Source organism: Mesorhizobium sp. M1050 (assembly GCF_040318715.1).
GTDB lineage: Bacteria > Pseudomonadota > Alphaproteobacteria > Rhizobiales > Rhizobiaceae > Mesorhizobium.
Genome location: NZ_JAMYMV010000004.1, coordinates 56237 through 112917 on the forward strand (window position 1 = coordinate 56237; position 56681 = coordinate 112917).

Consider the following 56681-nt stretch of genomic DNA (forward strand, 5'->3'; position numbering starts at 1 on the left):
AATTATGACACCTATGGAAAAGGCGGGGTGGACGCCGCTGCCGCATTCGGACGAGGATCTGGAGCGGTCGAAGAGTGTGCCGGACACGCCGCAGACGCGTGCCGAGACCTATCGGCTGGCCTGGAACGACCCCGACTTCATGACGCGTCGCGAATTGCGCGCGGTCAGGCTGCAGCTCGAACTCTTGAAGCCTGAGATGATCCTGGCCGAACGCGGCATCCGTTCGACGGTCATCCTGTTTGGTGGCGCACGCCTGCCCGAGCCCGGCGGCGAGGCCTGGGCGGCCAAGAACGAAACGCAGAAGAAGAACCTCGAGAAAAACAGCAAATACTACGAGGAGGCGCGCAAATTCGCCCGCCTCTGCTCGCAGCAGTCGGCCACGTCATACTACCGCGAATATGTCGTGGTGACCGGTGGCGGACCCGGCGTGATGGAAGCGGGAAACCGCGGCGCCGACGATGTCGGCGCGCCGTCGATCGGCCTCAACATCGTCCTGCCGCACGAGCAGGCGCCGAACAGCTATGTGACACCGGAGCTCTGCTTCAACTTCCACTATTTCGCCATCCGCAAGATGCATTTCGTCATGCGCGCCAAGGCCGTCGCGGTGTTTCCCGGCGGCTTCGGAACAATGGACGAGTTCTTCGAGACGCTGACACTGATCCAGACCGGCCGCATGGAGCGCGTGCCGGTGATCCTGTTCGGCAAATCCTTCTGGAAACGGGCGATCGATCTCGATTTCCTCGCCGAGCAGGGCACGATCAGCCCCGGCGATCAGGATATCATCGATTTCGTCGACACCGCCGACGAGGCCTGGGGGATCATCAGCCGCTTCTACAGTCTGTGAACCAGGCGGGCAGGACGGCTCAGGCCGTTACCTCGACTATCGCCGTCAGGAAGCTGGCAAGGTTGTCGGTGACGAAATCGACGTCATCCTCGTTGGCCGGATCGCGCTCCCAGATCTCGGAAAAGGTCGGTTCGAAATTGCGCGGCACGACAAGCACCGTGGTCATGCCCAGCGACTTCGGCACCGAAAGGTTGCGGGCAAGGTCTTCGAACATCACTGCATTGTGGCCGATAACGGAGTGGAGTTCGGCGAACTTCTCATAGGTCTGGCGCGCCGGCTTGGGATTGAGCCCGGCGGCGACGATGTCGAAGATGGCATCGAAATGTTCGAGAATGCCGAGCTGGCGCGCGGTGCGTTCGGCATGCCTGCGGTCGCCATTGGTGAAGATGAACTTGCGGCCCGGAAGCTGCCGGATCGCGGTGCCGAGGACGGGATCGGGCACCAGCCATGAGTAATCGATGTCATGGACCTTCTCGAGGAAATCGTCGGGGTCGATGCCGTGGCGCGTCATCAGCCCGTTCAGCGTCGTACCATATTCGCGATAGAGTTCCTTTTGCAATTTGCGCGCGTCGTCGCGCGGCAGCGCCAGGAGTTCGCCGACATAGGCGGTCATCTTGACGTCGATCTGAGAGAACAGATTCGAATGATGCGGATAGAGCGTGTTGTCGAGGTCGAACACCCAATCGGTGACATGGGCGAAGCGGGCGGGGTCAGGGAGCGTGGTCATCTGCTCCTTATGGCATGAAACGGGCGGCCTGAAAGAGACTTTATCCACAACTTCTACTCGCTATGATTGCAGAAATGGCCTCACCGTTCAAATTTTAGTCATCCGGGAAAGGTGCCCTTCAGGGCTTGCTGGCACAGAGACAGTCTTGTGGGAGCAAGCGATGAACAGCATAATTCTGAGATCCGCCGCCGTCGCTTTCGCGTCTGTCGCGGCATCGCTCGTTTTGACGCTGATCATCGTTCCGGCGATGGGATTCCCGGTCAACCGCACGATCTGGCTGACCTCTACGCTCTGTCCACTGGTGCTGACATGGGCCGCCAGCGCAAGCACTTTCTGGCAAAGCGACAGGCTGAAAAACGCGCATCGCGACCTCGCTCGCGCGCATGCCCAGCTCGCCGCCGCGCATCGCCGCCTGGCGGAAAAGGCAAGCCGCGACGACATGACCGGCATGCTGAACCGGGAAAGCTTCTTTGCCGCGCTTGAAGGTTCGCGCCGCAAGTCCGATCGCGGCGCGCTGCTGATCATCGACGCTGACCACTTCAAGAGGATCAACGACAATTTTGGCCACCTGACCGGCGATGATGCGCTGCGTTTGATCGCCAGCGCGATTCAGCGCGGCGTGCGCAGCGGCGATGTGCTCGGCCGCATCGGGGGCGAGGAGTTCGGCGCCTTCCTGACCGGCGCCACCGAGCAGGAGGCCAAGCGCGTCGCCGAGCGCATTCGCCGCGAAGTCGAGCTGATCCGCTTCCGGCCCGTCGACGAGCGGACCATTCCACTCACCGTCAGCATCGGCGGCACCGTCTGCGGCGAAGATATGAGCGTATCGGACCTGATGCGCGCCGCCGACCGGCGCCTCTATCAGGCCAAGCATCAGGGGCGCAACCTGACGATCCTCGGCACGGACATTTCCGAAGCGGCCTGATCAAGCCGCCGATGCGGGCGCCGATGATGGCGCCGGCAGATGCAGGGCATGGCTCAAAAGCCGTAGACGGCGATGCGCATCAGCACGGCGGCTGCGGCCAGCGAGACGAGGCCGAGGCCGACTAAGGCGTCAGACTGTCGCCGGGTCGAGTGCCGGCTGGCCCTTGCGGCGGGCGACTATCGCCTCGAAGTCGGCGGTCCGGAAGGCATCGCGCAAGGCGTCAAACGACGGCAGCACGAAATAGACGCGCTGGAACTTGTCGATCTCGTAGCCGGTCCGCATCACCGTCTCCAGGTCGAAAGGCGCGTGGTGGGCATCCTTGCCGTCGACGGCGAACTGCAATTCCGTGAACGAGGACATCAGGCCGGCGCCAAAGGCCTTCAGCGGCTGGCCGGCCTCCTGCATCAGGCCGTATTCAACCGTGTACCAGTAGAGCCTGGTGATCATCTCGTCGCCGCCCAGCGCAATGATGTCGCCGGCCTTGCGCCCATACATCTGCATGAAATCGGCAAACACCGGCTGCGACAACACCGGGACGTGGCCGAAGAAGTCATGGAACATGTCCGGCTCGACGATGTAGTCGAGCTCCTGCCTGGTCCGTAGCCAGTTGGTGACCGGGAATCGGCGATTGGCGAGATGGTCGAAGAAGGGAGCCGCGGGAATGAGACCCGGCACGGCAACGATCTCCCAGCCGGTCAGCTTGCGCAGCTTGGCGCTGACCTCTTCGAAATCGGGGATGCGGTCGAGCAGGCCGAGCTTCTCGACGCCGTCTAGATAGGAGTGGTGGGCGAGCTTGCGCGTCAGTTCGGTCTGGCGGTCGCACAGCGTGCGCCACACTGCCTGCTCTTCGTCACTGTAGTCGTAACCCTGCGCCACGGTGAAATCGGCACGGCAGACCGAATAGTCGCCGCGCAACCCTTGCGCCGCGCAATCGCGGGCGTATTCCGCAACTGTCATCGTCGTCATGACTTTTCTCCTCGCAGATCATGGATGGCTGACGTGCTGAAAGGATAACCGGATTTGCCGAGGCAAATCGGTTTTGATGATGGCTCAAAGACAGAATTCGAGGTAAGATTTACCCAGAAGCGCTTTTGGAGGAGTGAAGATGCCTCAATTCGATGATTTCGAGATCAGGATGCTCGATGTCCTGCAGCGCGACGGGCGTAAGCCTGTCTCCGAGCTGGCACAAGAGATCGGCCTGTCGACGACGCCTTGCGCACGGCGTTTCGAGGCGCTGCAGGAGACCGGTATCATCAAGGGTTTTGCCGCGGTGATCAGCCGCCGCGCGGTCGGGCTAATGGTCGAGGTGTTCATCCAGGTGCGCCTTGTCAGCCACAGCGACGGCTCGCCCGAAAGCTTCATCGCCGCGGTCCAGCGCATGGACGAGGTGTCCGCGTGCTGGACAATGACCGGCGACCACGATTTCCTGCTGCATGTCATGGTGCCGTCGGTCGACGAGCTCAACGCCTTCGTCATGCACCGGCTGATGCGGCTCGACGGCGTGCGCGACGTTCATACCCAGCTCGTGCTGCAGAACATCAAGGGGCCTGGCCACGTGCCGCTCGCCCACCTCAGGCGCTGACAATGCCTGCCTTCAGTATTCCTGCGGGAAAGCTGCACGCAAACTGCTGAAGCGGGCCAAGCCCGTGTCCACATCGCCGGCCAGCTTGCGCGGACCAACAGCCGGAGGTCCGCCATGAACATCGTCCTGATCAATCCGCCGCACACCGCCATCGGCAGTCGCGTGCCCGACGACCACCTGCCGCCCCTCGGCCTTTTGGCGCTCGGCGGACCGCTGATCGATGCCGGTCATGCGGTGCGCCTCGTCGACGCCGAATTCGGGCCGATGCCGCTCGACAGCGTTGTGCGCAATGCACTGGAAGACCATCCCGACTTCGTCCTGATCGGCCATTCCGGGTCGACCTCGGCGCATCCGACCGCCCTGCTGATCGCCAAGATGATCAAGCAGCGCGAGCCGGCGACCATCATCATCTATGGCGGCGTTTTTCCAACCTATCACTGGCGTGACATACTGGCTGAAACGGACGTCTTCGACTTCGTCGTGCGCGGCAAGGGCGAGGCGACCGTGGTGGCGCTGGTCGAGGCGCTTGAAATGCACCAGCCGCCGGGGAGCGTGGCCGGCATCGCCTATCGCGACGATCTGCGCCGTCCCTTCGCCACGCAGCCGGCCATGACCATCGCAGAACTCGACGCCTACCGTGTCGGCTGGGAGCTGATCGATCACGGGCGCTACAGCTATTGGGGCGGCAAGCGTGCCGTGGTCATGCAGTTTTCGCGCGGCTGCCCGCATCTGTGCAACTATTGCGGCCAGCGCGGCTTCTGGACCCGCTGGCGGCATCGCGACCCGGTTAAATTCGCGCAAGAAATAGCATGGTTGCACCGCGAGCACGGCGTTGAACTGATCAATCTCGCCGACGAGAACCCAACGGTATCGAAGAAGGCCTGGCGCGCCTTTCTCGATGCCCTGATTATCGAGAATGTGCCGGTGCTGATCGTCGGCTCGACCCGCGCCGACGACATCGTGCGCGACGCTGACATCCTGCACCTCTATCGCAAGGCAGGTGTCATCCGCTGGCTGCTCGGCATGGAAAACACCGACGAGCAGACGCTTCAATTGATCCGCAAGGGCGGCAGCACCTCGTCCGACCGCGAGGCGATAAGGCTGCTGCGCCGCAACGGCATACTGTCGATGGCGACCTGGGTAGCCGGCTTCGAGGATGAGGGATTTCGCGACCTGTGGCGCGGCTTTCGCCAGTTGATCGCCTACGACCCGGACCAGATCCAGGCGCTTTATGTGACGCCGCATCGCTGGACGCCGTTCTTCAGGATCGCCCGGGGCCGCAAGGTGATCCAGAAGGATGCCCGGCTGTGGGACTACAAGCACCAGGTGCTGCAGATGACGCGGCTGAAGCCGTGGATGCTGTTCTTCAGCGTCAAGCTGATCGAACTGGCGGTGCAGTCGCGGCCGAAGGCGCTGGCGCGGATCCTGTTCCATAGGGATCCCGAGCAGCGGCACTCGATGCGCTGGTATACCCAGATGGGCCGGCGCGTCTGGTTCCGCGAGGTCTGGGGTTTTCTGGTCCGCGACATCAGGGTGAAGGACGGTCCGACGCTTGCCGAATTCTGGGGCGCGCCGCAGGACACGGAAGAGGAATCGATGGTCGTCCAACGCCTCAAGCGCAAACTGACATCGCCCGAGATTGCGATTTCACCCCGCGCGTGACAGCTCTTGGTAATCTCCTAAAAACCTGCGCGACGTATTCACATTGACATACGCGCCGTATGTTCCCACATCCGGCATACGGGGCGTATGTCAACAGCCGTCCCGGATGTTGGAGTGCAGCGATCCAAAACCCTGAAGCCCTGCGGATAGCTCTCGCCTTCTCGGCGAAGCCACGTCGCGATCATCAGGAGTCCGGACCTGCCTTATCTAGATGGAGTGAAACTATGACCAAACGCGACGCGATCTTTCCGGCCGGCCGGCAGGCTCTCTACGAGATCAACCGTTATTCGGCGGCGATCCGTTCGGGCGACCTTCTGTTCGTCTCCGGCCAGGTCGGCAGCCGCGAAGACGGGTCGCCCGAACCGGTCTTCGAAAAGCAGGTCCAGCTTGCCTTCGATAATCTCGCAGCGGTGCTGAAAGCCGCCGGTGGCACGTTCGACGACATTGTCGACGTCACCACATTCCACACCGATCCGGCCGCGCAGTGGGAGGCGATCGACGCGGTTCGAAAGAAGGTATTCGGCGAACCGCCTTACACGAACTGGACCGCGGTGGGCGTGAACTGGCTGGCGGGCTTCGACTTCGAGATAAAGGTCATTGCACGCCTTCCTCAGGCCGCTTGATCGATCGGCGGCAGACCGATCAACAGATCGGCCGCCGCTCAGGGCACGATCAGCGTGCCGGCGCCGTGTTCGGTGAACAGCTCGAGCAGCACCGAATGCGGCGTCTTGCCGTTGAGGATGACGACGCCTTCGACGCCGCGTTCGATCGCTTCGATGCAGGTTTCGACCTTGGGGATCATGCCGCCCGAGACCGTGCCGTCCTTGATCAGCGCCTTGGCCTCGGCCACCGTCAGCTCGTCGATCAGCTTCTTGTCCTTGTCGAGCACGCCCGGCACATCGGTGAGGAACAGCAGGCGTGTCGCCTGGCAGGCTCCGGCAATGGCGCCGGCGAAAGTATCGGCATTGATGTTGTAGGTGTGGCCGTCGCGGCCGGGCGCCACCGGCGCCAGCACCGGGATCATTTCGGAGCGCGCCAGAAGATCGAGCAAGGTGCGGTCGACCTCGACCGGCTCGCCGACAAAGCCGAGATCGAGCACGCGCTCGATATTGGAGTCCGGGTCGATCATCGTCTTGCGGGCCTTTTCGGCGAAGACCATGTTGCCGTCCTTGCCGCACAGGCCGATCGCCCATTCGCCCTCGGCGTTGATCAGGGCGACGATCTCCTTGTTGATCGAACCGGCCAACACCATCTCGACGATCTCGACCGTCTTCTGGTCGGTGACGCGCAGGCCGCCCTCGAACTTGGATTCGATGCCCATCTTGGCCAGCATGGCGCCGATCTGCGGACCGCCGCCATGGACGACGATCGGGTTGACGCCGGATTGTTTCAGCAACGCGATATCGCGGGCGAACGCCTTGCCGAGTTCGATATTGCCCATGGCGTGGCCGCCATATTTCACCACGACCGTCTTGTTCTCGTAGCGCTGCATGTAGGGCAGCGCCCGCGACAGCAGGGCTGCCTGCATTTCGGCGGTGGCGGCGATGTCCGTCATCGGCTTGGTTCCCTGGAGATCGGTAAAGACGGCGGCGTCTTAGCGGGAATTGGCTCCACCCGCAAATGGCTTTGCTGTCATATTCCAGCGCCTCACGACCTCGTCATCATGACGGCACCTTTAGCGGTGCCCTGCGGCCCAGCCAGCCCGAGATCTTTTCCATCTGCGCGGCGAGCGACAGCAGCGTCTCCTCGTCGCCCGGGCGGCCCGCCGCCTGGATGCCGAGCGGCAGGCCGGCATCGGTGACATGGACCGGCAGTGCGATCGACGGCTGGCCGCTGACATTCTGGATCGCCGGCCAATGGGTGAACCAGAGGCTCTTGTCCATCAGCTGGCCGAAGAACGGTTTCAGCTTCAGCAAGGGCGTCAGGTGGAGCTTGTCGAGCAGGTTCTCAATGAACTCGTCTGTGCCTTTCGGATCCATGGCGCCGCAGGCGAGCGGCGGATGGGCAATGATCGGCATCAGCACAGCGTCATACCGAGCAGTCTCGGCGATCAGCTGCCGCGAGGCGGCATGCAGCCGCAGCAGGTCGGCATAGGTCTCGCCGGCCGACAGCATCTCGCCCAACCTGCCGAGCACCCGGGTGGCCCGCTCGACATCGCCCATAACGGAACGGCCTACACGCAGCGCCTCCGCCCGCATCGTGCCGGCGACGGCCGAGGCAACCGTCCTGCAGAAGCCAGCGAGGAAATCGCGCCCTATGAATGGCAGGTCGATCTCCTCGACGGTGTGTCCGCCCTCGCGGGCAAGCGCCACCGCCGTGTCGAGCGCCTTGAGCGTCTCATCCGAGATCGGCAGGCCAAGCGGCGATTTGCGGTACACGGCCAGCCTGAGCTTGCCGGGATCGCGTGCGGCGGCCGCCGTGAACGTGCCTTTCGGCGGCGGCGCGGCATAGGGCGACAAAAGGTCGGGACCGTGGGTGAGATCGAGCAGCAACGCGCAATCGCGCACCGAACGGGTGAGTGCATGGTCGACCACCATGCCGTACCAGCTTTCGCTCACCAGGGGCGTCAGCGGTGTGCGGCCGCGCGATGTCTTCAGGCCGACAAGCCCGGTGCAGGCGGCGGGCACGCGGATCGAGCCGCCGCCATCCGAGGCGTGCGCCACCGGCACGACACCTGCGGCGACCAGTGCCGCCGCACCACCCGACGAGCCACCGCTGGTATGGCCGGTGTTCCACGGATTGCAGGTGATGCCAAAGGCTTTGGACTCGGTCATCAGCCGCAGCCCGTGTTCCGGCGACGTCGAGGTGACGATCGGAATGAGCCCGGCGGCAAGATAGCGGTCGGTGAGCGCCGAATCGACGTCGGCCAGCCATGCCGGAATGCGGCTGCCGCCATGCGTCGACACGCCCTTGATGGCTATGCCGAGATCCTTGATGGCGAACGGGACGCCGGCCAGCGGCAGCGAGCGGTCGACGATCCTGGCGCGGGCGCGGGCGGCATCATAGAGCGACACGGCCGTGGCGTTGATGTCGCGACGGGTGGCCTCGGCGCGGGCAATCGCGGCCTCGGTCAGCTCGACGGGCGAGACCTCGCCCTTGCGAATCAGATCGGCGAGGCCGGTTGCGTCTTGCGACCATAGTATCTGTTCAACCGACATGCGCGCTCCCCGTCCCTACAGCAAGCTAGCCAGTGGCGACTACATTGGCAATCGACGGGCGGAGCCGGGCTGGCGACACGCAAAGCTAGGGCGTGCACAAGGTTTTCCGCCGTTGCAAATATATCGCAATCGCCTAATTTGCCTGCGATGACGCCGCAGGACATCACCAAGCTGATCGTCCGGACTTCGATGAAGGATCGGGCCGCGTTCGATCTGCTCTACCGGCAGACCAGCGCGAAACTTTTCGGCGTTTGTCTTCGTGTATTGAACGATCGGGGAGATGCGGAAGAAGCTCTACAGGAAGTCTTCGTCAAGATATGGACGAAGGCGGACCGTTTTGCCGTCTCCGACCTGAGCCCGATCTCCTGGTTGGTGGCGATCGCGCGCAATCATGCGATCGATCGCATCAGGGCGCGGCGCAAGCCTGCTGCCGACATCGATGCCGCACTCGACGTGGCCGATCCGGCGCCGGGGCCTGAAGCGATGGTGGTGGCGGGCGACGAATCCGAACGCATCCACCATTGCCTCGATGAATTGGAGAAGGACCGGGCGGCGGCCGTCCGGGGTGCTTATCTCAAGGGCGAAAGCTATGCCGAACTGGCGGAGCGCCACGGCGTGCCGCTGAACACGATGCGTACCTGGCTGCGCCGCAGCCTGCTGAAACTCAGAGAATGTCTGGAAAGATGACGCTGGCAGAAGACACAGGACCGGAACGTGGAGGCGACGACCTGCTCGCCGCCGAATACGTTCTCGGCGTGCTGGCTGCCGACGAACGCCGGATCGCGTCTCGCCGCATCGAAGCCGAGACCGACTTCGCCCGCCTTGTCGACGGCTGGGAGGTCAATTTTTCGCCGCTGGCTGCCGTATCAGGACATCGAGCCGCCGACTTCGGTCAAGCCGGCGATCGACCGCAGGCTGTTTGCTCCCGCCGGGGCCGTTACCGTACCCGCTCAACCGCGCGGATTGTGGTCCAGCCTGGCCTTCTGGCGCGGCCTCGCCGCGGCAGCGGTCGCCGCACTGGCGATCTACATCGCCGTGCCCATCCTTCACCCGCCGGTCGAGCAACCGCAGGCGCGCCTCGTCGCCTCGCTGGCCGCCGAAGGCAGCGACGTCAAATATCTCGCCGTCTACGACGCCGCACATCACGAGGTCGGCCTGTCGCACGTCTCCGGTGAGCGCGCCGCCGGCAAGGACTTCGAGCTGTGGATGATCGAAGGCAAGAACCCGCCGGTGTCGATGGGCGTCATTCCGGCAGGTGCTACGGCGCGCATCATCGTCTCGCCGGCGGCCCGGCAGAAGCTCGCCCAGGGCGCGGTGCTGGCCGTCAGCCTCGAGCCGTCAGGCGGTTCGCCGACCGGCCAGCCAACCGGCCCGGTGGTCGCCGCGGGCGATCTGAAGAGCATCTGACCGGCTCTTGCGTCAGCAAACTCAAAATGGCTTACTTGAAGTCTATCATTCGCTGCATATGCCTCAGTGAGCATGTTCGTCGGCAAACCCGGCGGCGTTCGAAAATGTATCTGGCCTAGTAGATAATTTAAAAAAATCACACTATTCCTGAAACTAGCGCGTTTTTGTCCCGTATCTCCTCTCGTCCCAAAGATGGGAAGTGGAAAACCCGAGGAGTATTATATCATGCGCAGATTCGCTACCCTTTTGCTCGCCGGCACCATCGCCGTCTCCGCCCTTGCCACCGCCGCCTATGCCAAAAACCCGACGGTCGGCGGCGCCGCAATGTATGCCAACAAGAACATCGTCGAAAACGCCGTGAACTCGAAGGACCACACGACGCTCGTCGCCGCCGTGAAGGCCGCCGGCCTGGTCGAGACGCTGCAGGGCGCCGGTCCGTTCACGGTGTTCGCGCCGACCAACAAAGCCTTTGCGGCACTGCCGGCCGGCACGGTCGAGACGCTGCTCAAGCCCGGGAACAAGGACAAGCTCACCAAGATTCTGACCTGCCATGTCGTCGGTGCCAAGGCGATGCGGGCGGACGTTGCCTTGATGGCCAAGGCCGATGGCGGCACCCACAAGGTCAAGACTGTTGGCGGCTGCGAGCTGTCGCTCAAAGCCGAAGGCGGCAAGGTCACCGTCACCGACGAGAACGGCAATGTCGCCCATGTGACGATCGCCGATGTCGAACAGTCCAACGGCGTCATTCACGTCATCGACAAGGTTCTTTTGCCCAAGATGTAACAACGGACTTGCAGCCGACGAACTGGCTACAACGGCCCTCCGTCGATTGCATGATCCCGCTCCCGAGATCCGCAATCGTCCCGCGCACTCCGCGGTGTCCACATCCAGATGTAGACACCGCGGGGTGTTCGGTCGAGGGCCACCGTCACCGGCTTTTGATTTCCGCGCGGCGGTATAGTTTGGCAAAGAGACAATAGGAGGAATTGGTCATGAACCGTCGCGACTTTCTTTTGAGCGGTGCCGCCGCCATTGGCGTCGCCGGGGGCGCGGCGACAGTGCTGCGCATGAGCAACCCGCAGGCGGCGCAGGCCGCCGAGAAGTTCGAAGTCACCAAGACCGACGCCGAGTGGAAAGCCATCCTGTCGCCGGCTGCCTTCGACGTGCTGCGCAAGGGAGGCACGGAATATCCCGGTACGAGCCCGCTGCTCAACGAACACCGCAAGGGCATCTTTGCCTGCGCCGGCTGCGACCTACCGGTCTACCCGTCGGAGACGAAGTTTGATTCCGGCACCGGCTGGCCGAGCTTCTGGCAAGAGATCCCCAATGGCATCGGTAAAACCGTGGACAGGTCGCTCGGCATGACCCGCACCGAGGTGCATTGCCGCCGTTGCGGCGGCCATCTTGGCCACGTCTTCGACGATGGCCCGGCGCCGACCGGCCTGCGCCACTGCATCAACGGCGTGGCGCTGAGCTTCAAGCCCGCGACCGCCTGACAAGTTCCAAACTGGAAACGAAAAACTCCGGGCTTGGCAGCCCGGAGTTTTTTCGCGGTCAGAGCTTTTCGGGCGTGGACTGGAGGAGCTTCCCGAAACGCTGCCCACGTATCTTTGTCGCAATTCCTGACGGAAAACCGCCTTTTACTATTCCTGGACTTGCTCCGGAATCAGTGCCCGCCACCGCCGCCGCCGGCGGGGACCGGCTTGCGGATCAGCATGGTGAACAGCCCGAGCGTCGCAAACAGCACCGTCAGCATGAAGAACACGTCCATGAAGGACAGCAGCGACGCCTGCTGATGGACCATGCCCGACAGCTTGGAGATCGCGGCATTTGTCGCGTTCAGGCCGGGGGTCTGCTCGAAATTGAGCGTCATGTTCTGCAGCTTGGACTGCGCGGCTTCACTGCCCCATTGCACATGCTCGGAAAGCCTTGCGAAGTGGAAGGCATTGCGGTCGATCAGCACCGTGTTGATCAGGGCGAGGCCGACGGCGCCACCAAGGTTGCGGGTGAGATTGAACAGGCCGGACGCATTCTTCAACCGCTCCGGCGGCAGCGTGCCGAGCGCTATGTTGTTGATCGGCACCATGCACAGCATCATCGAACAGCCCCGCAGGATCTGCGGGATGAGCAACTCGTAGAAATCCCAATCGGCGGTCAGATGCGTCATCCACCAAGTGCCGGTGGCGAAGCCGAAAAAGCCGATCATCATCATTAGCCGCGGGTCGATCTTGTTCGACAGGATGCCCGAGATCGGTGCGGTGAAGAACATCGCCAGTCCGCTGACGAACAGCGCCTCGCCGATCATCATCGAATCATAGCCGCGGATGCGCCCGAGAAACACCGGGTAGAGATAGGTCAGGCCGTAGAGGCCGATGCCGATGACGAAGGAAAACAGCGAGCCGAAGGCGAAATTGATATTGGTGAAGGCCTTCAGGTCGACGATCGGCTCTTCGGCCGTGAACACGCGCCAGAAGAACAGCACCCCGCCAATGGTCATGACAATGGCGCAGATGAAGACGCCCTGGTCCTGCAGCCAGTCGTTGTTGGGTCCTTCCTCAAGCACATATTCCATGCAGCCCAGGAAGGCCGCCATGCCGGCGAGACCCCACCAGTCGAACTTGCTGAACAGCTTGAGATTGGGCTTGTCGAAGTCGATCAGCGTCCAGGCCGCCGTCGTCACCAGGATGCCGGGCACGACATTGACCAGGAACAGCCAATGCCAGGACATTGCATGGCTGATATAGCCGCCGACCGTCGGGCCGATGGTCGGCGCCAACGTTGCCACCAGGCCGATCATCGGCGACACCACGGCGCGGCGCGACGGCGGGAAGATGGTGAAGGCGGCAGCGAAGACGCTCGGGATCATGCCGCCGCCGATGAAGCCCTGGACGGCGCGGTAGACGATCATCTGGTCGATGTTGGTGGCGGTCGCGGCAAGGGCGCTGGCAGCGGTAAAACCCGCCGCCGAAATCGTGAACAGCACGCGCGTCGACAGCATCCGGCTGAGGAAGCCCGACAGCGGGATCATCACCACCTCGGCGATCAGATAGGCGGTCTGCACCCACGGAATTTCATCGGAACTGGCGCTCAGGCCGGCCTGGATCTCGGCCAGCGAGGCGGAGACGATCTGGATATCCAGGATGGCCATGAACATGCCGAATACCATCGCCAGGAAAGCGATGACGCGCCGTGTCGAGATGGTGTCGGGCACAGCCGGCCTTGCCGGCGGCGCTCCTGCTGTCAGGGTTGCGGTTGCCATGGCATTGCTCCCCGGCGGCCGCTCAGTTCGACGCGGCGGCTGACGCCGACGCGGCGGGGGCGGTGCGGCTGTCGACGGCGACGACGACGCTGAGGCCGGCGCGCAGCTTGCCGCTCTTCAGCGCGTCGGCGGGTACGTCGATGCGGACCGGAACGCGCTGCACGACCTTGGTGAAGTTGCCGGTGGCGTTTTCGGGCGGCAGCAGCGAGAACACGGCACCGGAAGCCGGCGCCAGCGACGAGACGGTTCCCTCGAAGTCCTGGCCGTCGGTCGCATCGACCGAGATCTTGACCTTCTCACCGGGCACCAGCCGGGCAAGCTGCGTCTCCTTGAAGTTGGCGACGATGTAGAGCTTGTCCATCGGCACGATGACGGCAAGCTTCTGGCCGGGGCTGACGAGATCGCCCTGCTCCACGGAACGGTTGCCGACGACACCGTCGTAAGGCGCCTTGAGTACGGTGAAGGAAAGATCCCGCAGGGCCTTGTCGTGGCTGAGCTGCAAGGATGCGAGCGTGCTTGCCGATTCGGCGCGCTGCGCCTGCAGCACGCCGATATTGGCCTGCGCCGCGGCGATCTGCGCGTCGGCGCCGACAAGGGCTGCGTCGGCCTGCTGGACTGCCGTCTGGGCGTCGTCCAGTTGCGCCTGCGTGCCGACATGCGTCTTGAGCAGCTGCGAGGCGCGCGCCGCGACTTTGGCCGCATTGTCGGCAGAGGCACGGTCGGCGACCTTCTGCGCCTGGGCCTGCTGCAACGAGGCGCGCGCCGCTTCGGTCTGGGCGTCGATACGGTCGAGCGTCTTGCTCAACGTGGCCATCTGCGCCTCGGCCTGGGCGACAGCTATTTTATAGTCGCCATCATCAACGACGAGCAGTGGGTCACCGGCCTTGACCAGCTGGTTCTCGCCGACCTTGACCTGATCGACATAGCCGGAAATCTTGGGCGATATGAACGCCATATCGGCCTGTACATAGGCATCGTCCGTCGAGATCATGAAGCGGCCCGTGGTCCAATAGTCGTAACCGTACCAGGCGCCGGCACCCAGCAAGGCAACGCCGATGACGGGCAGCAGAAAGGAGCGCACCGAGCGCTTCTTCTTGGCCGGAGCCTCTGTCGGCGGTGGCGATACCGCGGGCTGGACTGGTATTTCAGGTGCTTCCGTCGCCGGCGCGACCTTGGCGTTGGGGAAGGGACGGACTTCGGCTGATGTTGGCGCGTTCGAGGACATGACATCTCTCTAATGTAATAGTACTGAACCGTTCGGTTCGATCCGGACGTTGACATAGCGCGTAAAGAGGACCATATCAAGTGCAATCGAACCGGATGGTTCGAATTATTTTCGAGGTGTGACCTTTATGGCCGAGACTCTGCCCAACGTCAAAACCGACCCGTGTGGCGATCTGCTGGACAGCTTGCGCCGTGGTCGCCCGGCGGCAGGGCAGGACCCGGTCAAGCGTAGCCAGATCATCGATGGCGCCCGGCGTGTCTTCATCGACAAGGGCTTCGAAGCGGCGTCGATGAACGACATCACCCGCGAGGCCGGTGTCTCCAAGGGCACGATCTATGTCTACTTCGCCAACAAGGAAGAGCTGTTCGAAGCGCTGATCGAGGAAGAGCGCGGCAGCATCTTCAAGAACATGTACGACATGCTGGAGAAATCCGACGACCTTCGCCAGACACTGGTGAAGTTCGGCAAGGTGCTGGCGCTCAAGATCACATCAGCCAAGGTCATCCAGGCACAGCGTACGGTGATCGGCGCATCCGACCGGATTCCCGACATGGGCGCGCGTTTTTACGAACGTGGACCCAAGCGCGGTCACGACAAGGTCGTGGCCTTTCTCAATGCTGCCATCGAGCGCGGCCTGTTGCGGATCGATGATGTCGATCTCGCCGCCTATCAGTTCACTGAACTGTGCTTGGCCAGTCTGTTCCGCCAGTGCATCTTCGCCTACCGAACCAAGGCCCCGTCGCAGGACGAGATCGACCACATCGTCACGTCAGGCGTCAGCATGTTCCTGAAGGCTTACGGCACCGAAAGGCTCGTGGCGGAAGAAAGCCATCAGACGATTGCCATCGAGGCCAAGCCTTAGCATTTTTGTTTCCGCGCAATTCCTAAGGGAAGGCGCTATGCGCTTTGGGAATTGTTCTATCCGCCATTGGCCGCAAGCACTATCGCGGCCTGCAATTCCTGCAGGCCCTCGGCCTTTTCCGAAGATGTCGCCAGAACGAACGGAAACGCTGCCGGCCGCTTCTTGATCTTTGCCAGCGTCTCCTCGATCAGCCGCGGCACGCCGGCAGCCTTGATCTTGTCGGTCTTGGTCAGCACGATCTGATAGGACACGGCCGCCTTGTCGAGCAGCGACAGCACTTCATCGTCCTTGGCCTTGATGCCGTGTCGGGCGTCGATCAGCACATAGACCCGCTTCAGCGTGACGCGGCCCTTGAGATAGTCGAAGACCAGCTTGGTCCACTCGTCTACCTTCTCCTTCGGTGCCGTGGCGTAGCCGTAACCCGGCATGTCGACAAGCGCCAAGGGCGGCAGGTCTGCGCCCTCGCCCGAAAAACCGTCCGGCACGAAATAGTTGAGCTCCTGCGTGCGTCCCGGCGTGTTGGAGGTACGGGCCAGCCCCTTCTGGTTGACCAGCGCGTTGATCAGCGACGACTTGCCGACATTCGAGCGGCCGGCAAAGGCGATTTCCGGCGGCCCTTCCGGCGGCAGGAATTTCATTGCCGGCACGCCGCGAATGAATACCCATCCCCGCGTAAACAGTTCGGTGCCGATCGTGCTGCTGTTCAGAGTGTTCAAGCTGCTGCCTCCAGAAGAGAAATATTGGCACCCCGGATAGCGTCGAGGTTGCGGCTGATCTTGTCCACCGGCCAGTCCCACCACGCCACTGCCAGCAGCCGCCTGATCGTGCGGTCGTCGAAACGCATCTTAACCACCTTGGCCGGGTTGCCGGCGACGATTGCATAGGGCGGGGCGTCGTGCGTCACCACCGATTTCGCGGCGATGATGGCACCATGACCTATTTCCAACCCGGGCAGGATCACCGCCTCCATGCCGATCCAGACGTCGTTGCCGACGATCGTGTCGCCACGAACCTCCTTCGACCAGGTCGCCGGGTCAAAACCCCTTTCCCAGCCATGGCCGAAAATGTTGAACGGGTAGGTCGAAAAGCCGGACATTGCGTGGTTGGCGCCATTCATGATGAAGCGCGCACCCTCGGCGATGGCGCAGAACTTGCCGATGATGAGCTTGTCGCCAATGAACGGATAATGATGCAGGACGCATTTTTCAGCAAATTTGTCCGGCCCGCCGGGGTCGTCATAATAGGTGTAATCGCCGATTTCGATATTCGGCGCGTTCACCAGTGCCTTGAGGAAGCCGACGCGGGTATACATCGGGATCGGGTGCTTGATGTCTGGGTTGGGTCCGTCCATGTCGAAGTCCATCAAAGAATTGGCCGCCTGGCGCAGAGCGAAGTTCGCACGCGCCCGTTCAAAAATAGCGTGATCCGCCCTATAGCACCAATCGGCTGACGAGCGAGCTTTCCATGGCGGCATTGCTCATTTGCTGCCGCACACAGGCAAGGTCGACGATCCCCGGAGCAGCCGGCGTTCATCTGCTTCGACAGCCAAAGCCCACAGAATCTTCGAGTCCAAGCAAAAGAACCGGGGCCCCGTGGAGGCCAACAGGACCCCGGTCTGCCGCTACGGCCTCCCAAACACCGGCGCCTTTGCGCCGGAAGCCGTCTTGGCAACACTATCTTGTCAGCGTCGCGAAAAAACGCGGTGGTGCGCACCAAACCCATGCCGTAGGGAATAGTGATACGCAGTTACGAGGCGTGGCGGCCAAAGTTTCGCCGGATATTGGAAATCGGTCGAAATGGGATGTCCACCAACGAAGAAGCCTCGGGCGTGTGAACCCGAGGCTTCTTGAGTCCGCAAAAAGAGCGCCTGCTATTCCGCCGGTGACGGTTTCTTCCGGAACAGCGCAACCAGATTGTCCCACAGCTCGATCTTGGCGCCCTGGCGTTTCATGATCACGCCCTGCTGGAGAATCGACAGCGTGTTGTTCCAGGCCCAGTAGATGACGAGGCCGGCCGGGAAACCCGCCATCATGAAGGTGAAGATGACCGGCATCCAGGTGAAGATGGCCGCCTGCGTCGGGTCCGGCGGCGTCGGGTTCATGCGCATCTGCAGGAACATGGTAACGCCCATGATCAGCGGCCAGACGCCGATCATCAGCATGTGCGGCAGCGTGACCGGAACGAGGCCGAACAGGTTGAAGATCGAGGTCGGATCGGGTGCCGCCAGATCCTGGATCCAGCCGAAGAACGGCGCGTGCCGCATCTCGATGGTGATGTAAAGGACCTTGTAGAGCGAGAAGAAGACCGGGATCTGCAGCGCCACCGGCCAGCAGCCGGCGAGCGGGTTGATCTTCTCGGTCTTGTACAGCTCCATCATCGCCTGCTGCTGCTTCATCTTGTCGTCCGCGTATTTCTCGCGGATTTCGAGCATTTTCGGCTGCACCTTTTTCATGTTCGCCATCGACGCATAGGACTTGTTGGCGAGCGGGAAGAAGATGGCCTTGACGATGACGGTGGTGGCGAGGATCGCCAGGCCGAAATTGCCGAAGAATTTGTAGAGCGTGTCGATCAGCCAGAACATCGGCTTGGTAATGAAGTGGAACCAGCCCCAGTCGATCAACAGGTCGAACCGCTTGATGTGACGGTCTTCCGCATAGGCATTGATCTTGGCGACTTCCTTGGCGCCGGCGAAGATTTCGCTCTCCACCGTCGCCGACTGACCGGCGGCGACTGTGATCGGATCGGTCAGGAAATCGGACTGGTAGCGGTGGCGGCCGTCCTCGAAATAGGCGTAGCGCGGCTGGAACGGCTGCTTCTCCGTCGGCACCAGCGTCACCGCCCAGTATTTGTCGGTGATGCCAAGCCAGCCATCGGTCGACTTGCCCGGCGTGGCCTGCTTGTCCTTTTCGATGGACGCGTATTTGTGTTCCTGCAGGCCTTCGGTGCCGGTGAAGCCGATCAAGCCCTCATGCAGCACATAGGTGCTGGCGACAAGCGGCTTGTCGAACCGGGTGACGCGGCCGTAGTTGGACAGCGAGACGGCAGCCGTGCCCGCATTCTGCACCGTGTCGGAAACCGTGAACATGTAGTTGGTATCGACGGAAAAGGTGCGCTTGAAGGTCAGGCCCTTGTCATTCGAATAGGTCAGGGTGACCGGCGTCGTCGGCGTCAGTGTCGCATTGCCGTCGACGGTCCATACAGTCTCGGGACCAGGCACCGCACCGGTCTTGTCGTTGCCGACGAAGCCGATCTCGGCATAATAGCCATTGGGGAGTGCCGCCGGGTTGAGCAGGCTGATCTCGGGCGAGTTCTTGTCGACCGTCTCGGTGTAATGCTTGAGCTTGAGGTCGTCGAGACGGGCGCCAGTCAGGTTGATCGAACCCTCGAGGCTCGGCGTATCGATCTTGGCGCGGGTCGTCGTGGCCAGAGCCTGTTCGCGGCCGGCCGGCGTCACGGCATCGGTGCCGGGTGCGTTCGGAATGGCGCCAGGAGCAGCGGGCGTTCCGGTGTCGGTGCCGGGATTGGTGCCCTGGGCGGCCTTCTTCTGCTCCTCGATGCGCTGCTGTTCGACGCGGGCCGCCTCGCGCTGCTGCTCGCTGCGCGGCAACACGTAAAAATATTGCCATACGGCCAGGATCAGCACCGACAATGCGATGGTGATGAAGAAATTCCGGTTGTTTTCCATCGAAAGCCCTTGGCCTATCGTGTTCCGCGCAGTCGGCGGGAGAGTTCGGCCTTCAACTGGCCGAACGGAATGGTAAGTACGTCTTCGCGCCCGACGATGACATAGTCATTGCCAGGCGCCATGTCACATGCAGCGTGTGTACGGACGGCTTCTCGCAGCCGCCGCCGGACGCGGTTGCGGATAACCGCATTGCCGACCTTCTTGGTGACGGTGTAACCGACGCGCGGCGACAGGCCATCGCCGCGGTCGAGAACTTCAACGAGAAAAAGCCGCCCACGTCGCTTTTCACCACGACGGACGGCCAAAAATTCCGCGCGCTTCAGAAGCCGCTGGGGATTTGGTCCCACTGGCTTGCCGGTTGCGGGCAACGATCTCGTCTTCCGTTCAGGCGCTGAGCCGCTTGCGGCCGCGATTGCGGCGAGCTGCGACGACGCCGCGACCACCCTTGGTGGCCATGCGGGCACGAAAGCCGTGCCGACGTTTGCGGACGAGTTTGGACGGTTGGTAGGTACGCTTCATTTGTTTTAATACCGCGGGGTGCGGCCCTTCTTGATTCTGTCACTGTGTAACAGGAGCTTTGCCGGGCCGTTTTCGGCGCGATCGAAACCGCGCCGGGACGAATGGCCCGAGCGTGTGCGGGCTTATAGAAAGAAGGCTTTTGGAAGTCAATCCGGAGTCGTCGGGCGGAAGCCTGTCGTCGTTCAGGCCGGTTTATGTTTCCGACAAGGATGAAATTGGCAAGAAAGCCGTAATCGCCTAATCTGCGTTGATCAAGTGATTGTGAAGACATGGACCGCATGAGCGAAACCATACAGGCGCAGGAAGGGACCGGCACGGCGGCGCCAATCGCCGTGCGCACGGTGCCGCTGTCGCGCGGCCTGTCGACCAAGCTGCTGCTGCTCACCATCGTTTTCGTGCTTTTGGCCGAAGTGCTGATCTTCCTGCCCTGGATCGCCAGCTACCGGCTGAACTGGCTGAAGGAGCGGCTGAGCACGGCGGCGGCAGTGTCGATCGTGCTGGTGCAGGGTGAGCCAACCTCGCTGTCACGTACGGCCCAGAACGACGTGCTGATGGCGATCGGCGCCAAGGCGATCGCGGTGCGCGACGGCGGCGTCTCGCGGCTGCTGGTGGTGGCCGAAATGCCGCCGAAGGTCGACGAACACATCGATATCGCCGGCATCGGCATGATCAAGGGCATGACCGGTGCACTCGACACGCTGTTTTTCGGCGGCGACCGGATGCTGCGCGTTTTCGGGCCTGTCGGTGACTCGGACAAGGAGTTCGAGCTGATCATGCCCGATAACAGCCTGCGCAATGCGATGCTGCGATACTCGCGCAACGTCGCCTTCGTCTCGCTGCTGATCTCGCTGTTCACCGCAATGCTGGTCTATGCCGCGATCGACCTGATCATGATCGGCCCGATCCGGACGATGACGCGCTCGATGCTGTCCTTTTCGGAAGCCCCCGACGATCCGGGGCGCATCATCCACCCGGCCGCCCGCGCCGACGAGATCGGCGTTGCCGAGCGCGAACTGTCGCAGATGCAGGAACGGCTGCAAAAAATGCTCTCCGAGCAGAAGCACCTTGCCGACCTCGGCCTTGCCGTCTCCAAGATCAACCATGACATGCGCAACATCCTGGCCTCGGCGCAGCTGATGTCGGACCGCCTGCGCCAGGTCAAGGACCCGACCGTGCAGGCCTTCGCGCCGAAACTGCTGCGCGCGCTCGACCGAGCCGTCTCCTATTCCGAAGGCGTGCTCGCCTATGGCCGCACGCAGGAGCCGCCACCGGCGCGCCGACGCTTGAGGCTGCGCCAGCTGGTCGAGGACGTGCACGGCCTGCTCGACATCGGGCAGGGCATCGAGTTCGTCAATTCCGTCGAGCCGACCTTCGAGGTGGACGCTGATTCCGATCAGCTGTTCCGCGTGCTCACCAATCTGTGCCGGAATTCCGTGCAGGCGATGGCAGCAGACAGTGAAAGCGCCCTGGTGCGCCGCCTGGCGGTGTCGGCCGTGCGCCTCGGCAGTGTCAGCCGCATCGCCGTCAGCGATACCGGACCGGGGCTGCCGCCCAAGGCGCGGGAGAACCTGTTCGCGGCGTTCCGCGGCTCGGCCCGCAGCGGCGGCACCGGCCTTGGACTGGCGATTGCGCACGAACTGATCCGGGCGCATGGCGGCACGGTGGAGCTGGTCGAGAGCATTGGCGGGCGCACCACATTCGCGGTCACCATTCCCGACCAGCCGGCACGGCTCGACCAGGCCCGCAGCAACGGCCTGCGCCGCCCGGCATGACGGATCGGCGCTGTTTTGCCCCGGCGACCGATCTTTCCTCCTTTCCTTGCAGAAACATGTCACCCGAAGGCGTCTCCGGCTTTGGGCGGACGTGATGCATCGGAAGCGCATCACTTGTGGCCGCCCGGACACGATGCGCTTTGGTGGTTTTGAGGCGCTGGGAAACGGGCCATCATTGCCGGATGACACGCCTGCGACAAAACTTTTGCCGGATCGGCTTGCTTTTCCGAAATTCAGTCGCTAGGGAACACGTCTCGTCGCGGCCGGTCGTTCACGATCGGATCGCGGGGTCATGGAAAGCATGGCCTGATGCGCGCCCGTAGCTCAGCTGGATAGAGCACCAGACTACGAATCTGGGGGTCAGGAGTTCGAATCTCTTCGGGCGCGCCATCCCCAGCCGACTTCACGATTTCCTGCGATCCATTGCCCCGAGCACTGCGAGGCCAGTCAGTATCGTGCGACGATCGATTGAAGTCCTAAAGGTTGAATTGTTCATTGCTGCACTTCTCCACCGGTCGTCTGGGACAGATGCTCGATGACGGCCGCAAGGAACTGGGCACGCCCGCGTTCGGACCGATCGAGGTGGACGTAGTGCGTCGCGTCCCGGATCGTGATAGCGCGCAGGTCTTCGGCGTTGATCAGATGACGCTGGAGCATCGTGACGTCCTGCTGACGGCTCCAGAAATCGTTGGCGGAACGGACAATCAGCACGCGCGCCGTGATGGCGGCCGCGTCCCAGAGCTGACGTCCGGACGCCAGATAGAAGCTGTCTTCCATAGCTCCGGAGGGTGCCCGGAACGATGCGGGATTGCGCTGAGCTGACGTCGGGTCTGAAGCGAGTGCTGCCTCCTGATAGGCTTCTGCGACAGCGGGATCGCGCCAATCCGCCTTGTGCTCGATCGGTATCGAGCGATCCCAGGATGGCAGGAGCGATGCGGCCGTGTTCAGGCGGTAGGCGCCAAACTTCGCTACATTGAAACGCGTGCGATCGGCGGGATCGGCGTTCTCGCCGTCAGGTCCGAGCAAGGGGTGCCCGCGCGTGCCGCCATATAGGCTGTTGTAGAAAACGAGGTGGCTGACCCGCTCAGGATTGAGGGCAGCGTACATTCCGCTCCAGTGACCACCAGTCGCCCAGCCGAGGAGCGCTACCTGCCTGTTGCCGGCGCGCCGCTCGACCGCGTCGGCGACCGCGCCAATGTCGCGCATGACCTCGTGGGAATTAGCAAGCGGATCGCCGTCCGCGCTCCCGTCCTGCCCGGCACGGCTCGAACCGCCATAGCCTCGCACGTCCATCACGAACACACGGTGCCCCGCGCGCGCCAGGTCAGCTGCGAGCGAGCCGCCCTGCACCGGTAGGTCGAACGAGGCAATCCCGGGTACGCGCGCGCCATGCACCAAGATTACCGGCGGTTTGCCTCCGCCCGCTTTCGTGTCGCTGACCTCCCGAACGGCGAGCTGAACTCCATAATCTGTCGTGACCTGGAAGTCTTCGCGCCTGATTTCGGCCGATACAGACGATGCTGCAAAAAGGGATGCAGCAGCGGCCGTTGTGACGGTTCTCAATCGCATCGATATTCTCCACGTTGTCATTCCCTCCCCATATTGTGGCCGACCGAGACATGATCCAATATCAACGCGATCTATATTGAGACCTTTTAGGTATGACAGTCGATCTTCTTCGGATGAGGCAGTTTGTGGCCGTGGCCGAGGAACTTCATTTCGGCAGAGCGGCAGTCCGCCTCGGCATGGCTCAGCCGCCGCTCAGCCAGGCTATCAAGCGGTTAGAAGCAGATCTCGGTTTCCCACTCTTCGAGCGTACCCGACGTGTCGTCAGCCTGACTGCGGCGGGCCGGGTGTTCTTGGAGGAAGCGCGCCAGACCCTCATCCAGGCCGAAGAGGCGATTCGCATGGCTCGTCGCGCCGCTTCAGACGACTTGGCGGAACTCTCCATCAACTTTGTGTCTGCGGCCCTCTATCGTGTGCTTCCCGCCGCCATCCGGGCATTTCGACGAACTTGGCCGGACGCCACAATCCGTCTCGACGAGCGACCTACCGACGCGCAGCTCGCTGACCTTGAGAGAGGCGCCGTCGACCTCGGGTTCCTTCATCCACCTCTCAAGGCGATAGACGGACTGGAGAATGAGACGATGCACCGCGACCGTCTGTTGGTTGCGGTGTCATCAACCGACTTACTCTCGACATGGGGCGAATGCCGCATTGCCGACCTGGCGTCGAAACCGTTCATCCTCTTCCCGTATCGCCAGGGGCCGAGCCTGCACGCCCGGATCACCCAGGCCTGCCGTCGCGCCGGCTTCTTGCCGCGCATCGCACAGGAGGCACGACAGATGCACACTATTCTAAGTCTGGTCGCGGCTGGACTGGGTGTGTCGCTTGTGCCCGAGGGCGCTCGCACAATGCAGGTGGATGGTGTCGCTTTTGTTCTGCTTACCGATGCCGCGGATGATCTCGCTTGGGAACTTGCCGTCGCGTGGCGACCGCGAGGCGCCCGACGTGCACTTCGCGACTTCGTTGAGACGACACGTGCAATTGCCGCCGACTTTGATCATGAGCGCCGTCCTAACCCGCATCAGAGATAGACCAGCGAGCCTACCCTGCATCCCCTGGTTGCACGTCGCTTTTCAGGCACCAATCTGGATCGTCGTAGTGATTCCGGCGGCTCTTGGCCGCTCACGGCTGCTTCCACGGCGAACGGCTGAAATGTCAAAGTACTTCAGCGGAAATGTAGCTATCAGTTTCATCCACGCTGGCGCGCCATTTGACTCTAAATCGTCCTGATGTGCGAACGCCATAGACCGCCGTTTCCCATCATCGAGCATACGGCGGTCCCAGCCCGGCTAGCCGCCTTGCCTGTATGTAACCACCACCATCGTCTGTGGGAGGCGGCTGATCCGGTGGAATGACCAAAGGAGGAGAGGGCAAAGAAGGAGCACGGCAGCGCCGAAATCGAGCGCGGCGGCCGAGCTGCCGGCCCAGGTTGCAAGTTTGCCGCCGATCGTCGGCCCAGCCAGCATGCCGGCATAGTAGACGGTGTAGAACACCCCCATCCCGATCGAGCGCGTCTTCTGGTTGAGCACGCGCGTCGGCAAGCTCATGATCGCGCCGGCAGGCAACCCCGCCTGCGATCCCCATGGCGATGATGAGGGCAAACACTGGTCCGCTTCTCGACAGAAGGAGCATCAGAAATGCAAAGCCTACACAGCCCGTGGCGAGAACCACGCCGCCACGCTTGGTGCGATCGGTCAGGAAGCCACCCCGGGGGACCGAAAGCGTGGCCAGCCAAAGCACGACGCTGATCGTCGATCCCGCCGCAGAGTTGGACCACCCGCGCTCGACGAGCATTGACGGCCCGAAGCTGAAGACCATTGCGAAGCCGACATTGTAGAGGCACCAGATCAGGCCGGCGGCAATAAGGGCATAGGTTGTCGCCGCCGAAATGCCAGAGCGTTCGACGCCACCAGCGGGCAGTACCTCCGGGGTGCGGTAGATGAAGGTCATCAGGCCGATGGCGACGATGACCAGGACCGAAACGGCGGTCACTCCGAATGTCGTTGCGATTGCCGGCAGCAGCATGAGAGCGATAGCGATGCCTGCTGGCCACGAGTTGATGTAGATGGCCATGGCGGTTGCGATTTCCCGGCCGGCAAACCAGTCGGCGACCATCTTGGTCATCAGGACGTTCAGGAGAACGCCGCCAGTGCCGCTTATCAATCGACCGCCGACCTGCAGGCTCCAGAACGGCGATGCCGCCATCAGCATTTCACCCGCCAGCATCATCAGGAGCCCGGCAAGAACGGTCGCCTTATCGCCATAGCGCTGGCCGATGGTCGCGCCAGGCAGGGCCAATGCGACTCCCGGTGCAAGATAGAGGCCGATTAGAATGCCGATGTCGGCCAGGCTCGCTCCGACGCTATCGCTGATAAGAGGCGCGACGGCGCCGACGCTCTGAAACTGAAACGCCATTGCGGCGCGGGCGACAAACAGGACAGCAAGGGTCGTCCAGCGACGGCGCACGGTTCCCCGCTATGTTTGTTCCGAACTATTCAGGCCTGATGTTCTGATTCAATCGAAAGAAATTGGTCGGGTCGTATTGCTTCTTGATAGAAGCGAGGCGCGCATAATTGGCGCCGTAGGCATCACGCACGCGCTCGTCACCCTCATCACCGAGATTGTTGGCATAGACGCCACCGGTCGAGAATGGTCTGACCGCATCCCACAGGTCGCGCGCCCAGCGGGTATTTGCCTCGTCATCGGCCAGATCGTCCCAGATCGCGATCGGGAAGCAGTCAAAGGCCGCATCGCGATTGGCGTAGGGCGAGTGCGATGCGGGCATGCGAGCGATCGCGCCGCCGACCTGCTGGAAAACCAACAGGGAGGAGCGATTGGGAGCCCGCGCGTAAGCGTCGAGCAGGGCCTCGATCGCGCCATCGCTGATCTCGCGCATGAACTGCGCTTTCCAGTAATAGCGTCGCCCGCGTGGAAAGAGGCTGTCAGCCGCCGATTGGATCTGAAGATAAGGAATGGCTTGAAGGCGACTGTCGATGGGGGATCCGAATTTCATCAGCGGTGCGATGACTGGTTCGCCCGCTTTGGGCGACCCGACATAGCAAGCCGAGATGCTGAAGGCACGCTCGCCCGAGGGCAGCGTGACGAGCGCGGCATCGACGCTCACCTCGTCCGGGGCGTCGCGGGAGAATCCATCGTAAAACCGCATGGCCTCGCGCGCATGATCGTAATCGTGAAGCACCGAGCCCACGAGAAGGTTCGGGCTAAGCGGGTGCAGCCGGTATTCGAACGTCGTCACGATGCCGAAATTGCCCCCGCCCCCTCGCAAGGCCCAGAACAGTTCGGGATACTCGCTGGCGCTTGTTCGCAACAGCCGTCCGTCGGCCGTGACAATTTCAGCCGCGATCAAATTATCGCAACTCAGGCCGTGCTTTCGTCCGAGCTTGCCGAAGCCTCCACCCAGCGTGAGGCCGGCAATACCAGTGTCGCTGTTGACGCCCATGGTCGTCGCAAGGCCGTGGGCCAGCGTGGCTACGTCGAACTCGCCGAGGGTCAGACCAGCTTCGGCCCTGGCAATGAGACGCCCAGGATCGACTGCGATCTTCTTCATGCGTGATAGATCAATCACCATCCCATCGTCGCAGACGCACAGACCGGCGACGTTGTGGCCGCCGCTGCGAACCGCCACGAGACAGCCTTGTGACCTGGCATAGGTCACGGCATGGACGACGTCAGCGGGATCGGCGCAAAAGACAATTGCAGCAGGGTGTTTGTCTATCGCCCCGTTCCAGACTCCGCGCGCCTGGTCGTAGGTAGCGTCCGTCGGCAACACCAGTTCGCCCCGCAAGCCTTGCCGGAGCTGTTCAATCGCCGCACTCGGAGAGTGGGATCGGCCCAATAGCGCCTCGGTCTGTCGCGGAATCTCCATCGGTATCGCCCTCGGTTCTGGCAGGACTATGATCTCACAGAGACGCAACCTTCTGCAAAAGCGAAATTCTTAGCTGCTAGATGAGAGGAACTCATCTACACTGCCGGCATGAGAAACTGCCCGCCTCTCCGCGCCTTGCACGCCTTCGAGGCCGTCGCTCGGCACGGCAGCTTCAAAGCCGCAGCGGCGGAACTCGGCGTGACGCCGACAGCGATCAGCCACCAAGTCCGCTTGTTGGAAGAGATATGCGGTCGCAAGCTGTTCCAGCGCCGACCGCGCCCGCTCGTGCTGACGGGTGCGGGAACGCGACTGTTTCCTATACTCCGCAACGGCTTTGATCTTCTCTCCGGCTCCCTTGCCGTAGTCGCCGAGCCAGATTTTCAAGCGCCATTGCGGGTGACAAGCCCAAACGCTTTCGCGAGTCGATGGCTGGTGCCTCGATTGCCTAAATGGCGAGAGGCCAACCCGGCCGTACCACTGGATATCATCGGGACGGACGCAGTACTCGATTTACGTGCCGGCGCCGCAGATGTGGCGATCCGCTACACGCGTCGCTCGCCTTTGGGCTTTGCCGCGCAGGAGATATGCCGTGATTCCTTCTTTCCCATATGCAGTCCCCGATTATTGGCAAGCGACGGGCGAACGATTGAGCGTGCTGCTGATCTCCTGCGTTATCCGTTGATCCATTTCGACTGGATGAACCGGGATCCGGACGCTCCCACCTGGCCCCGGTGGCTAGCGACGGCCCGTTCAATCGATCCAGACCTAATCCCGCACAAAGCTTGGGATTTGAGCTTTCGCGAGGAACTGCATGCGATCGATGCGGTTGTCGCCGGGCAAGGCATTGCGATCTGTAGTGACGTCGTGGTTGGCCGTGAACTGGAAAACGGCTCGCTCGTCAAAGCGCATCAGTTATCCTTGCCAGGCTACAGTTTTTATATCGTATGGATGCCCCATAGTCCGAGATCCGCGGTGATAGAGTCCTTCCTGGCGTGGATGAGAACCGTCGCATGAGACTGTCGAATCTGGGATGAGCCGCGCCAAGCTTGGCTCTCAAGAGGATGGGGCCATGGCAGCGAAGACGTCCAACAGATTTTCTTCCAGCCGTTTGACGGCGTGGGAGGAAGCGGCCGGAAACCCGCCGTGATTTCAGCAAGTTCCGGTCTGCTTCCGAGTGTCGCTTTAGAGGGCAATCGCGTAGACATAGTTCTCATCATCACCTGTGACGGCGCGCCAAATTCATCCATGGACTATGGTTCGTTGATTGCGACAGTGCGGGACAGGCGGAAACCCGCGGAGCCTGATTTGACCCATCCTCCTACCCATATCAGGCGCGCCTTGATCACCGGAGCCGGCGCTGCCGACGGCATCGGCTTTGCCGTTGCCCGGCAGCTCGGCCGTGCCGGCCATGCCGTTTTCCTGACCGGTGCCAGTGCTCGTGTGCTGGATCGCGCCGCCGAGCTTAGTGCCGAAGGCATCGATGCGAACGCCGCAATTGCCGATCTCACCAAAGCCGCCGATGTCGCGCGGCTGCAGGCTGATGTCGGCGCGGTCGATATACTGGTCAACAATGCCGGCATGGGCTCGCTGGCATCGCCATCGCTCGACAAGGCGTTTCTCTCAATGACCGAGGCCGATTGGGATCAGGGGATCGACGTCAGCCTGAAGACGGCATTCCTCGTCACGAAAGCGTTTCTGCCGGCGATGGCCGAAGCGGGCTACGGGCGCATCGTCAATGTAGCATCGGTCACCGGGCCGCTGGTCTCCTTCGAAGGCACATCAGCCTATTCCGCCGCCAAGGCCGGCATGGTCGGCTTGACGCGCACGCTGGCGCTGGAAGTGGCGAGACACGGCATCACGGCCAATGCGGTGGCTCCCGGCTGGATCGAAACTGGGTCGTCGAGCGAGATGGAGCGGCAAGCTGCCCTGCACACGCCGCCGGCGCGGGCCGGGCGGCCGGATGAGGTTGCTGCCGCGGTGGTGTTCCTGGCCTCGGAAGGCGCCAGCTATGTCAACGGCGCCCTGCTGGTGGTCGACGGCGGCAACAGCCTTCAGGAGCGCAAGAGCTGAAGGTTCTATCGGGCGTCTGGGCGTGAGAATTAGCCTTTGCGCGAGCCCTTCCCCGCCCCCGGCGCTTGCGGCCTGAGATAGACGGCCAGGCAGCAGCAGCAGATTGCCAGTCCGGCAATCGGGTATTTCAAGGCCACCAGTGCCGCCGCTGCGAAAAGGCAGAGCGTCGCGAGCCCGCGGATGCGCATGCGCCTTCGCACGTCAAGCGGAACCTCCTGCGTCGGCATCGGATCGATGAGTTCGCGGATCAAAAGAATATAGGTCAGGTTCACCAGGAAGAAGACGACCGCATAGAAAGCGACCGGCTGCGCCGCCAGCTCGCTGACCGCCATCCACGCGGTCGCCAGCGGCAGCAACGAAACCGAGAACAGGTGGGCGAAATTGTACCACATCAGGCTGGCCGTTGCCTCCCTCGCGTGGCGCAAGAGATGATGATGGTTCGTCCAGACGATGGCGATGAAGAGATAGCTCACGCCATAGCTCAGCCATGTCGGCCACAGTTCCAGAAGCGCCTTGAAGGTTGGAAGCTCCGGCGGGCGCAGGTCGAGGACCAGCACCGTGATGAGGACAGCGAACACGCCATCCGAAAATGCGCTCAACCGATCGAGCCCTGTCGAGGGAAGCACCTAGAGCGTCCTTGTTGCCGTTCGTCGCGCTTATAGTAGCGTTGTCGACGGCAATATCCATGCCCGCGCAGCGGCCCCGTTCAGGACGCTTTCGCCAGAAAATTCCGATAGTCCAACTTGGCCTGCAGCAGGCGCAGCACATTGTCGCGCGATGCGCGCACATGGGCGCGGGCCAGGGTGCCGGCGCGGGCGGCGTCGCCGGCGCAGATCGCCTCGACGATTTCGGCGTGCTCGTCGCGGGCGATCTTCCATTCGTCCAGCCACAGGAGTTCTGTCCAGACATAGTGCTGGCACTTGTCGAGGATGCCGCAGAGCATGCCGTGCAGCATCACATTACCGCTGATTTCGGCGATGACGCGGTGCAGGTCGATGCCGACTTCCAGTTCCTGGAACTTTTCCCTGTTGGTGCGATCCGGAATGGCGGCCAGCCGCTCGCATTCGACCAGCATGGCGCGCAGCCGCGCCTTGTCCTGTTCCGAGGCAGTGGTCGCGGCCAGTTCGGTCGCATGGCCGTCGAGCAGTTCGCGGATCTCGAAGGCCTCGCGGAACATGTTGATGTCGAACTCGGTGACGGCATAGCCCTGACGCGGCCGGCCAGTGACCAGGCCGTCGCGCTCGAGGCGGTTGAAGGCCTCGCGCACCGGGGTGCGGCTGACATTGAGCTTCGCGGCGATGTCGTTTTCGGTGACGCGCGAGCCCGGCGGAATCTGGCCGGTCACGATCATCGCCTTGAGCGCGGAGTAGACCGAGTCGCGCAGCGTATTTTTGGTTTCCTTGGCCAAGGTTCCCTTCCCAGTTCTCCGGTCTTTCAGCCGGAACACGCATAGCTGTAGTCGCAGTCGGCGCAATTTGCCACGTCTCCGACGAGGCCATCTCTCGCCATCTGTCCGGCACGAAGCGCGTACAATCCGATCGTGCAGGACGGTGTTGACATCACCGATCCCCAAGCTACACTCAAAATTGTATACAAAATCGCATGCGAAATCAAAAACAAATGGGAACACCGGTTGGAGAGCCGAAACATGAACAGGATCAGAAGCGTTAGCGTCGTTGCGGTTGCCGGCCTCATGGCCTCGCTCGCAGCTCCCGCCATGGCGGGCGACACCATCACCGTTGCCTCGTGGGGCGGCACCTATCAGGAGGCGCAGACAAAGGCGTTCTTCAAGCCGACCGCCGATGCGCTCGGCATCACCATCAAGGAAGACACCACCAACGGCCTCGACGACGTGCGGCTGCAGGTGACCGGCAATGCGGTGAAGTGGGACATCACGGAGCTCGGCGCCGACGAATGCGCGCGCGGCTCGAAGGAAGGGCTGTTCGAGAAGCTCGACTACGGCATCATCGACAAGAGCGGCATCAACCCGAAGCTGGTCCATGACGACTGGGTCGGCATTTCCTACACGTCGGTCGTGCTCATCTACCGGACCGATGTCTTCGGCGACAAAGGGCCGAAGACATGGGCCGATTTCTGGAACGTGGAGAAATTTCCGGGACGTCGCGCGCTGAGCGGCAGCCAGGCGACGGAAACGCTGAGCGTCGCGGCACTTGCCGAAGGCATTCCGATCGACAAGGTCTATCCGGTCGATATCGACGGTGCCTTGAAATCCGTCGACAAGATCCGCGGCCATATCGATGCCTGGTGGACCTCCGGCGCCCAGGCCATGCAGCTGGTCAAGGATGGTGAAGTCGACATGGCGAGCATCTGGAACGGCCGCGCCGGCACCTTGAAGAAGCAGGGTGCGCCGGTCAGCTTCTCCTTCGACCAGGGCGTGCTGACCGCCGACTGCATGGTCATTCCCAAGGGTGCAAAGAACAAGGAAGCGGCGATGAAGGCGCTGGCGATGTTCGTCAGCCCGCAATTGCAGGCCAATCTGCCGCTCTATGTCGATAATGGGCCGGTCAACGAAAAGGCTTTCGAGACCGGCAAGATCCCGCAGGAGAGGATCAAGGACATCAATTCGGCGCCCGAAAACGTCAAGAAGCAGGCGCTGCAGGACGCCGAGTTCTGGCGCGACAATCTGGTCGAGGCGACGGAAAAGTTCAACAATCTGGTCCAGCAATAGGCCGCGGCCACAACCCAAACCACGGCAGGGCGGTGCTTCGCCCTGCTTCTGCCGCCTCAGCCTTTAGGAGACGATGATCTTGTCAATTGCGCCATCCGCGCTGCCGATCGGCATGCGCCGGATCGAGAAACGATTTGGCAGCGTGCCGGTGCTGCGCGACCTGAACCTCGATGTCGAGGCCGGCGAATTCCTGACGCTGCTCGGCCCTTCCGGCTCCGGAAAGACGACGCTGCTGATGATCCTGGCGGGCTTCGTGCGGGCCAATGCCGGCTCGATCAAGGTCGGCACCGACGAGATCATCACCACGCCGCCGCACAAGCGCAACATCGGCATGGTGTTCCAGACCTATGCGCTGTTTCCGCATATGAACGTCTTCCACAACATCGCCTTTCCGCTGAAGCAGCGCGGCGTCGCCGCCGCCGAAATGGCCGAGCGTGTCGAGAAGGCGCTCGATCTGGTGAAGCTGCAGGGCCTGGGCGAGCGCCGGGTCGACCAGCTTTCCGGCGGCCAGCGCCAGCGCGTGGCGCTGGCGCGCGCCATCGTCTTCGAGCCGCGCATCGTGCTGATGGACGAACCCCTGTCGGCGCTCGACAAGGGCCTGCGCGAGCATATGCAGATCGAGCTGCGCAGCCTGCACCGCCGGCTCGGCATGACCACGGTCTATGTCACGCACGACCAGCGCGAAGCCATCACCATGTCGGACCGTATAGCGGTGATGAACGCCGGGCGCATCGAGCAGCTCGACCGGCCCGAAACGCTCTACGCCACGCCGCGAACGCGGTTTGTAGCCGGCTTCATCGGCGAATCGAACTTCATTCCCGTCGAGTGCCGCAATGGGTCCGTCTGGTACGAGGACAGACGAATCCACACCGCAGCGCCGGCGCCTGTATCGGGCCAGCACCTGATTGTGGTGAGGCCGGAGAAGCTGCGGTTGGTGACAAGTGCCGAACCGGCGAGCGGCGTCAATGTGCTCGATGCGACGCTCAGTGACATCATCTACCAGGGCGACAGCTTCGTCTGCTACGCGTTGTTGCGCGATGGCCGCCAGCTGACGCTGCGCGACTATTGCCGCAGCGATGTGCTGGCGAAAATGCCTGCTCCCGGCCAGCGGATAAGCCTCGGCCTCGATGCGCAGGACACCATCCTGGTGGCGGCGGATTGATGAGCGCGCAGCCCGCCCTCATGGAAGAGACTGGCCGCGCGGATCAGATCCTGAACATACAGGCGCTGCGAACCGATGCGCGGCGCGAGTCGTTGCGGCTGCTGGCGCTGCTGTCGCCAAGCCTGTTTCTGGTCTTCGCCATCATCATCGTGCCGATCGGCTGGCTGTTCTGGTTGTCGCTGTTCGACGAGGCCGGCGATTTCAGTGCCGCCAACTATGCGCGCTTCTTCGAGCAGGCCTCCTACATCAAGACGTTCGTCACCACCTTCAAGGTGGCCTTCATCGTCACCGGCGCCTGCGTTCTATTAGGTTATCCCCTGGCCTACATGCTGTCGCAACTGCCGCGCCGGGCGGCATCGGTCTGCCTGATCTTCGTCATCCTGCCGTTCTGGACATCGGTGCTGGTACGCACCTATGCCTGGCTTGTGATCCTGCAGCGCAAGGGGCTGATCAACAGCTGGCTGATCGACCTCGGCGTCATCAGCCAGCCGCTGTCGCTCGCCAACAATCTGTCGGGCGTCGTCATCGGCATGACGCATATATTGCTGCCGTTCCTGGTGCTGCCGCTTTACGCCTCGATGAAAACCATCGATACCGACTGCCTGCGCGCCGGCATGAACCTTGGCGCCGGTCCGGCCGCCACCTTCCGGCAGATTTTCTTTCCGCTGTCGCTGCCCGGCCTCGCCTCGGGCGTGGTCATCGTCTTCGTGCTGTGCCTCGGCTTCTTCGTCACCCCGGCGCTGATGGGCGGCGGCAAGGTGATCATGTGGGCGATGCGCATGGAACAGACCACCAGCCTCTATTCCAACTGGGGAGCGGGTGCCGCACTTGGCGTGGTGCTGCTGGTGGTCACGCTGGCGCTTCTCGGCCTGTTCCAGTGGCTGCTCGGCGCGCGCGCCACCGGTGTGTGGAGTTCACGATGAGTGGGGATGTCGGCCTGCCGATCTCGCACCGGCAACGGCTGTGGCTCTATGGGCTCGGCGGCCTCGTGCTTCTCTTCCTGATCGCGCCATCGATCATCATCGTCATCATGTCGTTCTCGGACTCGACGCTGCTGCAGTTCCCGCCGCAGCAATGGTCGCTGCGCTGGTACCAGACCTATTTCCAGTCGGTGGAATGGCGCGATGCCACGATCGTCTCGGTCAAGGTGGCTGTCATGACAGTGCTCGTCGCGACACCGCTCGGCACCGCCGCAGCCTACGCGATCAACAGGGGAACGCTGCGCTTCAACGGCACCATCAACGCGCTGCTGACAGCGTCGCTGATCGTCCCGGTGATCCTGATCGGTATCGGCACCTTCTTCCTCTATGCGCGGATCGGGCTCAACAACACGCTGACCGGGCTGGTCATCGCGCATACGGTGCAGGCCTTGCCGCTGGTGGTTCTGACGGTGCTGTCGGGCCTGCGTTCCTACGACATGAACCAGGAGCGGGTGGCGCGCAGCCTCGGCGCCGGACGCGTCGCCGCCTTCTGGCAGGTGACCATGCCGCAGATCCGCTTCTCGATCGTCTCCGGCGCGCTGTTTGCCTTCATCACCTCCTTCGACGAAGTTGTGGTTTCGCTGTTCATATCCGGCGGCGAGACGACGACGTTGACGCGCCGCATGTTCAATGCGCTGCGCGACCAGATCGACCCGACGATCGCCGCCATCTCGACCTGCCTGATCGTGCTCTCGGTCGCGCTGTTGTCGGTTGCGCAGATCTTCGGCCGGCGGCATTGAATTCTGACGACCAATTCGCAGAAGTGACCAATTTGCAGACGTGACCAGGGGATATCCAGACAGAATGCGTGATTTCCAGTTTCCCGGCCGCTCGCCGGTTCGTGCGACGGAGGCGATGGCAGCGACCTCGCATCCGCTTGCTACCCTTGCAGCAATCGACACGCTGCGCTCCGGCGGCAACGCCATGGATGCCGCGGTCTGCGCCGCCGCGGTGCAGGCGGTGGTCGAACCGCAGTCGACCGGCATCGGCGGCGACTGCTTCGTACTTTACTGCCCGGCGGGACAAGGCAATGTGCTGGCCTTCAACGGCTCCGGCCGCGCGCCGGCCAGGGCGACGGTCGACTGGTATCGGGAGAAAGGCTTCGACCGCATCCCTCTGCAGGGCCCGCATGCGGTCACCGTGCCGGGCGCCGTCGATGCCTGGAGCCGCCTGCTGGAGGATCATGGCCGCAAGGGCCTGGCCGAAGCGCTGGCGCCTGCCATCCACTATGCCGAAAGCGGCTATGTCGTGCACGACCGCGTCGCCTTCGACTGGGCCGAACCCGAGACCGACCTTTCGGCCGACGAGCATGCCGCGCGCATCTTCCTGCCCGGCGGCAAGGCGCCGCAGGCCGGCGATGTCCACCGCCAGCCGGAACTGGCGGCCACCTTGCGCATCATCGCCAGGCAGGGCCGTGCCGGATTCTACGAGGGTGCCGTCGCCGACGACATGGTGAGCCGGCTCAACGAATTGGGCGGGCTTCATTCGGCCGAGGATTTTGCCGCGACCAGCGGCGACTATGTGGCGCCGGTCAGCACCTCCTATGGCGGCCATGACATCCACCAGATGCCGCCGAACAATCAGGGGCTGACGGCGCTCTTGATGCTGAATTTGCTGTCGGGCTTCAAGCTCGGCGGGCTCGACCCCAATGGCGCGGAACGCTTGCATCTGGAGATCGAGGCCGGGCGGCTGGCCTATCGCGACCGCGACCGCTACGTCGGCGACCAGGATCATGTCCCGGTGCCGGTCAAGCAGCTCCTGTCCGGCGCCTATGCCGACCGGCTGCGCGCTGAGATCGACCGCGACCGCGCCATGACGCATCTGCCGCGCGTGGAATTGCCAGGCAGCGACACGGTCTACATCTCCATCGTTGACCGCGACCGCAGCGCCGTCTCCTTCATCAACTCGACCTACTATTCGTTTGGCAGCGGCGTGGTCAGCCCGAAGACCGGCATCGTGCTGCAGAACCGCGGCTCGAGCTTCCGCCTCGATCCGGCGCACCCGAATGCAATCGCGCCCGGCAAGCGGCCGATGCACACGATCATGCCGGGCATGGCGACGAAGAACGGCCGCGTCGTGATGCCGTTCGGCGTCATGGGCGGCGGCTACCAGCCGTTCGGCCATGTCCATCTGCTCACCAACATGCTCGATTTCGGCATGGACCCGCAGCAGGCGCTGGACGCGCCGCGGGTGTTCTACAATGACAACATGGTGGAGGCCGAGCGTGGCGTTCCCAGCGAGGCGATCGAGGGCCTGCGCCGGCGCGGCCACCGCGTCACCGAGCCGCATCATCCGCTTGGCGGCGGACAAGCGGTGTTGATTGATTGGGAGAAGGGCACGCTGACCGGCGCCTCCGATCCGCGCAAGGATGGTTTGGCGCTTGGCTACTGAAGCGATCCGTTGTCCAATGGCGTATCCCATATCGAGGCAAGCCCGTTAGCGAGGGTGCCGCCAATAGTCGTTCGAAATCCAACCGGTGATCATGACCAATATTGCAAAACCCAAAGACCTCTCTCGCCGCCTCGCCACCGGCGTCGACGATGCGCCGGCGATTTCCGCACCCGACAGGGCAACGCTCACCCATGGCGGGTTGCGCGGCCTGATCGCCGACACGGCCGAGCAGCTGCATGCGCGTGGCATCGGCAGGGGCGACAGGGTGGCCATCGTGTTGCCGAACGGACCGGAGATGGCCACCGCCTTCGTCGCCGTGGCAGCCGCCGCCTCGACAGCGCCGCTCAATCCCGCCTACCGGGCCGACGAACTCGATTTCTACCTGACCGATATCGGCGCCAAGGCGATCCTTGTCGCCGAGGGCGAGACTGGCCCCGCGGTGACGGTGGCCGAGCGCCTCGGCATCGGCGTGCTGCGGCTTGTCGCGCAGCCTGACGCGCCCGCCGGCAGCTTCACGATCGAAGGCGCGGCGGTCGCACCGCCGGCAGCCCCTGACATGGCGCAGGAGGGCGACATCGCGCTGCTGCTGCACACCTCCGGCACGACATCGCGTCCAAAACTGGTGCCGCTCAGCCATGCCAACATCGCGGCCTCCGCCGCCCACATCGGCGCGACGCTTGGCCTGACGGCCGATGACCGTTGTCTCAACATCATGCCGCTGTTCCACATTCACGGCCTGATCGCGGCCGTGCTGTCGTCGCTGGCGTCAGGCGGCAGCATCTTCTGCACGCCAGGCTTCAATGCGCTGCGCTTCTACCAGTGGCTGAGCGAGGCCCAACCGAGCTGGTACACGGCGGTGCCGACCATGCATCAGGCGATCCTGCCGCGCGCAGCGCGCAATGCCGAGGTGCTGGCGACGGCGCGCCTGCGCTTTATCCGTTCGTCCTCGGCGTCTTTGCCGGCGCAAGTGATGGCCGAACTCGAGGCGACCTTCGGCTGCCCGGTCATCGAATCCTACGGGATGACCGAGGCGGCGCACCAGATGGCGTCGAACCGGTTGCCGCCGGGCCGGCGCAAACCGGGCAGCGTCGGTGCCTCCGCCGGTCCGGACGTGGCTGTCATGGCGCCCGACGGGCGGCTGCTCGAGGCTGGCGAGACCGGCGAGATCGTTATTCGCGGGCCCAATGTGACCGCCGGCTACGAGAAGAACCCGGATGCCAACGCCACGGCTTTCGCACATGGCTGGTTCCACACCGGCGACCAGGGCGTGCTGGACGAGGACGGCTATCTCCGGGTCACCGGGCGGCTCAAGGAGATCATCAATCGCGGTGGCGAAAAGATCTCGCCGCTCGAGGTCGACGATGTGCTGATGGACCATCCGGCGGTGGCGCAGGTCGTCACCTTCGCCATGCCGCATGACAAGCTCGGCGAGGAGGTGGCGGCGGCGGTGGTGCTGCGCGACGGTACCATTGCCACCGAGGGCGACATCCGCCTCTATGCCGCGACGCGGCTCGCCGATTTCAAGGTGCCGCGCAAGATCCTGATCCTGGAAGAGATTCCCAAGGGCGCGACCGGCAAATTGCAGCGCATCGGCCTCGCCGCCAAACTCGGGCTTTGACGATGAAGATCACCATTTTCGGCGCTGGCGCGATCGGCGGCTATCTCGCGGCCAAGCTTGCCATCACTGGGCGGACCGATCTTTCGATCGTCGCGCGCGGCGCCCATCTGGGAGCGATCAAGGCAAATGGCCTGCGCCTGATCGAGGATGGCCGGGAAATTTCGGTCCCTGTCCGGGCCGCCGCCAAGGCAGAGGAACTTGGCGCCCAGGACTATGTCGTGCTGGCGCTGAAGGCGCATTCCCTCACCCCGGCCCTTGACCAGATCGCGCCACTGCTCGGGGAACACACATCGGTCGTCACCATGCAGAACGGCGTGCCGTGGTGGTATTTCCACGGCGTCGGCGGGCCGCTTGAAGGCACCAGGCTGAGCGCGGTCGATCCCGGCGGCAATATCTGGACGCGGATCGGGCCGCAGCGCGTCATCGGCTCGGTCGTCTATCCCGCCGTCGAAGTCGACGACCCCGGCCTCATCCGCCATGTCGAGGGCAAGCGCTTCTCGCTCGGCGAACCCTCCGGCGAGCGCAGCGAACGGGTCACGCTTCTGGCCGACGAAATGGTCAAGGCCGGCTTGCAGGCGCCGGTGCGCGACGACATCCGCAGCGAGATCTGGGTGAAGCTGTGGGGCAATCTCTCCTTCAACCCGATCTCGGCGCTGACCGGCAGCACGCTGGCGGCGATCGTCGCCGATGAGGGCACCCGCACGCTCGCCCGCACAATGATGCTGGAGGCGCAAGCGATCGGCGAAAGCCTCGGCGTGCGTTTTCCCATAGCGGTCGACCGGCGCATCAAGGGCGCCGGCGATGTCGGCGAGCACAAGACCTCGATGCTGCAGGATCTCGAGCGCGGGCGGCCGATGGAAATCGACGCGCTGGTGACGGCCGTCCAGGAACTCGGCCGGCTGACGGACAGACCGACGCCGACCATCGACGCCGTGCTGGCGCTGGTGCGGCGGCTGGCGGTGGAGCGCGGGTGTTATGGCTGAGAGGCGCGGAGCGTCTAGGCCTTGAAGCCGCTGCTCTGTCCCAATGATGTGCAGGGGCGCGCTCTGGTTGATGGCGGCATCCGCTGCAACGGCTAACGACCACTTTACTTACGGAGCCGTTGCGATCGTCGACCAATACCGCCCAGCTCGGGACAGGCCGGCTTAGGCTCAACTCTCCTCAAGGTTCCGGGATCACTGGCTTGAAGTGCGATCATCGGCCGGTGGCGGGAACTGTCGGCCGACGTCCATGCTTACTTCGGTGACCAGCTTGCGGCGAAGGGCAATCGCGTAGTCGTTTGGCCCCTTCGGCGTTATGACGAAGGCTTGCGAACCGCCAATGACCGATTTGGCAAAGTAAGATGCCAACGGTTGATCGGGATTCTCATCTTGCGTTGGAATGGCGATCGCGTTGATCGTATACCCCTTGGCAATGGCGTTCAGCCTGCTCGGTTGAACAGGAAGCCCATCGTTGTTCTCGCCATTGGAAGAGATGTCGATTACTTTCTTGGCCGCCTTTCCCGGAAACTGGTCGAGCAGAAGACTACCGACGTCAATAGCGGAGGAAACGGATGTTCCTCTTCGCCCTCTACGGGTAAAGCCGGTATCGCCTTTCTTGCTGATCACCGACGCGGCCGCTCTGGCATCCTCCAGCCCGCAGATGCTTGTCCACGGCAGCACAATGCGTGTGTGCCCGGGACTCGACCATTCAAAGTAGGCCACACTGATGCAGCCAACGTAGTTCCGCGTGATGGCCGCGATGATCTCGGGCGAAGTAAGCGCCGCGGCATGACCCTCGCGCTGTAGATCGGCAACCTCTGGATCGATCGAGGACGAGAAGTCGACAGCGAATACAACGGCAACATCAACGTCGGCTGCGTGTGCCTGCAGTCCCCAAAACACCGAAGCTGCAAGTGTCCCCGCCACTCTCAAATACGAATTGATCCGTCTAGCCGGTTCTCTGGTCGATCGCCGAACCTGCCGGCGAAAGCCAGCCGCTGCAGACGTGCGGGGCGGCCGTCGGGTTGGGAATACGTTCGCATCAACCGCAAGGGTCATCACATTCCTCCATTGGACCTGAATTGACGGCGGCTCGATCGCCTGGCCAGGCTGCTGGAGTAGCGGCAATGGCATAGGCCGCGTCGAAGGGTTGAACCGGGCGGGCCAACAAGGGCGCGCATGCCTGCGGCGTTCGGTTCGACATTGCGACGCACAGGATCGCACCGAGAATGATGGCAGCACCCAGTGCACCCGTGGGCGAATTCCGCTCGCCGAGGAAGATCGCCGCGCCGAGGGCGCCGAAGACGCTTTCGGCACTGACGATCACAGCGGCATGACTGGCGGAGGTGAAGCGCTGGGCGGCAATCTGCATGCCGAAAGCGATTGCGGTGGAGAATACGCCGAGGACCGCCAGTTCCGGACCGGCTGCAAATGCTGCGGCCAGCGACAGGTTGCCTTGCAGTGCCCCGAGCGGCAGGGCGAAGGCGGCGGCGCCGAGGAACTGTGTCGCCGCGGCAGTGAACGGCCGCGCATGAGCCTGCATGTGCCGACCAAGCTCGACCATCCAGAGCGCATAGCAGCCAGCCGACAGGATGGCGGTGAGATCACCGCTGCTGAGACCGGCGATCCCGCCGGACAAGAGCATGGCACCGACCACGGTCAGCCCGGCGGCAGCGGTGAGGCTCGCTGTCGGACGTTCGCCGATGAGCAGCCAGGCGGCCAGTGGTGTCATCACCGTTGCCGTGCTCACCAGGAAGCTTGCATTCGTGACCGTGGCGCCGAGATAGCAAAGCTGCTGAAGCGTGATGGAGATGGCAAACAGAACGCCCACCATGGCCAGGCTGGAAAGATAGCCCGGCCCGGCGGGCAGTCGCCTTTCGGTCAAGACGAAAGGCAGCACAAGCAGCCCACCGATCAGGCAGCGCAGGCCGACGGCGCTCAGCGGGTCGAGATGAGCAAGCACCGTCTTTTGCGCGACATTGCCGAGGCCCCACAAAGCGGCTGCAAACAGCAGCAGCAAATTGGCTCTAGTCTTGGACACCCGCCACCCCCTCGAGCCAAAGCCTGTTGCTGACTCGGTTGGCCCTAATTCAGCGAAGGCTAATTGACCTTGCGTCACGACAGCGCTTGAGTGCGGGGCGCTAGAGTTCCGAAGCGTTAGTTTTGAGTTAGAATTTCGTCAGGCTGGAAGAGCAAATGCAAAATGAGGGCAGCGGCGCCAATATAATCTCACTCTTCGGTGGTTTCCGGATCGAAAATGGATCGGCGGATCCGCTCCGGCTGACAGGGAAAAGAGGTCCTGCGATCGTTGCCTATCTGGCCCGGTGTCCAGGCATGGTGGCGACACGGGAGAGACTGGCTGATCTGTTTTGGGGTGACAGCGATAGCGAACACTCGCGCAATAGCCTGCGGCAAACGCTCAGTGTCCTGCGTCGGGATCTGTCACGCGCAGGTGTGGATCTTATCCATTCCCGCGGGGACCTAATCGGCCTCGCGCCAGACGCGGTTCGAGTTGACGTGGAGGAATTCGAAGCAGGCCTCTCGGCCCGTTCCGTGCAGGAACTCGAAAAGGCTCTGGCGAACTACACCGGGCCGTTCCTCGACGGGCTTTATCTGGGAAGCAGTGGGTTCGATGACTGGGTCGCATCCGAACGCGACAGGCTGCTGAGCCGGGCACTTGAGGCCTTCGAAAAATTGGCCCGCCTCGTCGACGCGGAAACCGGGGTCATCCTGGTCGATCGTGTTCTGGCCATGGAGCCGACGCGGGAAGAATCCTACCGGCTCAAGATGGAATTGCTCCTCGCATGTGGTCAACACGACAGGGCGATTAGGACATACGAGGCCTGTAGAAGCATGCTGAAGAAGGAGCTCGGCGTCGACGTCGGCCCGCAGACGCGAGCGCTTTGGCAATCCGTGCTGTCTGCCGTCGCCACGGCCTCAAATGCCCAGCCGGCAAATGCTGTTCCAGCCAGCCAGCGCCTCGGGCGCCCATCCATCAGCGTTGCCGACTTCATCAATCTGACGGGAAAGCAAGGCGACGACTTTTTCGCCAAGGGACTGGTCCAGGACATCACCACGGCCCTCTCCGAGGTCGCCGACTATATCGTGCTTTCCGCATTTCCACCCGTGGAGAAGAGCGGCCCTGCTGAAGAAATCAAAATCCCGGGAATGCTTCGGGCGCAATATGTGCTCAGCGGCAGCGTCCAGAGATCCGGCAATGGACTGAGGGTGAACATCCAGCTTGTCGATGCCGCCGGCGGCCATAACGTCTGGGCCCAGAAGTTCGACGGCCACTCCGAGAACGCGCTCGAATTCCAGGACAGGATCGCTCAGGCGGTTGTGCTGGCCGTGATCCTCGACCTTCAACTGACCAACTGGAAAGTCCGTGACAAGAGCCCACCCGGTCCCCCTGAAGTGCGCAGGCTGGTGAACGAAGCTCTCATGAAGTATTTTGAGATGACCCGGGATTCGCTGTTGGTCGGGATAGAGCTTGCCGAGAAGGCTGTCGCGATAGGTCCCGACAACGCTCGTGCGAAGCGAACGCTCTCGGTCGTAATTTCCATGGGCGTGGCGTTTGGCTCGCTGCCCCGGGAGCCAGGGCAAATCGAGCGTGCGGTCGAGCTTGCGGAAGCAGCGGTTCGGGCAGTGCCTGACGACGAAATTGCCCGCTGCATCCTGTCATTCGCTCTCGAAAGTTCCGGTCGCATCGACGAGGCGATCGCCGAGTGCCAACATGCGATCAGCCTCAACCCGAGCTATCCGACCGGCCATGGCGACATTTCGATGCTCTTTGCGTTACGCGGACAGGTCGGTGAAGCAGTGCGTGAAGCCAACGAGGCAATCCGGCTCGGAACGCATGACGTCATCGACTTCTGGCGTCACCATGGCCTGGCTGTTGCACTGTTCGCCGGCGGAGACGATCGGCGGGCGCTCGAAGCCGCCCGCAGGGTGGTTAGGACAAAGCCGGGATTCGTTCGCGGCGCCCTCTACTGGGCTGCTGCCGCGTCGGCAACCGGAAACAACGAAGAGGCCTCGCGGGCCATCCATCATTGCCTGTCACAACTTCCGCATCTCAACCTGGGTAATGTCTGCCCCGGCTTTGTGCCGCGCTATGTGAAGGATCATCATCACGCGAGATTCCTTGAAATGCTGTCGAGGGCTGGCCTTCCGAGCTCCTGAGGAGGTCGCGAAGAGCAGATCGTTGCTAATGAACAGCATGGTCGGGCGCAACGCGTCCTGCAGATCCTTCAGGACCGCTGGACCGCATCCAAACCTATCCGGAACTGATCACTCCTTCCCCGCCCGCCTGATCACCCGCGCGTAAAATTCACCGACGATGCCGCGCCGGAAGATCAGCACGCACACCATGAAGATCAGCCCAGTGGCGATGGTCACCGGGAAGCCGGAGGTGGCAAGGGTGTTCTCCAGTCCGATGACCAGGCTTGCGCCGATCATCGGCCCGACCATCGTGCCGATACCGCCGAGAAGCGTCATCAGGATCACTTCGCCCGACATCTGCCAGGTGACGTCGGTGAGCGTGGCGAACTGGAAGACGATCGCCTTGAGCGAGCCGGCCAGCCCGGCCAGTGCCGCAGACATGACGAAAGCCCCCAGCTTGTAGTTGGCGACGGAATAGCCCAGCGAAATGGCGCGGTTTTCGTTTTCCCGGATCGAGCGCAGGATCATGCCGAACGGCGAATTGACGATGCGCCAGATGGCGAAGACGCCGACCAGGAACACGACAAGCACGAAATAATACATGTTCAGCGAGACATTCAGGTCGAGGATACCAAGCAGGATGCCGCGGGGAACACCTTGGATGCCATCCTCGCCTTGCGTGAAGGGCGCCTGCACGCAGAAGAAGAAGAACATCTGCGACAGCGCCAGCGTAATCATGGCGAAATAGATGCCTTGCCGGCGAATGGCGAAAAAGCCCATGACAAGGCCGAGCAGGGCCGCGCCCGCCATGCCAAGCAGGATGCCCGCTTCCGGCGGCCAGCCCCAGACCTTGACTGCATGCGCGGTGAAGTAGGCGGCGCCACCAAATAAGGTGGCGTGGCCGAACGACAGGAGCCCGGTATAGCCGAGCAGAAGATTGAACGCGCAGGCAAACAGCGCGAAACACAGCATCTTCATCAGGAAGATCGGATAGATCAGGAAAGGCGCAACCAGCAGCGCCACGATGCCGAGCCCGACCAGCGTCCATTCAAGCCTTGCCGAGGTCCTGGCGGGCTTCTCGCGACGTGTCAGGTCGTCCATGTCAGATGTCGCTTCCGACATCTCGGATGTCTCTCCCGGCATCTCAGGCGTCCCTTCCGAACAGGCCGGCCGGCCGGACCAAAAGCACGATGGCCATGATAACGAAGACCACGAGGTTGGAGGCCTCGGGGTAGAAGACCTTGGTCAGGCCTTCGGCGAGGCCGAGCATGTAGCCGGTGACGATCGCGCCGAGTATCGATCCCATGCCGCCGACCACGACGACCGCGAAGACGACGATGATGAGGTCCGATCCCATCAGCGGGCTCACCTGGTAGACGGGTGCTGCCAGAATACCGGCAAGCCCGGCAAGCGCGGAGCCGAGGCCGTAGGTCAGCGTCAGCAGCAACGGCACGTTGACGCCGAAAGCCTGGACGAGGCGGGGATTCTCGGTTGCCGCGCGCAGGTAGGACCCCAGCCTGGTCTTCTCGATCAGCGCCCAGGTCCCGAAGCAGACGATCAGCGAGGCGACCACCACCCAGCCGCGATAGTTGGGCAGGAACATGAAGCCGAGATTGGTGCCGCCGGAAAGCAGCGGCGGCACGGCGTAGGCGTTTCCCGAGACGCCGTAATAGTAGCGGAATATGCCTTCGAGCACGAGCGCGAGACCGAAGGTGAAGAGCAGGCCGTAGAGCGGATCGAGATCGTACAGCCTCGACAGTGCCAGGCGCTCGACGACGATGCCGAAGACGCCGACGATCAGCGGCGCGAGGATCAAAGCGGGCCAATAGCCGATGCCGAGATGGGTGAGAAGCAGATAGCCGACGAAGGCGCCGAACATATACTGGGCGCCATGGGCGAAATTGATGACGCGCAGCAGGCCGAATATGACGGCCAGGCCGAGGCTCAGCATGGCGTAGAACGAGCCGTTGATCAGCCCGACCAGCAGCTGTCCGAGGAAGGCCTGAACGGGGATTCCGAAGATCATCGTCATGGCGCCATCATACACCCAGGACTTCGTGCAGCAGCGTCATGCGGTCCGGCAGTTCGCCGACCGGAAACCCTGCCACGACCTTGCCGTGCTCCATCAGATAGAATCGGTCGGCGACGCGGCTGGCGAAGCGGAAGTTCTGCTCGACCAGCAGGATCGTCATGCCGCGCTTTTTCAACGTCGCCAGCAACTCGCCGATGCGCTGCACGATGACGGGCGCGAGACCCTCCGTCGGCTCGTCGAGAAGCAGCATTTTCACGCCGGTTCTCAACATCCGCGCAATCGCCAGCATCTGCTGTTCGCCGCCCGACAGCCTGGTGCCGGGACTGTTGCGCCGCTCCTTCAGATTGGGGAAGAGTTCGAATATTTCCTCGACGCTCATGCCGCCCTCGGCGACGACCGGTGGCAGCACCAGGTTCTCGTCCACGGTCAGCGTCGCGAAGATGCCGCGTTCCTCCGGCACGAAGCCGATTCCTTGATGGGCGGTGCGGTGCAGCGGCACCCGCATCAGATCCTTGCCGTCGAAAGCGATCCGGCCGGTTCGCTTGCGGATCAGCCCCATGATGGAGCGAAGCGTCGTCGTCTTGCCTACGCCGTTGCGGCCAAGCAGCGTGACCATCTCGCCGGCAAACACCTCCAGATCGACGCCGTGCAGCGCATGACCCTCACCATACCAGGCGTTGAGACCGCTGACCGCAAGCAGGGGCGCGGCGCTAGTCATCGGCGGTGCCCATATAAGCGACCCTCACGCGTTCGTCGCGGCTGACGGTGGCGTAGTCGCCGGCCGCCAGCACCTCGCCACGCTGCATGACCGTTATCCAGTCGCAAAGGTCGGCGACGACAGTCAGATTGTGCTCGACCATCAGCACGGCGCGATCCCGTGCCACCGAGCGGATGAGGTCGGAAACCGTGGCCACGTCCTCATGTCCCATGCCGGCCATCGGCTCATCCAGCAGCAGCACTTTCGGATCGAGCGCCAGTGTCGTGGCGATCTCGAGCACGCGTTTCCTGCCATAGGAAAGATCGCCGGCAAGCCTGTTCCTGGCGTCGTCGAGACCGACCGACCGCAGCAGTTCCTCGGCGCGCGGCGTCAGCCGATCGAGCGCCGCGAGCGAGCGCCAGAACTGGACGCTGAGCCCGCCCGGCCGCTGCAGCGCGACGCGCACATTGTCGAGTACGCTGAGGTGCGGAAAAATCGCCGATATCTGGAACGAGCGCACCAGACCCATGCGCGCGACCCTGGCCGGCGAGGTTCGGGTGATGTCGTGGCCGAGCAGTTCGATCCTGCCGCTGGTCGGCGCCAGGAACTTGGTGAGCAGATTGAAGACGGTCGTCTTGCCGGCGCCGTTGGGTCCGATCAGCGCATGGATGTTGCCATGGCGGACATCGAGATCGACATTTTTGACGGCGACGAAGCCGGCAAAGTCGCGCCGCAACCCGCGGGCGGAAAGCACCACATGCGGCTCGTTCGCGTTCACCTCAGGCGGCGCCATGGCCGCGCCGATCACTGGCTGGCCGTCGAACAGCCACTTTCCTTCTCGCTGAGGAAGGCCTCGTTGCCGGGAATGGTGGCGAGGTATTTGTAGTAGTCCCACTCCTTGGTGCTCTCGGCTGGCGACTTGACCTGATAAAGATACATGTCGTGAATCATGTTGCCGTCCGCCTGCACCTTGCCGTTGGCCGTAAAAACGTCGTTTACCGGCATCGAATGCAGTTGCTTGGCGACGGCTTCGGTCTCGTCGGTGCCGGCCTTGTCGATCGCTTTCAGGTATTGCGTCACCGCCGAATATGTCGCTGCCTGGATCATGTTCGGCATGCGGTTCGTGCGCTTGGAAAAGCGCTGCGCGAATTCGCGGCTCTTGTCATCGCGATCCCAGTAAAAGCCCTCGGTCAGCACGACGCCTTGCGCCGCCTGAAGGCCCAGCCCATGCACCTCGGCCAGCGTGAAGAGAAGTGCGGCAAGACGCTGGCCGCCTTGGACGATGCCGAATTCGGCCGCCTGTTTGATGGAATTGGAAGTATCAAGGCCGGCATTGGCCAGCCCGATGACCTTGGCACCCGACGATTGCGCCTGCAGCAGGAAGGACGAATAGTCGGTCGCCCCTAGGGGATAACGCACTTCGCCCAGCACCTTGCCGCCGTGGCTTTCGACGAACTTCGCGGTCTGCTCCTTCAGCGAATAGCCGAATGCATAGTCGACGGTAACGAAGAACCAGCTGTCGCCGCCCTGCTGCACCAGAGAGCCGCCGGTTCCCACCGCCTGCGAGTGGGTGTCATAGGCCCAGTGGAAACCGTAGGGTGAGCACTGCTTGCCGGTCAGCTCCGTGGTCGCCGCACCGGTAACGATGTCGATCTTCTTCTTCTCCTTGGAAATGCCCTGGACGGCGAGCGCGACCGAAGAGGTGGTCAGTTCCATGATGGCATCGACCTGTTCGGTGTCATACCACTGCCGCGCAATGTTGGAGGCTATGTCAGGCTTGTTCTGGTGGTCGGCGCTGATGATTTCGACCGGCGCTCCCTGCACCTTGCCGCCGAAATCCTCGACCGCCATCTTGGCGGCCTCGACCGACCATTTGCCGCCAAAATCGGCATAGACGCCCGACTGGTCGTTGAGGATACCGATCTTGACCTTGCCATCGGAAATCTCGGCACCCGAAGCGGAGCTTGCAACAGCGGCGAGAAGGGCGGCAGAAACGAAATAGCATGCCTTCATGGTCTACTTCCTCCCATCACGATGAAGCCGACCGGCCCTCCACGATCGATCATCGGCAAGACGAACATTAGGAAGATGAGCATGATCGGCAAGAGGCCATTGCGCATTTCATGGCCGAAGCGGCGCACTTTGGCGCCATTACGCGGACAATGCAGACACAGACCGAGATACAGGAATGGCGACGGCGAACGCGCGCTGCAACTCCTTCAACAGGTCGAGCACCACGGCCTGCCGTCGCGGTTTTCGTTGCCGCCGGCTATCTGGCCGCCGGCCTCTGACTGTGTTGGCGGGCATAGGCAACACAGGCATCCACCGTGCTGACGCACAGCGCGTCGCGCCTGTTCGGCAGATTGTTGTCGCCGGCGTAGGCGACTTCGGCAACGCGGCCGTCGACCATGCGGATTTGCGTATCGCAATAACCGCCGGGAGCGACATTGACGGAACCGCCGACCGCCGGGATCGCGCCGACCGCCAGGGTTGGAACGACAATGCTTAGATTGCCGCGCTGAACGATGCGCTTGTAGGTCCAAATCTGGCCCGAGCGGCCAGCGTCCGCGGTGGCGGTCGGAAACCCGGCGCACATTCGAACGTCGGCTTCGCTGAGACCGACCATCTCCTTGCGGGCCGCCGACGCTGTGGGGTCAGCCTTGGCCATGCGTGACGTATCGTCGGGAACGACGCAGGAAGACAGGATACCGGCGAAGAGAACAGGAATGGCGAGCTTTCGAATCGAGGAAAATGTCATACCGACTGTCGGATTTGCATGGCCCCCGCCGCTTCTTTACCTAGGCAAACAGGCTATCGGATCAACCCGTGCAGCTTCACGAAAAAGTTGCCATGGCTGGATCATGGCCGGCCACTGGGACGTGCGCCGGGGTGGTGGTCGGAAACCGGACGTGAGCCGCAAGGGTCGCATCCATGATCATCCGGTCACCGCCCCCGCAACTGCTTCCGCCACCAGCGGCCGGGCGTCTCCCACTCGTGCGAAAGAATCGTAAAAGGCGGCGGGTCGTCGATGCTGTGTGCACCGCTGCGGTCGGCCGAAGCCGTCCTGTTCTCTCTTCGTTGAAATTTTTGAGAGAATATTCCTGGCTGTGGTGGGAACGGCGAAATGCGTTCTTTGATATAATCGATAGAATTTATGACGATGCGACCAAGGCTTAGGCAGTCCGCCTGGCCGCGATGACTTCACAACCGCAGAGATCAATCATGACCGACTTCAAAAACACTTCGCCCTCTTCCCTCTGGTCACCCCTAAGCCGGCGCAGTGGCCTTGCTCTGCTGTTTGCCTCGGCCGTCGCGATTGGCAGCCTGTTGGCGCCCGGCGCGTCGTTCGCCGAAGACAAGAAGGCGATCAAGGTCGGCATCATCAGCGGCGAAGACGAGGATGTGTGGCGGGTCGTCGTCGCCCAGGCTGCCGAAAAGGGCCTCGCCATCGAGACCGTGGTGTTCAACGACTACACCCAACCCAACGAGGCGCTGGAGCGTGGCGAGATCGACGCCAACGCCTTCCAGCACCAGCCCTATCTCGACAACCAGATCAAGACTCAAGGGTATCACATCGTCCGCGTCGGCTACACCGGCGTATGGCCGATCGGTCTCTACTCGAAGAAGTACACCAAGGTCGCCGAGCTGCCCGAGGGCGCGGTCATCGGCGTTCCGAACGACCCCTCCAATGAAGGCCGGGCGCTGCGCGTCTTGCAGAATGAAGGCGTGGTCAAGCTGAAAGACGCCACCGGCATCTTGGCCACCACTGCCGACATCGCGGAAAATCCCAAGAAGGTCCAAATCAAGGAGTTGGACGCAGGCATCGTTGGACGCTCGGTTGAGGATCTCGACGCTGCCGTGGTCAACACCGATTGGGCGCTAAAAAGCGGCCTGACGCCGGAAAACCGCATCGCGCAGGAGCCCATTGCCGACAATCCGTACCGCAACTTCATCGCGGTGAAGTCCGGCAACGAGAACGAGGCCTGGGTGAAAACGCTGGTGGCTTCGTACCAGAACGAGGCGGTGAAAGCCGAGTTCAACAAGGTCTACAAGGGCACCGGCCTCAGCGCCTATTGAGGACATACAGGCGCTCAAGCGTCTGCTTTGACAGCAAGGCGGTCCGCGCCACGCGCGGGCCGCACTCGTATTTTCAGGATCCGCCCATGAACCAGCACTTTACCTCGACCGTCGAGACCGCGGAGCAGGCCGGCGCAACACAGCAAGATGTCGTGCGCCTTGTCGAGCTTAAACGCCGCTTCGGTGTCACGGCAGCGCTCGACGGCATCTCGCTGACGGTGCGCAAGGGCGAGATCCTCGGCATTATCGGTCGCAGCGGCGCCGGCAAGTCGACGCTGATCCGCTGCCTGAACGGCCTGGAGCGACCCGATTCCGGCGGCGTGTTCATCGAGGGCCGCGAGATCAGCCGGCTCGGCGAGCGCGACCTGCAGCCACTGCGCCGGCGCATCGGCATGATCTTCCAGCATTTCAACCTGCTGTCGGCCAAGACCGTCGAGGACAATGTGGCGCTGCCGCTCAAGATCGAAGGCCGCCCAAAGGCCGAGCGGCTGACACGCGCGGCCGAACTGCTCGATCTCGTCGGCCTGTCGGAGAAAGCCAAAGCCTATCCGGCCTCGCTGTCGGGCGGCCAGAAGCAGCGCGTCGGCATCGCCAGGGCGCTTGCGGCACGGCCCGCGCTGCTTTTGTCGGATGAAGCCACTTCGGCGCTCGATCCGGAGACGACGCGGTCGATCCTTGCCCTGCTGAAGGACATCAACCGCCGGCTTGGGCTGACCATCCTTTTGATCACCCACGAAATGGAGGTGATCCGTTCAATCGCCAACCGGGTGGCGGTGATCGAGGCTGGGCGCATCGTCGAGGAAGGGCCGGTCTGGTCGGTGTTTGCCGACCCGCGCTCCGAGATTACGCGGAGCCTGCTCGGCGCCATCCGGCCGCAGCTTCCGGCCGAACTGGCGGCCCGGCTACTGCCGGCAGCCGGCGCGGAGACGATCCTGCGCGTCGATGTGGCCGGCGAAGCGGCAAGCGGCCCGCTGTTGTCCGACCTTGCCACGGCTGTTCCAGGTGCCTTCCGCCTCGTCCATGGCGGCATCGACCACATCCAGCAGCAGCCGGTCGGGACGCTGTTCCTTTCGGTTCCCGGCAGCGATGCAAATCATCTCGCCGACATCATCACATTCCTGAAGACCCGCCAGGCGCGGGTGGAGGTGCTTGGCCATGTCGCCAATCCTGTTTGAGCTTCTGCTGCGTTCGATCTGGGAGACTGTGCTGATGACGGCCGCCTCCGGCCTCATCTCGCTGGTCTTCGGCCTGCCGCTCGGCCTGGCCTTGATTGCCACCGAACGCGGCGGCATTGCCGAAAGCCTGTGGGTGAATCGCGCGCTGGGTGCCGTCATCAACGGCTTCCGCTCGGTGCCCTTCATCATCCTTCTGGTGGCGCTGATCCCGGTGACACGACTGATCGTGGGCACCTCGATCGGCACATGGGCGGCGATCGTGCCGCTGTCGATCGCCGCCACGCCCTATTACGCGCGCATCGCAGAAGTGCCGCTGCGCGAGGTCGATCATGGTTTGATCGAAGCGGCCCGCGCCATGGGCGGCAATCGCTGGACGATCATCCGCGAGGTGCTAGTGCCCGAAGCCCTGCCCGGCATCGTCGCCGGCTTCACCGTGACGCTGGTGACCCTGATCGGCGCCTCGGCCATGGCCGGCGCCATCGGCGCCGGCGGCCTCGGCGACCTCGCCATCCGCTACGGCTACCAACGTTTTGAGACGTCAGTCATGATCGCCGTGGTCATCGTACTGATCATCCTGGTCTGCGGCATCCAGTGGGTGGGGGACAGGCTTGTGGCGCGGCTGGATCGGCGGGGGTAAGCGGAGCCGGTAGTTGGGATTGGCCGAGGCTTCCCCAACTTCGTCGTCCACGGGCGGAGCAGCCGCGAAGCGGCGTCGCGGCATCCGGCCCTTTGATGTCCATCTCGTTTCCGTCTCCGCCGCGCGCCTTGAAGCCCGCAGACTTCTTGCGCTCAACGGCGATCTCGAACATCCGTCTTTTCGGTCGTTTCGCTGTTAGCGGGCACGCTGCTTGTCCGTCGCCTTCCGGTCGACCGCGAGCTCGCCCACCGACAGGACGACGCCGAATTTTTCGCTGGCTTCCGCAGGCGTATAATATCCCAGCGCCACATCGCGCAGCACCAGATCGGCATCCCGCTCGCGCGGATCGCCATAGCCGCCGCCTCCCGGCGTGCCGACCCTGACCCGATCTCCCGCTTTCAGCGCGATGTCCTGCTCCTTGGACAGATGCAGTGGTACATGTTCCTCGCCATTGCGGAAAACGGTAACGGTGTTGACCGCGCCGTCCTCACCGCCGAGTGCGCCTTGCGGGCCGAAACGGCCGTGATCCATGACGAAGGAGGCGCGCGCGTCGCCGCGCAGGATCTCAACCTCATAAGCTAGGCCAAAGCCGCCGCGATGCTTGCCGGCGCCGCCCGAGCCTTCGCGCAAGGCATAGTGGCGGTAGAGCACCGGGAATGCCTGTTCCATGATCTCGACCGGCGGCGACTTGGAGATGCCGATGGTCGAGCAGCCATTGGTCAAGCCGTCATGACTTGAATTGCCGCCATAGCCGCCGCCGGAGATCTGGTACATGACGTAGTCGCGGCCGCGCGCCGGGTCGTTGCCGCCGAGCGCGAAATTGCCGCTGGAGCCGGCCGGGGCCGCCGTCACCTTGTCCGGCACTGCCTGCACCATGGCCGCGAACACCGCCTCGGCGATGCGCTGCGACACTTCGGCGGCGCAACCCGATACGGGTCGCGGGTATTTCGCGTCGAGGAAAGTGCCTTCCGGGCGCTTGACGATCAGCGGTTCAAACGCGCCGGCGCTGATCGGCACATCGGGGAAAATGTGGCGCATGGCGAGATAGACCGACGACAGGGTCGTCGCCAGCACGCTGTTCATCGGCCCGGCGCACGGTTTCGACGAGCCGGAGAAATCGAAGGTCAGCGTATCGCCCTGCTTCTCGATGGCGAGCGCGATGGTCAGCGGCTCGTTGACCACCCCGTCGGAGTCGACGAACGCCTCGGAACTGTAGGTGCCGTCGGGGATGGCCACTATGTTGGCACGCATCTGCTCGGCGGCGCGGCGACGCAATTCGGCGATCGCCTCGACAACAGTTTCGTCGCCGTAACGATCCAGGATTCCGTTGAGCCGGTCCTGGCCGATCAGCAGCGCTGCGGCCTGGGCCCTGATGTCGCCGATGCGCTGGTCGGCGACGCGGATGTTGTTGCAGATAATGGCGTAGATCTCCGCGTCGAGCACGCCCTTCTTGAACAGCTTGACCGGCGGCAGCCGCAGCCCTTCCTGCTCGACTGCCGTTGCCGATGCGGAAAACCCGCCCGGCACGGAGCCGCCAATGTCGGGCCAGTGGCCGGTGTTGGACAGCCAGCAGAATATCTTGCCATTGCGATAGACCGGCATGGCAAAGCGCACATCCATCAGATGGGTGCCGCCGAGATACGGATCGTTGACGATGTAGATGTCGCCTGGGTCCGGGGCCAAGCAGCGGCCATCGGCGATCATCTCGATCACCGTCCTGGTCGAATACTGCATGACACCCACGAACACCGGCAGGCCCTGGCTGCCTTGCGCGATCAGCGAACCGTCGACGGCCGAATAGATGCCATCGGAGCGGTCGTTGGCCTCGGCGATCACAGGCGAGAAGGCGGCGCGCGAAAAGGTCAGGTCCATCTCGTCGCAGACCTGCTGCAACGCTGCCTGGAGGACCGAAAGGGTGATGGCGTCGAGTTTTGCCATATCAGGCCTCGCCAATGTCGATGATGATGTTGCCGTCGGCGTCGCAGCGGGCGCGGTCGCCGGGTTCGAGCACAGTGGTGGCATCCATCTGTTCGAGGATTGCCGGTCCTTCGATGATCGCATCTAACGGCAGTTTTTCGCGTGCGTATACCGGCGTGTCGTGCCAGCGGCCGGCATACCAGACCGGCCGGATTTCGCGTCGCGCCTCGTCGAGTGTCTTGGTGCGCCCCGCCGGATCGATCAACCGCGACAGATCGATCGCCGGCCTGACGCCGGTCACCGAGGTGTTGAGATTGACGAGATTGGCGCGGATTTCCGGCAGTTCGACTTTGAAGCGGGCGAAATAGGCCTTTTCGAAAAGCTGCTGCAGCGTTGCCCGCGTCACCGATGACGACGGCAGCGCCACGTTGATGATGTGGGTCTGGCCGACGAACTGCATGTCGGCCGAATGGGTGACGCGGATCGTCTCCGGCTTCACCGCTTCCTTGCCGATCAGCTCTTCGCCTTCGTTTCGGTGCCGTTCCAATAGGTTGTGAAGCTGAACTTCGTCGAGCACCGCGACAGGCTGATTGATCGTGTTGACGAAGTCATGGCGCAGATCGGCAACGACGCAGCCGAGCGCGTTGGTTATGCCGGGACGCGCGGGCACCAGTACCTTGGGCAGGCCGAGTTCACGCGCAAGGGCTGTCGCATGCAGCGGACCCGCCCCGCCAAAAGCGAACAGCGCGAAGTCGCGCGGGTCGTGGCCGCGCGACACGGAGACCATGCGGATGGCGCCGGCCATCTTCATGTTGCCGAGCCGCAGCACCGCACCAGCCGCCTCGACCCCGGACAGGCCGGTCGCCTTGCCTATCTTGTCCTCGAATATGCCGGTGACGCGCTCTGATGTGACCGGGTTTTCGACCGCCAGCAATTTCTTCGGCGCCAACCGGCCGAGCACCAGATTGGCGTCGGTGATGGTCGGCTCCAAGCCGCCGCGTCCATAGCAGATCGGGCCCGGATTGGCGCCGGCACTTTCCGGGCCGATCTGGATCAGGCCGGCCGCATCGACGCGCGCGATCGAGCCGCCGCCGGCGCCGACCGTGTGCACCGCCACCATCGGCACATGGATCGGCATCGCATATTCGATCTCGATCTCGTTCGAGACAGCCGGCTCGGCATTGCGGATCAGCGCCACGTCGGTCGAGGTGCCGCCCATGTCGTAAGTGACGAGGTTTTCGAAGCCGGCGCGCTTGCCCGTATAGGCGGCGGCGATGACGCCCGAGGCCGGACCGGACATGACGGTCTTGGCCGATTCACGTGTGACGAAGCGGGCCGAGATCATGCCGCCATTGCCGTTCATGATCAGGAAGTCGCGGGCATAGCCTTTTGCCCCCAGTTCCTTGCGCAGCCGCTCGACATAGCGCTCGAGGATCGGCTGTACCGAGGCGTTGACCGAGGCGGTGACGCCGCGCTCGAATTCGCGCGCTTCCGACAGCAGCGCATGGCCCGCCGTGATGTAGCTGTTCGGCCAGAATTCGGCGGCGATTTCGGCGGCGCGGCGCTCATGCATCGGGTTGGCGTAGGAATGCAGAAAATGGATGACGAGGGATTCGCAGCCGGCCGCGATCAGCGTCTTCACGGCGTCACGCATCTCGGCCTCGTCGAGCGGCGTGCGTATCGCGCCCGACGCCTCGACGCGCTCCGAGACTTCGAGCCTGAGATTGCGCGGAATGATCGGCACGAAGCTGCCGGTCATGCCATAGGCCTGCGGCCGTGTCCGCCGGCCAAGCTCGATCACATCGCGAAAACCGCGCGTGGTGATCATGCCGGTTTTCGCCAGCCGGCGCTCGAGCACCGCATTGGTTGTGGTGGTCGTGCCGTGCACGATGAGGTCGATGCCGTCGATGGCAAATCCCGTGGCGCCGAGCGCCGAAACGACGCCGAAGGCCTGGTTGTCGACCGTGGTCGGGGTCTTGGCTAGATACACCCTGCCACCGTCGCGCCCGTCGATCAGGAGCAGATCGGTGAAGGTGCCGCCGACGTCGATACCGGCAACGACATTTCCCAGGGAATCATGCGCTTGCGCCGAAAAATTCTCTTCCATCATCGAAACCCGAAATGCGCGGACTACGGATATGCGTCAGTTTGGAAAGCTGTTTTAAGGGAGCATCTTGACGCAAATATCGTTTGTATACTAATAAATTCGGGACACAAGAGCTTGCCGCTTTGGAGTGTGCGAACAGCACGCCGGGACCTGAATGGTTCGGGCGCGCAGGTGAAGGTTTGGCGCCCGCATCCACAGTTGGGCCAGAAGGTTGGATTTGATGAACACCACATCCGCTCTCAACATCGCCGGCGCCCGCCCGCTGCAATTCCCGATTCCGGCCAATGTCTATGCCGAAACAGTCGTTTCGGTGAAGCACTACACCGATCGGCTGTTCTCGTTCCGCATCACCCGCCCGCAGTCGCTGCGCTTCCGCTCCGGCGAGTTCGTCATGATCGGCCTGCCCAATGCCGAGAAGCCGGTGTACCGCGCCTATTCGGTGGCCAGCCCGGCCTGGGACGAAGAGCTGGAATTCTTCTCGATCAAGGTGCCGGACGGCCCGCTGACCTCGGAATTGCAGAAGATCCAGGTCGGCGACACGGTCATCATGCGCCCGAAGTCGACCGGCACGCTGGTGATCGACGCGCTGACGCCCGCCAAGCGGCTGTTCATGATCTCGACCGGCACTGGCATCGCGCCCTTCGCCAGCCTGCTGCGCGATCCCGATACCTACGAGAAGTTCGATCAGCTGATCCTGACCCACACTTGCCGCGACAATGCCGAACTGACTTATGGGCAGGAGCTGGTGGCTGCACTGGAGAGCGACCCGTTGATCGGCGAGCTGACCGCCGGCCGCGTCACGCTCTACAATTCCACGACCCGCGAAGAATCGCCGCGCATGGGCCGCATCACGGCGCTGATCGGCTCCGGCAAGTTCTACAGCGATCTCGGCATCGACAAGCTCAATCCGGAAAC

General features: G+C 62.9%; 51 protein-coding genes, 1 tRNA gene and 1 pseudogene (1 of these 53 cut by a window edge). 27 read left to right on the top strand and 26 right to left on the bottom strand.

What is annotated here, in order from left to right:
- Nucleotides 1-4: 4 nt before the first annotated feature.
- Entirely contained in the window at nt 5-844 is an 840-nt protein-coding gene (locus tag NKH57_RS03620; RefSeq protein WP_023761377.1) for an LOG family protein, read from the top strand.
- A 19-nt stretch (nt 845-863) separates the two neighbouring features.
- On the opposite strand, the gene NKH57_RS03625 is transcribed toward NKH57_RS03620, so the two are convergent.
- On the bottom strand, nt 864-1571 hold the full coding sequence (locus tag NKH57_RS03625; protein ID WP_352601763.1) for a pyrimidine 5'-nucleotidase: 708 nt from the start codon (nt 1569-1571) through the stop codon (nt 864-866).
- 160 nt (nt 1572-1731) lie between these two features.
- On the opposite strand from NKH57_RS03625, the gene NKH57_RS03630 reads away from it, so the two are divergent.
- Entirely contained in the window at nt 1732-2493 is a 762-nt protein-coding gene (locus tag NKH57_RS03630) for a GGDEF domain-containing protein (RefSeq protein WP_352601765.1), read from the top strand.
- A 129-nt stretch (nt 2494-2622) separates the two neighbouring features.
- On the opposite strand, the gene phhA is transcribed toward NKH57_RS03630, so the two are convergent.
- Nucleotides 2623-3459, bottom strand: a complete 837-nt coding sequence (phhA, locus tag NKH57_RS03635) for a phenylalanine 4-monooxygenase (protein ID WP_352941782.1) — start codon at nt 3457-3459, stop codon at nt 2623-2625.
- A gap of 139 nt (nt 3460-3598) precedes the next feature.
- Here phhA and NKH57_RS03640 point away from each other — a divergent pair, with 139 nt between their 5' ends.
- The 3 genes from NKH57_RS03640 to NKH57_RS03650 all read left to right on the top strand — a co-directional run bounded on the left by NKH57_RS03640 (nt 3599) and on the right by NKH57_RS03650 (nt 6360).
- Nucleotides 3599-4075 carry an Lrp/AsnC family transcriptional regulator gene (locus NKH57_RS03640; protein ID WP_352486123.1) on the top strand — a complete coding sequence of 159 codons (477 nt, stop codon included), beginning with the start codon at nt 3599-3601 and terminating at the stop codon, nt 4073-4075.
- Nucleotides 4076-4189: 114 nt separating this feature from the next.
- Nucleotides 4190-5737: a magnesium-protoporphyrin IX monomethyl ester anaerobic oxidative cyclase gene (gene bchE, locus NKH57_RS03645; protein ID WP_352941785.1), complete on the top strand. Its 1548-nt coding sequence runs from the start codon at nt 4190-4192 to the stop codon at nt 5735-5737.
- 224 nt (nt 5738-5961) lie between these two features.
- Nucleotides 5962-6360 carry a RidA family protein gene (locus NKH57_RS03650; protein WP_023761371.1) on the top strand — a complete coding sequence of 133 codons (399 nt, stop codon included), beginning with the start codon at nt 5962-5964 and terminating at the stop codon, nt 6358-6360.
- Between the two features lie 38 nt (nt 6361-6398).
- Here NKH57_RS03650 and argB read toward each other — a convergent pair whose 3' ends face one another.
- Nucleotides 6399-7292, bottom strand: coding sequence for an acetylglutamate kinase (gene argB / locus NKH57_RS03655; protein ID WP_352941788.1), 894 nt, complete (start codon nt 7290-7292; stop codon nt 6399-6401).
- 106 nt (nt 7293-7398) lie between these two features.
- Nucleotides 7399-8895, bottom strand: coding sequence for an amidase (locus NKH57_RS03660; RefSeq protein WP_352941791.1), 1497 nt, complete (start codon nt 8893-8895; stop codon nt 7399-7401).
- 147 nt (nt 8896-9042) lie between these two features.
- On the opposite strand from NKH57_RS03660, the gene NKH57_RS03665 reads away from it, so the two are divergent.
- The 4 genes and pseudogenes from NKH57_RS03665 to msrB all read left to right on the top strand — a co-directional run bounded on the left by NKH57_RS03665 (nt 9043) and on the right by msrB (nt 11798).
- On the top strand, nt 9043-9582 hold the full coding sequence (locus tag NKH57_RS03665) for a sigma-70 family RNA polymerase sigma factor (RefSeq protein ID WP_023761368.1): 540 nt from the start codon (nt 9043-9045) through the stop codon (nt 9580-9582).
- Nucleotides 9579-10302, top strand: a pseudogene (locus tag NKH57_RS03670) (anti-sigma factor). Before NKH57_RS03665 ends, NKH57_RS03670 begins: the two are co-directional and overlap by 4 nt.
- Before the next feature lie 225 nt (nt 10303-10527).
- Nucleotides 10528-11085: a fasciclin domain-containing protein gene (locus NKH57_RS03675; RefSeq protein WP_352941794.1), complete on the top strand. Its 558-nt coding sequence runs from the start codon at nt 10528-10530 to the stop codon at nt 11083-11085.
- A gap of 209 nt (nt 11086-11294) precedes the next feature.
- On the top strand, nt 11295-11798 hold the full coding sequence (gene msrB / locus NKH57_RS03680; RefSeq protein WP_352941797.1) for a peptide-methionine (R)-S-oxide reductase MsrB: 504 nt from the start codon (nt 11295-11297) through the stop codon (nt 11796-11798).
- A 170-nt stretch (nt 11799-11968) separates the two neighbouring features.
- Here the strand turns inward: msrB and NKH57_RS03685 are convergent, their stop codons facing one another.
- Both NKH57_RS03685 and NKH57_RS03690 read right to left on the bottom strand, forming a co-directional pair.
- Nucleotides 11969-13561: a DHA2 family efflux MFS transporter permease subunit gene (locus NKH57_RS03685; protein WP_352601779.1), complete on the bottom strand. Its 1593-nt coding sequence runs from the start codon at nt 13559-13561 to the stop codon at nt 11969-11971.
- Nucleotides 13562-13583: 22 nt separating this feature from the next.
- Nucleotides 13584-14786, bottom strand: a complete 1203-nt coding sequence (locus tag NKH57_RS03690; protein WP_352728284.1) for an HlyD family secretion protein — start codon at nt 14784-14786, stop codon at nt 13584-13586.
- A gap of 127 nt (nt 14787-14913) precedes the next feature.
- On the opposite strand from NKH57_RS03690, the gene NKH57_RS03695 reads away from it, so the two are divergent.
- On the top strand, nt 14914-15648 hold the full coding sequence (locus NKH57_RS03695) for a TetR/AcrR family transcriptional regulator (protein ID WP_352941801.1): 735 nt from the start codon (nt 14914-14916) through the stop codon (nt 15646-15648).
- A 56-nt stretch (nt 15649-15704) separates the two neighbouring features.
- Here the strand turns inward: NKH57_RS03695 and yihA are convergent, their stop codons facing one another.
- The 5 genes from yihA to rpmH form a co-directional block, all read right to left on the bottom strand.
- A complete protein-coding gene (gene yihA / locus NKH57_RS03700) occupies nt 15705-16364 on the bottom strand; it encodes a ribosome biogenesis GTP-binding protein YihA/YsxC (protein ID WP_352728280.1) in 660 nt (219 codons plus the stop codon).
- Nucleotides 16361-16999, bottom strand: a complete 639-nt coding sequence (locus NKH57_RS03705) for a CatB-related O-acetyltransferase (protein ID WP_352941804.1) — start codon at nt 16997-16999, stop codon at nt 16361-16363. The genes yihA and NKH57_RS03705 overlap by 4 nt, the downstream gene beginning before the upstream one ends.
- A 519-nt stretch (nt 17000-17518) precedes the next feature.
- A complete protein-coding gene (gene yidC, locus NKH57_RS03710; protein ID WP_352601787.1) occupies nt 17519-19333 on the bottom strand; it encodes a membrane protein insertase YidC in 1815 nt (604 codons plus the stop codon).
- Between the two features lie 14 nt (nt 19334-19347).
- Nucleotides 19348-19701, bottom strand: coding sequence for a ribonuclease P protein component (rnpA, locus tag NKH57_RS03715; RefSeq protein ID WP_023761357.1), 354 nt, complete (start codon nt 19699-19701; stop codon nt 19348-19350).
- 16 nt (nt 19702-19717) lie between these two features.
- On the bottom strand, nt 19718-19852 hold the full coding sequence (gene rpmH / locus NKH57_RS03720) for a 50S ribosomal protein L34 (protein ID WP_008833937.1): 135 nt from the start codon (nt 19850-19852) through the stop codon (nt 19718-19720).
- A gap of 278 nt (nt 19853-20130) precedes the next feature.
- Between rpmH and NKH57_RS03725 the strand changes: the two genes are divergently transcribed.
- On the top strand, nt 20131-21624 hold the full coding sequence (locus NKH57_RS03725) for an ATP-binding protein (RefSeq protein ID WP_352941807.1): 1494 nt from the start codon (nt 20131-20133) through the stop codon (nt 21622-21624).
- A gap of 313 nt (nt 21625-21937) precedes the next feature.
- Nucleotides 21938-22014 (top strand) — tRNA-Arg (locus tag NKH57_RS03730).
- A 102-nt stretch (nt 22015-22116) separates the two neighbouring features.
- Here the strand turns inward: NKH57_RS03730 and NKH57_RS03735 are convergent.
- On the bottom strand, nt 22117-23193 hold the full coding sequence (locus tag NKH57_RS03735; RefSeq protein WP_352728276.1) for an alpha/beta hydrolase: 1077 nt from the start codon (nt 23191-23193) through the stop codon (nt 22117-22119).
- A gap of 92 nt (nt 23194-23285) precedes the next feature.
- Here NKH57_RS03735 and NKH57_RS03740 point away from each other — a divergent pair, with 92 nt between their 5' ends.
- Nucleotides 23286-24221 carry a LysR family transcriptional regulator gene (locus NKH57_RS03740; protein ID WP_352941810.1) on the top strand — a complete coding sequence of 312 codons (936 nt, stop codon included), beginning with the start codon at nt 23286-23288 and terminating at the stop codon, nt 24219-24221.
- A gap of 229 nt (nt 24222-24450) precedes the next feature.
- Here the strand turns inward: NKH57_RS03740 and NKH57_RS03745 are convergent, their stop codons facing one another.
- Together NKH57_RS03745 and NKH57_RS03750 are read right to left on the bottom strand one after the other, a co-directional pair.
- On the bottom strand, nt 24451-25656 hold the full coding sequence (locus NKH57_RS03745) for an MFS transporter (protein ID WP_352941813.1): 1206 nt from the start codon (nt 25654-25656) through the stop codon (nt 24451-24453).
- 25 nt (nt 25657-25681) lie between these two features.
- A complete protein-coding gene (locus NKH57_RS03750) occupies nt 25682-27076 on the bottom strand; it encodes an FAD-binding oxidoreductase (RefSeq protein WP_352941815.1) in 1395 nt (464 codons plus the stop codon).
- Between the two features lie 135 nt (nt 27077-27211).
- On the opposite strand from NKH57_RS03750, the gene NKH57_RS03755 reads away from it, so the two are divergent.
- Together NKH57_RS03755 and NKH57_RS03760 are read left to right on the top strand one after the other, a co-directional pair.
- The gene (locus NKH57_RS03755) at nt 27212-28090 is read left to right on the top strand and encodes a LysR substrate-binding domain-containing protein (RefSeq protein ID WP_352941817.1); all 879 of its coding nucleotides are present in this window, start codon (nt 27212-27214) and stop codon (nt 28088-28090) included.
- A 291-nt stretch (nt 28091-28381) separates the two neighbouring features.
- The gene (locus tag NKH57_RS03760) at nt 28382-29146 is read left to right on the top strand and encodes an SDR family NAD(P)-dependent oxidoreductase (protein ID WP_352941819.1); all 765 of its coding nucleotides are present in this window, start codon (nt 28382-28384) and stop codon (nt 29144-29146) included.
- Nucleotides 29147-29175: 29 nt separating this feature from the next.
- On the opposite strand, the gene NKH57_RS03765 is transcribed toward NKH57_RS03760, so the two are convergent.
- Together NKH57_RS03765 and NKH57_RS03770 are read right to left on the bottom strand one after the other, a co-directional pair.
- A complete protein-coding gene (locus tag NKH57_RS03765) occupies nt 29176-29772 on the bottom strand; it encodes a TMEM175 family protein (protein ID WP_352941822.1) in 597 nt (198 codons plus the stop codon).
- Nucleotides 29773-29852: 80 nt separating this feature from the next.
- Nucleotides 29853-30554: a GntR family transcriptional regulator gene (locus NKH57_RS03770; protein ID WP_352941824.1), complete on the bottom strand. Its 702-nt coding sequence runs from the start codon at nt 30552-30554 to the stop codon at nt 29853-29855.
- A gap of 240 nt (nt 30555-30794) precedes the next feature.
- On the opposite strand from NKH57_RS03770, the gene NKH57_RS03775 reads away from it, so the two are divergent.
- The 7 genes from NKH57_RS03775 (at nt 30795) to NKH57_RS03805 (ending at nt 38969) form a co-directional block, all read left to right on the top strand.
- Nucleotides 30795-31835, top strand: coding sequence for an ABC transporter substrate-binding protein (locus NKH57_RS03775; protein WP_352941826.1), 1041 nt, complete (start codon nt 30795-30797; stop codon nt 31833-31835).
- A gap of 79 nt (nt 31836-31914) precedes the next feature.
- Nucleotides 31915-32997, top strand: a complete 1083-nt coding sequence (locus NKH57_RS03780) for an ABC transporter ATP-binding protein (RefSeq protein WP_352942007.1) — start codon at nt 31915-31917, stop codon at nt 32995-32997.
- Nucleotides 32997-33920, top strand: a complete 924-nt coding sequence (locus NKH57_RS03785; RefSeq protein WP_352941829.1) for an ABC transporter permease — start codon at nt 32997-32999, stop codon at nt 33918-33920. Before NKH57_RS03780 ends, NKH57_RS03785 begins: the two co-directional genes overlap by 1 nt.
- Nucleotides 33917-34717 (top strand): ABC transporter permease, encoded by an 801-nt coding sequence (locus tag NKH57_RS03790; RefSeq protein WP_352941831.1) that lies wholly within the window; start codon nt 33917-33919, stop codon nt 34715-34717. Before NKH57_RS03785 ends, NKH57_RS03790 begins: the two co-directional genes overlap by 4 nt.
- Nucleotides 34718-34781: 64 nt before the next feature.
- Entirely contained in the window at nt 34782-36368 is a 1587-nt protein-coding gene (gene ggt / locus NKH57_RS03795; protein ID WP_352941833.1) for a gamma-glutamyltransferase, read from the top strand.
- A 91-nt stretch (nt 36369-36459) separates the two neighbouring features.
- The gene (locus tag NKH57_RS03800; protein ID WP_352941836.1) at nt 36460-37986 is read left to right on the top strand and encodes an acyl--CoA ligase; all 1527 of its coding nucleotides are present in this window, start codon (nt 36460-36462) and stop codon (nt 37984-37986) included.
- 2 nt (nt 37987-37988) lie between these two features.
- Nucleotides 37989-38969 (top strand): 2-dehydropantoate 2-reductase, encoded by a 981-nt coding sequence (locus tag NKH57_RS03805; protein WP_352941838.1) that lies wholly within the window; start codon nt 37989-37991, stop codon nt 38967-38969.
- Nucleotides 38970-39161: 192 nt separating this feature from the next.
- On the opposite strand, the gene NKH57_RS03810 is transcribed toward NKH57_RS03805, so the two are convergent.
- Nucleotides 39162-40025 (bottom strand): DUF1194 domain-containing protein, encoded by an 864-nt coding sequence (locus NKH57_RS03810; RefSeq protein ID WP_352941840.1) that lies wholly within the window; start codon nt 40023-40025, stop codon nt 39162-39164.
- Entirely contained in the window at nt 40009-41007 is a 999-nt protein-coding gene (locus tag NKH57_RS03815; protein WP_352941842.1) for a DMT family transporter, read from the bottom strand. The genes NKH57_RS03810 and NKH57_RS03815 overlap by 17 nt, the downstream gene beginning before the upstream one ends.
- A gap of 155 nt (nt 41008-41162) precedes the next feature.
- Between NKH57_RS03815 and NKH57_RS03820 the strand changes: the two genes are divergently transcribed.
- Nucleotides 41163-43145 (top strand): BTAD domain-containing putative transcriptional regulator, encoded by a 1983-nt coding sequence (locus NKH57_RS03820; protein ID WP_352941845.1) that lies wholly within the window; start codon nt 41163-41165, stop codon nt 43143-43145.
- Between the two features lie 108 nt (nt 43146-43253).
- Here NKH57_RS03820 and NKH57_RS03825 read toward each other — a convergent pair whose 3' ends face one another.
- From NKH57_RS03825 to NKH57_RS03850, 6 genes are all read right to left on the bottom strand, one after another.
- Nucleotides 43254-44225: a branched-chain amino acid ABC transporter permease gene (locus tag NKH57_RS03825; RefSeq protein ID WP_352942010.1), complete on the bottom strand. Its 972-nt coding sequence runs from the start codon at nt 44223-44225 to the stop codon at nt 43254-43256.
- A gap of 43 nt (nt 44226-44268) precedes the next feature.
- Nucleotides 44269-45156, bottom strand: a complete 888-nt coding sequence (locus tag NKH57_RS03830; RefSeq protein ID WP_023761337.1) for a branched-chain amino acid ABC transporter permease — start codon at nt 45154-45156, stop codon at nt 44269-44271.
- 7 nt (nt 45157-45163) lie between these two features.
- Nucleotides 45164-45874 (bottom strand): ABC transporter ATP-binding protein, encoded by a 711-nt coding sequence (locus NKH57_RS03835; RefSeq protein WP_352941848.1) that lies wholly within the window; start codon nt 45872-45874, stop codon nt 45164-45166.
- Complete coding sequence (locus tag NKH57_RS03840; RefSeq protein ID WP_352601819.1) at nt 45867-46646, bottom strand: ABC transporter ATP-binding protein; 780 nt, start codon at nt 46644-46646, stop codon at nt 45867-45869. The genes NKH57_RS03835 and NKH57_RS03840 overlap by 8 nt, the downstream gene beginning before the upstream one ends.
- A gap of 11 nt (nt 46647-46657) precedes the next feature.
- Complete coding sequence (locus tag NKH57_RS03845) at nt 46658-47866, bottom strand: ABC transporter substrate-binding protein (RefSeq protein ID WP_352728246.1); 1209 nt, start codon at nt 47864-47866, stop codon at nt 46658-46660.
- Nucleotides 47867-48122: 256 nt separating this feature from the next.
- A complete protein-coding gene (locus NKH57_RS03850; RefSeq protein ID WP_023761332.1) occupies nt 48123-48611 on the bottom strand; it encodes a hypothetical protein in 489 nt (162 codons plus the stop codon).
- A gap of 464 nt (nt 48612-49075) precedes the next feature.
- Here NKH57_RS03850 and NKH57_RS03855 point away from each other — a divergent pair, with 464 nt between their 5' ends.
- The 3 genes from NKH57_RS03855 to NKH57_RS03865 all read left to right on the top strand — a co-directional run bounded on the left by NKH57_RS03855 (nt 49076) and on the right by NKH57_RS03865 (nt 51742).
- Nucleotides 49076-49930 carry a MetQ/NlpA family lipoprotein gene (locus NKH57_RS03855; protein WP_352728242.1) on the top strand — a complete coding sequence of 285 codons (855 nt, stop codon included), beginning with the start codon at nt 49076-49078 and terminating at the stop codon, nt 49928-49930.
- A gap of 86 nt (nt 49931-50016) precedes the next feature.
- A complete protein-coding gene (locus NKH57_RS03860) occupies nt 50017-51105 on the top strand; it encodes a methionine ABC transporter ATP-binding protein (RefSeq protein ID WP_352941852.1) in 1089 nt (362 codons plus the stop codon).
- Complete coding sequence (locus NKH57_RS03865) at nt 51086-51742, top strand: methionine ABC transporter permease (protein WP_352941855.1); 657 nt, start codon at nt 51086-51088, stop codon at nt 51740-51742. The genes NKH57_RS03860 and NKH57_RS03865 overlap by 20 nt, the downstream gene beginning before the upstream one ends.
- Before the next feature lie 195 nt (nt 51743-51937).
- Here NKH57_RS03865 and NKH57_RS03870 read toward each other — a convergent pair whose 3' ends face one another.
- Together NKH57_RS03870 and NKH57_RS03875 are read right to left on the bottom strand one after the other, a co-directional pair.
- Complete coding sequence (locus tag NKH57_RS03870; RefSeq protein ID WP_352941858.1) at nt 51938-53680, bottom strand: hydantoinase B/oxoprolinase family protein; 1743 nt, start codon at nt 53678-53680, stop codon at nt 51938-51940.
- Between the two features lies 1 nt (nt 53681).
- The gene (locus tag NKH57_RS03875) at nt 53682-55766 is read right to left on the bottom strand and encodes a hydantoinase/oxoprolinase family protein (RefSeq protein ID WP_352941861.1); all 2085 of its coding nucleotides are present in this window, start codon (nt 55764-55766) and stop codon (nt 53682-53684) included.
- 220 nt (nt 55767-55986) lie between these two features.
- Between NKH57_RS03875 and NKH57_RS03880 the strand changes: the two genes are divergently transcribed.
- Nucleotides 55987-56681, top strand: partial view of a ferredoxin--NADP reductase gene (locus NKH57_RS03880; RefSeq protein WP_352941863.1) — the 5' portion only. The gene runs 133 nt beyond the window's last position; 695 of the gene's 828 nt are visible here — the first part of the coding sequence; the start codon lies at nt 55987-55989; its stop codon lies off the right edge, out of view.

Excerpts from the sequence above, each read along its gene's own strand:
- NKH57_RS03695 (WP_352941801.1), top strand. The coding sequence starts at position 14,914 with ATGGCCGAGACTCTGCCCAACGTCAAAACCGACCCGTGTGGCGATCTG.
- NKH57_RS03735 (WP_352728276.1), bottom strand. The coding sequence starts at position 23,193 with ATGCGATTGAGAACCGTCACAACGGCCGCTGCTGCATCCCTTTTTGCA.
- phhA (WP_352941782.1), bottom strand. The coding sequence starts at position 3,459 with ATGACGACGATGACAGTTGCGGAATACGCCCGCGATTGCGCGGCGCAA.
- NKH57_RS03865 (WP_352941855.1), top strand. The coding sequence starts at position 51,086 with ATGTCGCCAATCCTGTTTGAGCTTCTGCTGCGTTCGATCTGGGAGACT.
- NKH57_RS03825 (WP_352942010.1), bottom strand. The coding sequence starts at position 44,225 with ATGGACGACCTGACACGTCGCGAGAAGCCCGCCAGGACCTCGGCAAGG.
- NKH57_RS03750 (WP_352941815.1), bottom strand. The coding sequence starts at position 27,076 with ATGGAGATTCCGCGACAGACCGAGGCGCTATTGGGCCGATCCCACTCT.
- ggt (WP_352941833.1), top strand. The coding sequence starts at position 34,782 with ATGCGTGATTTCCAGTTTCCCGGCCGCTCGCCGGTTCGTGCGACGGAG.
- NKH57_RS03640 (WP_352486123.1), top strand. The coding sequence starts at position 3,599 with ATGCCTCAATTCGATGATTTCGAGATCAGGATGCTCGATGTCCTGCAG.
- NKH57_RS03740 (WP_352941810.1), top strand. The coding sequence starts at position 23,286 with ATGACAGTCGATCTTCTTCGGATGAGGCAGTTTGTGGCCGTGGCCGAG.
- msrB (WP_352941797.1), top strand. The coding sequence starts at position 11,295 with ATGAACCGTCGCGACTTTCTTTTGAGCGGTGCCGCCGCCATTGGCGTC.
- NKH57_RS03790 (WP_352941831.1), top strand. The coding sequence starts at position 33,917 with ATGAGTGGGGATGTCGGCCTGCCGATCTCGCACCGGCAACGGCTGTGG.
- NKH57_RS03785 (WP_352941829.1), top strand. The coding sequence starts at position 32,997 with ATGAGCGCGCAGCCCGCCCTCATGGAAGAGACTGGCCGCGCGGATCAG.
- NKH57_RS03810 (WP_352941840.1), bottom strand. The coding sequence starts at position 40,025 with ATGACCCTTGCGGTTGATGCGAACGTATTCCCAACCCGACGGCCGCCC.
- NKH57_RS03650 (WP_023761371.1), top strand. The coding sequence starts at position 5,962 with ATGACCAAACGCGACGCGATCTTTCCGGCCGGCCGGCAGGCTCTCTAC.
- NKH57_RS03665 (WP_023761368.1), top strand. The coding sequence starts at position 9,043 with ATGACGCCGCAGGACATCACCAAGCTGATCGTCCGGACTTCGATGAAG.
- NKH57_RS03860 (WP_352941852.1), top strand. The coding sequence starts at position 50,017 with ATGAACCAGCACTTTACCTCGACCGTCGAGACCGCGGAGCAGGCCGGC.
- NKH57_RS03805 (WP_352941838.1), top strand. The coding sequence starts at position 37,989 with ATGAAGATCACCATTTTCGGCGCTGGCGCGATCGGCGGCTATCTCGCG.
- NKH57_RS03690 (WP_352728284.1), bottom strand. The coding sequence starts at position 14,786 with ATGTCCTCGAACGCGCCAACATCAGCCGAAGTCCGTCCCTTCCCCAAC.
- argB (WP_352941788.1), bottom strand. The coding sequence starts at position 7,292 with ATGACGGACATCGCCGCCACCGCCGAAATGCAGGCAGCCCTGCTGTCG.
- NKH57_RS03630 (WP_352601765.1), top strand. The coding sequence starts at position 1,732 with ATGAACAGCATAATTCTGAGATCCGCCGCCGTCGCTTTCGCGTCTGTC.
- NKH57_RS03685 (WP_352601779.1), bottom strand. The coding sequence starts at position 13,561 with ATGGCAACCGCAACCCTGACAGCAGGAGCGCCGCCGGCAAGGCCGGCT.
- NKH57_RS03620 (WP_023761377.1), top strand. The coding sequence starts at position 5 with ATGACACCTATGGAAAAGGCGGGGTGGACGCCGCTGCCGCATTCGGAC.
- NKH57_RS03835 (WP_352941848.1), bottom strand. The coding sequence starts at position 45,874 with ATGACTAGCGCCGCGCCCCTGCTTGCGGTCAGCGGTCTCAACGCCTGG.
- NKH57_RS03705 (WP_352941804.1), bottom strand. The coding sequence starts at position 16,999 with ATGGACGGACCCAACCCAGACATCAAGCACCCGATCCCGATGTATACC.
- NKH57_RS03625 (WP_352601763.1), bottom strand. The coding sequence starts at position 1,571 with ATGACCACGCTCCCTGACCCCGCCCGCTTCGCCCATGTCACCGATTGG.
- NKH57_RS03845 (WP_352728246.1), bottom strand. The coding sequence starts at position 47,866 with ATGAAGGCATGCTATTTCGTTTCTGCCGCCCTTCTCGCCGCTGTTGCA.
- NKH57_RS03850 (WP_023761332.1), bottom strand. The coding sequence starts at position 48,611 with ATGACATTTTCCTCGATTCGAAAGCTCGCCATTCCTGTTCTCTTCGCC.
- NKH57_RS03800 (WP_352941836.1), top strand. The coding sequence starts at position 36,460 with ATGACCAATATTGCAAAACCCAAAGACCTCTCTCGCCGCCTCGCCACC.
- NKH57_RS03775 (WP_352941826.1), top strand. The coding sequence starts at position 30,795 with ATGAACAGGATCAGAAGCGTTAGCGTCGTTGCGGTTGCCGGCCTCATG.
- NKH57_RS03675 (WP_352941794.1), top strand. The coding sequence starts at position 10,528 with ATGCGCAGATTCGCTACCCTTTTGCTCGCCGGCACCATCGCCGTCTCC.
- NKH57_RS03875 (WP_352941861.1), bottom strand. The coding sequence starts at position 55,766 with ATGGAAGAGAATTTTTCGGCGCAAGCGCATGATTCCCTGGGAAATGTC.
- NKH57_RS03660 (WP_352941791.1), bottom strand. The coding sequence starts at position 8,895 with ATGTCGGTTGAACAGATACTATGGTCGCAAGACGCAACCGGCCTCGCC.
- bchE (WP_352941785.1), top strand. The coding sequence starts at position 4,190 with ATGAACATCGTCCTGATCAATCCGCCGCACACCGCCATCGGCAGTCGC.
- NKH57_RS03855 (WP_352728242.1), top strand. The coding sequence starts at position 49,076 with ATGACCGACTTCAAAAACACTTCGCCCTCTTCCCTCTGGTCACCCCTA.
- NKH57_RS03725 (WP_352941807.1), top strand. The coding sequence starts at position 20,131 with ATGAGCGAAACCATACAGGCGCAGGAAGGGACCGGCACGGCGGCGCCA.
- NKH57_RS03820 (WP_352941845.1), top strand. The coding sequence starts at position 41,163 with ATGCAAAATGAGGGCAGCGGCGCCAATATAATCTCACTCTTCGGTGGT.
- NKH57_RS03830 (WP_023761337.1), bottom strand. The coding sequence starts at position 45,156 with ATGACGATGATCTTCGGAATCCCCGTTCAGGCCTTCCTCGGACAGCTG.
- yidC (WP_352601787.1), bottom strand. The coding sequence starts at position 19,333 with ATGGAAAACAACCGGAATTTCTTCATCACCATCGCATTGTCGGTGCTG.
- rpmH (WP_008833937.1), bottom strand. The coding sequence starts at position 19,852 with ATGAAGCGTACCTACCAACCGTCCAAACTCGTCCGCAAACGTCGGCAC.
- NKH57_RS03870 (WP_352941858.1), bottom strand. The coding sequence starts at position 53,680 with ATGGCAAAACTCGACGCCATCACCCTTTCGGTCCTCCAGGCAGCGTTG.
- NKH57_RS03840 (WP_352601819.1), bottom strand. The coding sequence starts at position 46,646 with ATGGCGCCGCCTGAGGTGAACGCGAACGAGCCGCATGTGGTGCTTTCC.